The following is a 57671-nucleotide window of genomic DNA, read 5'->3' as shown; positions in this document are numbered from 1 at the left end:
GCCAAATAGTTGGTTTATTAAAGTAATCGCTTGTTGAGGATTCGTCATACCATGTATCAGTAATCTGCCACCTTTAAAGCTAACAATGCGATAGCCATTATATTCAAAGTGAATCATATAAGGATTACGTCGATAGGCAATATTTTGCTGAGTTAAAAATGTTTCTAATATTTCCTGGGAAATATTAGGGTTTTCGTATTGCACTGTATCCCTACCACACAAACTAGCAAACTGTCGTTTCGTTTCATTTAAATGTGGATAAGTAGGTGCGCAACCACAAGTCTTGCAATCGCTCCGTTGTAGTTTACTAAATCCAAATGTAAAGTGTGTGCCTTCCCATAAATCTCCATAAGTTACTTTAGTCGAAACGTGTTGTTCTGTTAAAATTTTTAGCGCATCCCTCATCTGCAAACTTGTAGTCATCGTCACTGCAGGTTGAATTACACCTACCGTATCACATGTCATATTTATAGCTGGTAACTGTGGCACTAAGCAATTAAAACATGGCGTGTGTCCTGGAATAAAAGCAGCTTCTACATAAGTACTTTGGACTACCCCACCATAAATCCACGGTATGCCTTTTCGAAAAGCAAAATCATTAATTAACTGTCTCGTTTCAAAGTTATCTGTTGCATCTAATATAAGTTGAGCTGAACCAGCATTGTCATCTAAAAACTGACGATTTACATGTGCAATATAACTATGAATCTTCAAATCTTGTCTAATATCCAATAATTTTTGTTTAGCAGCAACAACTTTTGGCAAACCTTCCAACGCATCCGATTCACTAAATAACGTTTGTCTTTGAAGATTACTATATTCGATATAATCTCTGTCTACAATAGTTAATGTACCAACCCCTGCTCTAACTAAACTTTCAGCAAGATGCGTACCAAGTGCCCCCACGCCTACAATGAGCACGTGTGATTGCATGATTTTATCTTGTCCTTTAGGACCTATATGTTTAAATAACGTTTGTCTTGAATAGCGGTCTTTTGTCACTACAATAACCCTCTCTATACATCATTGTATCCATTATAAATCTTGCATGCGAGAGTAACAACGGTTTGCCATTAATATTACAAAAAGTAGTGAATTCCCTATGTATTTTTTTGATTCTGAGCACTAACAATGATTGGTATAACTAGAAATGTTAATGGTTTTATTAATACACTTAATATGCTCTAAATCATGCCGCACGTTACTTATAAAGCATATCCTTTAATTATATGTTCGTGTTACAATAAGTTAACTATTACATGGAGGTGAATCAATGGCACGTTCAAAAGACTATGAACAACTATTGGAGCAAGCAAAAGATATCGTCATCAATTCAATTGGAGAAACGATGGATCTTTATGGAGTCAATCGTAGTGTAGGTAATCTATATGGCACGATGGTTTTTGAACAAAGTAATATGACACTAGATGAAATGCGTTATGAATTACAAATGAGTAAGCCCAGCATGAGTGCAGGTGTTAAAAGACTGCAAGAATTTGATGGCGTAAAACAAGAGTTTGTTCGAGGAAGTAGAAAACAACACTTTACTGCTGAAAAAGACTTTTTTACGTTTTTTGGAAACTTCTTTTCACAAAAATGGAAACGTGAAATCAAATTGAATTCAGAAGCAATATACAAAGCTGAATCTTTATTGAATCCCATTATTCATTCTGAAACTGCTACACCTGAAATCATAGAAGAAGCACAAGAAATTTTAGAGCAAATAGAACATTCTAAACTCTATTATGCTTGGCTATCTACTCTAACAGATGCGCTCAATTCAGGAGAAATATTTGACTATTTTCCAATTCCGGAAAATAAATTATAATCGACACGTCAACACAATAAGACCCATCCATAAATACTAATAATGGATGGGTCTTATTTTTAATATCTTATAATTTCACAAGTACCTAATCACCTAGAATATATCTTGTGATTGTGGCATCTTATCGGCAATCACTCATTCAATATTAATCACTTCATGAGCCAGTGCCTCTGCTTCATAATTAGAATGTGTTACAAAAATAATTGGTATTTGCCACTCTTCAAATATGCGCTTTACTAACTGAATACTTTCATCTTTAGTCGTATCATCCAAGCTTGAAAATGGTTCGTCCAATAATATGAGATCTGGTCTAGTACTTAATGTTCTTGCTAATGCCACACGCTGGGATTCTCCACCCGACAGTCTCATTGGAAACTGTGGCTTTAAATGCGCAATGTTTAATTGATGCATCAAAGTCTCTATATGTTCAGAAGGTTGCGCCATAAAAATTATATTCTGATACACATCCATATTAGGAAACAATTGATAATCTTGAAATAAGTAGCCAATATTACGCTGTTGAATTTTCATATCTATATTGTTAGGCGTATCAGTTAAAATACGTTCATTAACTTCTATATATGCCTTATTTGCACTTTTCAATCCTGCTATAATATTTAAAATTGTTGTTTTACCAATACCGGAAGGACCTTTAACTGCATAAATTTTAGGTTCAATATCTTGTATGTTCATATGCAATTGCGTGTTTTTGAGCGCATGCTCTAAATGTAATTTCAACAATTAATCTACCTCCCGATAACGGTCTTTATTCAACACATTGATTGTGCCAATTACTGTAATCGCAAATGCGACAAGGACAATCACCCACAACCACGCTTGATTTTCTTTACCTTGTTCTACTAAAAAGTATATTTCTAAAGGTAACGTATTCGTTTTATTAGGTATGTAACCAGCAACCATCAGTGTCGCACCAAATTCCCCTATTGCTCGGGCAAAGCTCATCATAATTCCTGATAATATCGGACGCTTGGACAATGGTAAAATTAATTTGAAAAATATCTTGTTTTCACTTGCACCCATCGTTCGTGCAGTATTGAGCATTTTATTATCTATACTCCGAAACCCTTGAACAGTATGTTGATACATCAATGGAAAACTCACAATCACAGATGCAATAACTGCTCCAGTCAGCGTAAAAACTACTGGTAAATTTAATACATCTGTAAAAAATGCACCAACAAAACTTCTAGGTGAAAAGACAATTAATAAAATAAATCCCATAACAGTTGGTGGTAATACAATAGGTAAAATAATTATACTTTCTAAGATTCTAGCAATAAAACCATGTCGTTTATACAACCATCTTGAAACAACGATACCAATAAAAGTAACGATGATTGTACTAATAACAGCTACTTTGAGTGATATCCAAAATGGTGTAACATCTACCATTGCTAAAACCTCCTATGCTTCAAATTGATATTTTTCTAATATTTCTTTAGCTTGATCTGTCTTAAGAAAGTCAATCCATGCTTTAGCTAACTGCTTATCTGATGTTGTCGCTGCTTTATAAACAATGGGTTGCTTTAAATCAGCTGCATCGATTTCTTTAACATGACTCTCGCCATTTTGCTGGCTTTGATATAAGTCAGTTTTATACACATACCCTAATTGCGCATTACCTTTTTCAACATAGTTTAGTACTTGTCGCACATCTTTAGCAAATACTAAATTAGGTTTCACTTGTTCGTATAAACCGTTATCTTTTAAATATTGCTGAGCGTATTTCCCCGCTGGCACAGAATTAACCTCACCAATGGCTAATTTATCGCCTTCTTGTAGAGATTCAACCGATTTATAATTACTGTCCTTGGCACCAATAAGTACGAGTTTATTTTTAGCGTATTCATATGTATTTTGTGCTTTATCTTTATCTTGTAATGCATCAACGTCTTTCTTGTTTGCTGACATAAATACATCTACAGGTGCACCTTTTTCAATCTGTTGTCTTAATGAACCAGACCCACCATAATTAAATGTAACATTTGCATCTTTATGATCTGCTTCAAATGCTCGTTTCAATTCTTTAGTTGCGTCAGTCAGACTTGCTGCTGCTGAAATATGTAGTTCTTGTTTTTTTTCATTTCCATCAGAATTGCTATCGTTTTTGCTCTTACTGTTTCCATTTGAACACCCTGCTAATACTAGACATAGCGTCATAAACATTACGATTAAATATTTTATTTTCATATAAAACAACTCCTATCACTTATAATTATATTCTTATTCATAAAAAAACAAAAGACCTAAATGATAGTACTTAGGCCTTTTGTAAGCGTATATTTTTTATAATTGTGATGCACTGTTTTATAGTTGTTCAATAAAGCGTTTAAACGCGTGATGACCTTGTTCTGTATTCTTAAATACGCCAGCATCTTCTAATACACGTTTGAATTTAAATCCTACTTCTTTATCTACAACTTCATCGACATTATTTACATTAATATCATATGATTGTTTCATTTCTTCAGCCCATTGTTGATGTATTCCTAAATCTATTTGAGTTTTATCTAATAAATAATCTTTAACTTGTTGTAATTCTTGTTTTAGTCGCCCTGGTAATATAGCAGTTCCCATTACTTCAATTAGACCTATATTTTCTTTCTTAATATGTTGCACGTCTTTATGTGGATGGAAGATGCCATCAGGGAATTGTTCTGAAGTTTGATTGTCTCTTAAGACAATGTCTAATTCATATTGTTGTTCCCTATATCTTGCGATTGGTGTAATCGTATGATGACGTTCACCATTAATGCTAAATGCTTTAATATCCACACTATCATCCGAATATTGATTCCATTGTGTCATGACATAAGTAGCTGCTTCAATCAGTTGCTCTCTATTGTCGCCTTTCAAACGAATAACACTCATTGGCCAATTTAAAGTGCTAGCTTGAACTGATGGATAATTAGCAATAGTAAATTGATTTATTTCAGCAGCGTTATCCATCGGAAATACATGTCTTCCAGTTTGATAATGATTGTGCGATAAAATTGATCCACCCACAAGAGGTATATCCGCGTTAGACCCAATAAAATAATGAGGAAATTGATCTATAAAATCTAACAAATTAATGAAAGTATTTTTATTGATTTCCATAGGGACATGTTGTTTAGATAACACAATACTATGTTCAGCAAAATAGGCATATGGCGAAAATTGGAAGCCCCACTTTTCACCATTTAAATTTAAGCGAATGACGCGGTGATTTGTTCTTGCAGCTTGTAGCACTGAGCCTTTGAATCCTTCATTTTCTATGCATAATGCACATTTCGGATAAGCGGTAGCTGGTGCTTCTTTCGCTTTTGCAATTTGTTTTGCATCTTTTTCAGGTTTTGATAGATTAATCGTGACTTCAATATCTCCGTATTCAGTAGCAACATCATAATTAATATTATTCGCAATTGCATCTTCTTTGACATAGTGATTACGTTTAGCTATGTCATAAAAATAATCTGTAGCCGCTTCTGGTGACTCTTTATATGCTTCGTTAAACTTGCGGTCAATTACCGATGGGCGTGGTGTAATTAAGTCTAGAATTTGAGCTTCAACAATTTCTTTACTATATAATGCATCTTCAATACAATTTTCACTAACAGCTTGGCGAATCCAATATTGTGTAATTTCATTTGCTGTCGCATCTTTATTTAATTCAGACACTGCTGAATCATCAATACCTTTTGCATTTAAATTACGCAATAGCTGGTTTTGAATATAAATGCTATCTTCTTCTTCATAATCACCATACGAAATTGCTTGTGATACAAATTGTTGTACTAATTGTTGATTTAATAACATGCATTAACCCTCCACATTTTCTTGATATCCATTTGGATGTTGATGATGCCATTGCCACGCTGAATTAATAATATCGTTAATGTTATCGTGCTGTGGTTTCCAGCCAAGCACTTGTTGCGCCTTATCACTTGATGCGATTAATTTACTTGGATCACCTGCTCTTCTTTCTCCTACTACTGCTTCAATAGGTTCATTTGTTACTGTTCTTGCAGCTTCTAGAATTTCAAATACCGAATAACCTTGACTGCTTCCTAAATTAAATGCACCAGATGCTCCGCCGTTTTGTAAATGTTGATACGCCAAAATATGCGCATCTATTAAATCAACGACGTGAAGATAATCACGAATACATGACCCATCTTCTGTATCATAATTATCACCGAATATTGTTAAGTGTTCTCTTTGTCCAAGTGCGACTTCTAATACAATTGGTATAAGATGTGTCTCTGGACGGTGGTCTTCACCAATAGCGCCATTTTCTTTAGCACCTGCAACATTAAAATAACGCAGTGCTGCATAATTAACCCCGTATGCTTCATGACTCCAGTGCATCATTTTCTCCATCATCAATTTACTTTCACCATATGGACTTGTAGGTGTTTTAGAATCTTCCTCAGTAATAGGTACTGAATCTGGCTCACCATAAACTGCAGCTGTCGAAGAAAAAATAATATGTTCTACCTGATGGTCATACATGACTTCTAATAACACTTGTAATCCGTGCACATTATTATTGAAATAGGCTAACGGTTTTTCAACAGATTCACCAACTAATGAATAAGCACAAAAATGGAATACACCTTCGATGCTTTCGTTATTAAAGACATCATCTAAAAATGCTTTGTCTCGAATGTCTCCTTCATAAAACGTAGCTTCTTTATGCACAGCTGCTCTATGTCCTGTACCTAGATTATCTACTACAATAACGTTGTATCCTCTTGCAATTAACTGATCTACCGCATGACTTCCTATATAACCAGCGCCACCTAAAACTAAAACAGACATATACAAAATCCTTTCTCTATCCATTGATTAATAACTTATAATGATTTAACGCCATCACTTATACCCACATGATAAAATGACGGAGCGTAACCTATGCGCTCTATATATTGTTTAGAAACTTCATTTTCCAATTGTTTTACACTATCTTTATGCACTAAAGCAATTGCGCAACCTGCGAAGCCAGCACCAGTCATTCTAGCTCCCAACACGCCATCAACTTGCTGAGCTGTTTCTGCTAATGTATCTAATTCTATCCCTGTAACTTCATAATCTTCTTTTAATGATGTGTGAGATTCATTTAATAACTTTCCAAATTGATTAAAGTTATTTTCTGCTAACGCTCGATGTGCTTTTTTCGTGCGTTCATTCTCCGAAACTGCGTGTCTTGCACGACGACGCTTCACTTCATCCTCAATAAGATCTTGATGCTGTTCAAATTGTTCTAATGACAGCTCCCCTAATGATGCAATATCAAGTGCTTGTTGCAACGAAGCTAATGCCGACTCACATTGTGCTCTACGTTCATTATATTTACTTTCTGTAAGAGAACGTCGCTTGTTCGTATTCATAATTGATATGACATAATCTCCAAATTTCGCAGGTACATAATCAAATTCTAAAGTTGCAGTATCTAGTAATATTGCTTGTTCAGCTTTACCCATACCAATAATAAATTGATCCATAATACCTGAATTGACACCAATAAATTTATTTTCAACACGCTGTCCAATTTTTATAAGTGCTAAGCGTTCTAAATCTAAAGTAAACAACTGCTTAATGAGCCAGCCAGTTAATAATTCAATAGACGCTGACGATGACAAACTTGCCCCATTTGGAATATTTCCTTCAACTAAAATATTGAAACCATGATCTATGTCAGAGAATTGTTCACTTAAATATTTAACTACACCTTTAGGATAATTTGCCCAATCATGTGCCGTTTCGAATTCTAATTCATCTAACGTAAATGTAATCATACCAACCTCTTCAAAATTATTTGAATAAAGTTGAATAAGTTTATCATCTCGCTTTGTAGCTAGGCCATATGTACCCAACTCAATCGCAGCTGGAAAAACATACCCACCGTTGTAATCCGTATGTTCGCCTATTAAATTAATGCGTCCCGGAGCAAAAGCACTGACTTCAGCCTTAACGCCAAACAAAGTTTCAAACTTATCATGCATGGCTTGTAACATAATAACCCACTCCTCCTATATAAATCATTTCTTCTATAATGATATCCTTCTAGTAAACACAATTAAAGTTTACTTGTTTACTAAATGTTTTGTCAATTAAGATTGTCTTTTTGTTTTAAAAGTATTCCGCTCTTTAAGCTGTGCTTCTACTACGACGTGTATGGCAACGTGTCTCGTTTTATTAATGCGCTCTTCTGCCATTCGCACTGCAGTTCTACCAAATTCATCTACTGGTATGTGCACACTACTTATAGAAGGCACAGCATATTGTATGACTTCTAAATCATTAAAACTTATCAATTTAACATCTTTTGGAATTGCTATTTTTTCATATTGAATTTGTTGTAATATACCTATAGCAATCATATCGTTCCCTGCTATAAAAACTTCAGGTAACCGATGCGCATTTAACAATGTTTTTACAGCTTCTTCACCATTTTCTTTTTTCCAGCCATTAATCATAGTTATTTCGTTAATTTGATGTTCAGAACACCATTCTCTATATGCTTTATATCTAACATCTGTATGATTTGAAAACGGTGTACCGGCTAAATCTCTAATCATATGACTACCACCGATATACGCAATTTGAGTCATTCCTAATGACTTGATTTCATCCAATAAGTTGGTCATAGAATAGTGTAAATCTGAATAGACAGCATCTATTGATTTCGGTGTATTAGGATTGTTAATGACAACTATATTTTCATTATATTCACGTAGTGTGTTCAATGCTTCTGTAGAAAAATTACCTACTACGATAATTGCCCCTGCCTTGTCGACTTTATATAAATCTAGATTTTTATCGTTTCCATCGATTCTAATTGTGCGCTTCAAAGACAAATTCAAACGCTTAACTTCAGCTTCTATTGCTAAGCGTATCTCTCTATAATAAGGGTCTGACATTTCTTTAGCTCGAGATGCATAGGTAATGATTTGAATGCTTTTATTTTTTCTAGCTGATTTTTGATATTGTAGTTCGTTTGCAACACGATGAATCCTTTCTCTCGTATCTTTTGAAACTGACAATGTTGGATCATTATTTAATACGCGTGAAACAGTGCCAGGACTTACCTCTGCATCACGTGCAATATCTCGTATACTTGCCATATCGAAATTCACCTCTTTAATTGTTTACCATAAGTTTACTTGTATATATCCTTTTAATCAATCTTGACCATTTTAAAAATCATTATAAATATTACAATGTGTAAATTAAAAATCCTTTGTTATATTCATAAACTGAATCTTTTTTTTACATTGAAAAATGCGCTAAAATGGAAGAGTGAATATGAAACGGGGTGTACTCATGCATGAAGATATACTGACCAATCAACCCATAGTACGGTTTGAGAACGGTAAGTTAGTAGAAACAAAAGATCATTACGTTACTGAGTTTCCATTAACAATTATGGTAAATGGCAAAGAATTTGCGACTATAATTTGCAGCCCTAACCACTTAGAAGAGCTTGTCTTAGGTTTCCTAGCATCTGAAGGAGCTATTTTAAAAAATGATGACTTAAAATCTATCCAAATAGATGATAGCAAAGGGTTTGCTCATGTTGAATTGACCAAATCTCTCGGTGAACGTTTCGAATATTCAACAAAGCGCATGATTGCGTCTTGTTGTGGTAAAAGTCGAGAGTTTTATTTTCAAAATGACGCGGCAGTCGCAAAGACTTCTATGTCTAAAATTGTGTTAAATCCAACTCAAGTACTCAATATGATGACCCGTTTGCAAAGCGCCAGTAAAATTTTCAAACAAACTGGTGGCCTTCATAATGCTGCGATTAGTGATGGCGATACCTTCTTTGAGCATCGTCAAGATATTGGTCGTCATAATGCACTAGACAAATTATATGGTTATTGCATACAACGACATATACCTGTACGTAATAAAGTGTTGATATTTAGCGGTCGTATTTCATCAGAAATATTAATCAAAGCTGCGAAAATCGGTGTTGGCGTCATCTTATCGAAATCTGCTCCGACAACATTAGCAGTGACACTTGCTCAAGATTTAAACATTACTGCCATAGGATTTATTAGAGATGGTAATTTCAACATTTACAGTCATCCGGAACGCATAACACCTGTTGAAACTTCCGAATATTAATTTATAATCTAGACCTTTACAGAAATAAGATTTTAAATATAAAAAGGACGCATCCATTTGATACGGATGCGTCCTTTTTTTGAGCATGAGTATTTATGTCTCAGTCTCAATAATTATATTATTTAAATGTGTTTAGCATTTTCTTTTAAAATTTGATAACAGTAACTTATATATATGTAACCTTGTCGGATATACATTTCCTTAGCACTGTCTTCACCGTCAGCTATTAATATAATCGGTTTCGTATCAGCTACTTCCGCCACAAAAGTTTGCATCGTACTGCCAATGCCTTGTTTCTGATAACTTTCATCTACACCAAAACCATCAATTTCCACAGTACATTGTGAAATGATTAAATCCAAAATCCCTACTGGCACATCTGCTTTATATGCGATTACACGAGATTTACTATCTTTATTGAATTGATTGCGTATTACTTCAATACTTTCGTCTGCATACGCTTTGCCAAACGGTTCAGCAAATTGACGATAAATTGTAATATAATCTTCTAATGTTTGTTCAGTAACAAACATGACTTTAATTTGATCATTTTTATGTTTTTTTATATTCTGGGACTCAATTGCATAGAGTTCCATTAGTCCTAGTTCAAAATCATATGTTTGAATTTTATCTAACCATTGTTGATCTAAAAGTGTATTCTCAGGAAATGTAAATGCTAAATGATGAGATGCTTGCTTTTTATGCATATCTAATTGATTTTTCATATCTTGTTCCCAAGATATGATAGACGGCATTTGTTTATAATCCCATTTATTCACATCGTAGACTAAGGGTTCGTCAGGTGTCAGATAAATTGTCTTTAGTGTATCATCCACAAAAACATCACCTTGTTGAAATATATCTTTCATCGAAATCACCACGATTCAATCACCTGCCCTTATATATTTATTTTATTAATTGTTTAAAACGACTATGATTAAGCATAATATTACCTATCAAACTTGCAATAATTGCTTTAACTAAATCCGCAGGCATGAAGACAAGTGATAAAGTCACTGATTTTGAAATAGGTAAATTAGTCATAAGCCCCATAACAATTGTACCTACAATATCTAATAAAATAACACCAAAGATAATTGTTGTAACTAATAATACAGTAAAGTTTATTTTTTTGAAATACAAATCTCTTACTAAACCAATTAGATATGCAATGACTGGATACATGATTAAAAAGCCAGTAGAGGGTCCTGCGAATACACCTATACCACCACGTCCACCAGATAATAATGGCAAGCCAGTTGCTACAAGTAATAATAATACAATTACACTAAGCGCCCCGTACTTACGTCCAAGTAAAATTCCCGCTAAGAAAATACCAATATTTTGTAATACGATAGGTACTGGCATAATCGGCAATGGAATAGCTGGTACAAATCCTAATACACCAATAATTGCTGTCATTAAAGCAGTGTATACTAAATATTTTGTCGTCATAGTCAATCCTCCTAATGAAAAAAATTATACCATAAATGTTAACTATTAAAAATAAAAAGTTTACAATACTTTACATATAATAAAAAAACACAACTCAACGGTGTTAAGTCGTTGAATTGCGCTTTTTAAAGCTGATCATAGTATTAATCGTAATACTTATAAATTTAACTCGGTATATTAGTTATTTAAAAATTTCTCTTTTAAATCTTTTCTCATAAATTCTAAAGTATATGGGTCATTATACCAATAAGTTTCAGCTTGCACTTCAAGCACATTGTCATTTTGAACTGCTGGTAAGTTATTCCATAGATTAGTTTTGGCATAAGCTGGTGTTGATTTCCCTTTACTTGTCGAAACAATATAATCGCCAGCATAGTCTGCTATTTTTTCTTGTTTCACTTCAGCCCAACCTTCTTTTTCAACTAAATCATTTAATTTATCAGGCATTTTAAGGCCAAATGCTTGGTACAATACTTCTCCGCCACGACCCCAGTTTGGTCCATAACTATATAATTTCTTCTCGAATTCATCAAAAATTGAAACTGTTGCGTCTTCACCAATTTTATCTTTAATTTCTTTACCATCTTTTTTAGTTTGTGCTTTCCATTTGTCTTCCCATTCTTTTACTTCATCTTCTTTACCAAGTAACTTACCTAATTCCCTTTGTTGATCTAAATATTTATGTTTGCCGTAATCAAATACGACTGTTGGCGCAATCTTTTTATATTTTTTTATATTTTTGTCAGTAGAATATACAACGATTAGATCTGGTTTCGTTTTTGCTACTTTCTCAACATCATTCTCGCCAACTTTTTCAACATCTTTAAATTTATCTTTAAGGAGGCTACTACTATCGACTTGTTCATTTACCGCAACAATATTTCCACCAAGATATTTAATTCCACCAGCATATGTAGGAGCAACTACTGCTATACGTTTTGGATCTTTTGGTATATCTATCTTTTTCCCACTATCTAATTTATAAGACTTTGTTTCAGCTTTTGAGTCACTGTCCGAATTATTACCACATGCTGCTAAAATAAGCACTAAAGCAATTAACGGAAACAATAATTTTTTCATAAATTTTCCTCCATTGAAAATGATTATCACTACCAATCGATTATATAATGACTAAAGTAAATTTACAATAGTAATCATAAGTATCTTCAAATTTTTTTGGATAACAAAAAATACATGTAGACAATTTGTCTATATGTATTTTAACTGTTTGTTTATATATTTTTAAAAATGATCTAATACACTATGTGCAATATTCGTATACGCCATATCTTCCATCGGTGGATTGTGTAAACCTGCGCGCATATCTCTATAATAGCGTTGTAATGGTCTTTCCATTTGAAGACTTTTAGCACCAACAATTCGCATAGCTGTATCTATAACTTCTAACCCTTGGTTCATTACCAACACTTTACTTGCTGATGTTTCATTCCAAACCTTACTACCTGAAACCTCACGATTATATATCGCAGCAGTACTCCACAAGAAATGGCGTGCAGATAATAATTGAGCTTCCATCTTCCCAATATTTTGTTGCACAGTTGGTATATCACCAATTGTACCTTCAATACTATTTGGACTGTAATTTTTAGCAAAATCTACAGCATAGTCTCTTGCTGCTTGTGCAATACCAAGATACACACTTGGTATATGTAAAATCCAGCCATTCGGTTTCTTACCACCGGCGCCTCTTATTTCAACAAAGTTTTCTTGCGGGATGTGCACATCATTTAATAATAAATCATGACTTTCAGTTGCACGCATACCTATCATATTCCAATTATCTGCAATTTCTACACCAGGTGTATCTTTTTGTATTAAGAAAAAACCTACTTGATCGATGTCTTCATAATAAGCACTCACAACAAAATGTGTCAGCCCTTTACTCATTGAAGTAAACGTTTTTACTCCATTAACAACAAATCCATCATTTACTTTAACAGCGTTTGTCGCAGGTCTTCCGCCACGTGTTGGGCTACCAGTCTCAGCTTCACTAACTGCTCTATTTACTAACGCTCCATTTTTCACTGCTTCAGCAAAGCGATCTAACATAGTTGGTTCCCACATTTGTTGTTCATATAATTGGCCTACTACACTTAAATGCCATCCTATAGAAAGTGCAGTCGCACCATCAATAGATCCTAAATAGCTTTGTAATATAACCATATCTTCAACAGTTGCCCCTTCACCACCGTATGCTTTAGGTAAAGTAAGCAGTGTATATCCTTCTTTCACTAGCCATTCAATATTTTCATAAGGAAAGCGCGAATGGATATCATTATATTCCGCTTTCTCTTTAAATTGCGTTTTAACTGTATCTAGTTTTGCAATCCATTTTTCTTGAATATCCGTATGTATTAATGCGGAATAATTCACTTTCATCACCTCATCATTAACTTTATTACTATTTAAACTTAGTTTAACACTCGCCATTATTGAAAGAAAGCTTTTCAGCACCAAATCCCTACTTTACCGATAAGAATTAATATGATATTTTGTATTTATTGACATACTGGGGGAAATTGAATGATTACAGTTAAAAATATCATACATAAATACAACGAGAACACGATACTTAACGACGTTGGCTTTGCACAAGAACAGGGCACGGTTACTGCAATTATAGGGCCAAGTGGCTCCGGGAAAACAACTTTACTTAGAACGTTAAACGCACTCGCGCTTCCTAAATCTGGCACCATTGAAATCGGGGATGAAACATTTGATGCTGCACACCACACAAATAAAGATATTGCTAAATTACGTCAAAAATCAGCTATGGTGTTTCAAAATTACAATTTATTTAAAAACAAAACAATACTTGAAAATATCACTTTAGGTTTAATACATGGTCAAAATTACACTTCCAAACAAGCTAATGATATTGCTACATCTTATTTAGAGCGCGTGAATTTATTAACTCAAAAAGATAAATACCCTATTCAGCTATCTGGAGGTCAAAGCCAACGTGTAGGTATTGTTCGTGCACTTGCGCTCAATCCAAAAGTTCTTTTATTAGATGAACCTACTTCTGCTTTAGACCCTGAATCAATTCAAAGCGTCTTATCTCTGATTAGATCGATTGCTCAAGAAGGTATGACGATGGTACTCGTTACACATGAAATACAATTTGCAAAAGCAATTGCTGATCAAGTTATATTTATTGATGATGGGCAAATTATCCATCGTGGAACGCCACAAGAAGTATTGGAAGATTCAAAATCTGAGAGAATCCATCGCTTTTTAAACAGAGTTGAAACGGAGCGTGACATTTAATGACATTAAAAAGAAGTTTCACATTTTTATTAATGTTAATGATAGTTTCCGCACTAACAGCATGTGGTAATAATGATGCTTCAAATAGTAATTCTCAGAAAAAAGAAGTTAAAGTAGCACTTTCTGCTGAAGTTAATCCACCTTATTTATATACAAATAAAGATAATGAGTTTGTCGGCTTAGATATGGATTATATGAAATTAATAGAAAAGAAATTACCTCAATATGATTTTAAATATGAAGTCGGTGAAGAGGAATCGAATTTAGTTGGGATTGGTTCAGGCAAGTTTGATATGGGGATAAATTGGTTTTTCAAAACACTAGAACGTGAAAAACAGTTTCTCTATCAAGATGTGCCTTACAGTTATGCGCTACCTTTATTAGTAGTAAACAATGGCAACAATGACATACATAGTTTACAAGATTTATCGGGTAAAAAAATCACTCCTATGGCGCCAAGTGGTGGTTTATATTCTATACTCACGCAGTTTAATAAAGACCATAGTCCCAAAATTGACATCAATACAATACAAGAACCTTCAAATGGAGACAATTTAAAAATGGTCAGCCAAGGACGTCGTGATGCCATGTTTTTAAACTGGAACACATATAAAGCAATCCAAGAACAGATAAATGCCGACGTTAAAATAGGTGGTATTGTGAAGAAAGAACCATTGCATATCGTTTATAATAAAAAACACCAAAAACTTCACGATGACGTGGATCGCGCAACCCAAGAACTTAAAGATGAAGGCAAATTACAATCACTTTCAAAAAAATATTTTGATATAAATGTCTTTGATGATTTAAGTGAAATTAATGAGCAGAAAGATAAATTGGAGGTGACAAACTAATGGGATCAGTCAATTGGTTAGATTTGTTTGGACAAGTGTTACAACAATTACCTTTAACTTTATTGATGATAATTGTTTCTCTCTTTTTCGCAATCATACTTGGTTTTATTTTAGCAATGATTCGTATCAAAAAGACAAAAATACTCGCTCCTATTGTAAGAGTTTATCTTTCATTTATACGGAGTACACCATTATTATTACAACTCTTTTTAGTATATTTTGCATTACCTCAATTATTGTTACTTATTCATATAGATATTAACCATTTCAGTAGATTGTTTTTTGTTATCTTAGCATTCACTTTACATACAGGTGCATACCTTTCTGAAATTATCAGAGCAGGTTATCAATCCGTGGAATATAGTCAAATTGAAGCTGGATTAACAATTGGTTTATCTTATCCTAGAATTTTAAAAGATATTATTATACCTCAAGCTTTACGAAATAGCATACCAAATTTAACAACTCAAATCATAGAACTTGTCAAAGATACTTCATTAGCTTTCACCATTGGTATCATCGATATGATGGGACAAGTCAAACTAATCATTGGAAACAATTACGGACTCGGTATGCTAGAGGTTTATATCGTAATTTCAATCATATACTGGATTATTGCTCTAATTATTCAAGGTACCTTTACTTTAATTGATAAACGAACACAAAAACCATATAGTGTTTAAGGAGGAAAATCATTTTGTCATTCATTCTATATACTATAAGTGAAGTGCTTAAAGGCGTGCCAAATACAATTATTATTTCCATTGTAGCTATGTTCGTAGGTCTTATTATCGGGACGTTATTTGCGATTATTCGTATCAAACATGTACCTGTCTTATCTCAACTTATAATCGTGTATAATTCGTTTTTTAGAAGTACACCATTAATCGTTCAATTGTTCATACTATATTATGGAATACCTTCATTTATACTTTTTTTAAATGATCAGTTCACTTTGACAATCAATCCTGACATATTCTCACCTTTAGCGATTGCCTTTATCGTCTTTTCTTTTCATGCCGTAGCGTATCTTTCTGAATCAATTAAAGGCGGTCTTCAATCCGTAGATCAAAATCAAATTGAAGCTGCGCAAACTGTCGGACTATCAAAATTCAGCATTTATAAAGAAATTGTATTACCACAAGCTTTTGCTTATGCATTGCCTAACATAGAAAATCAATTCATTATGCTAATCAAAGGTACTTCCCTAGCATTCGCTGTTCAAGTAACTGAAATTATGGCAGTCAGTCGTGTTATTGCAAATGAAGGTTATCGTTTTATTCCTGTTTATACAGTAGCAGCTATATTTTACTGGTTGTTAGCAATAATATTAGAGTTCGTCTTTGCGAAAATGGAACGTAATACGACGCGTTACTTAAGAGCAAATGCTTCTTAGATAACGATATCAAACAAAAAACTGTTTCTGAAATGTTATTTCAGAAACAGTTTTTTTGTAATTTATTATATTTAAGCTAAACTTTCCATGCATTCCGCTTTAAGTTTATAATATTGTTTTACTTTTTTCGGCATTGTGCCATGTTGTAATTCATCTTTAGTAACTATAGGATAGTTTTTAAAAACAACTGAGCCTATATAACCACAAAGTGCACTTCCTGATGCACACATTAGTGCCACAATTATTACAGTTAATGCATTATTAAATCCAAACATAACCATAAGCCCAGCAATTGGTGTAGCTGTACCTGTCGCATCATTTACTAAACCAAACATAGAGATAATTACACCTGAGAGCGCACCACCTACAAAGTTTGTTAAATATACTGGTACTGGATTTGCTGTCACAATGTCAGCTTGAGATAAAGGCTCTATTGCAACTGAAATCGTTGTTTTACGATCTCCAAACTTCATACGCTTAAATAATACAATATTCATAAATGATGAACCAAATACTGCTAAAGCACCGATAGCCATTGGTGTACCAGTTAATCCTAATAATGCTGTTAATGCCATTGAGCTTAACGGTGCAGTAGCAACAACAGTAATAATACCACCAAGTACAATGCCCATTAAAATAGGACTTGAAGTCGTAGATTCTTTAATGATATTTCCAATTTGTAATAACGTCGCATCTACTAATGGTGTTGTACCAATAGCAATTAAACGTGTAATAGGCGCGATGACAATAATCGCTGCAATTAAATCAAGCCCATCTGGTAACTTTTGTTCCATCCATTTCATACCGAAACTCGCAATATAAGCTGCAACAAAGCCAGGTAAAAGATCCATGCTTCCACATGAAACAGCAATTACAAATGCATAAACTGGAGATACACCCATAGCTAATGCTACGAGTCCTGCAGCTGCAACACCGCCAAGTCCTCCAGCTGCATCACCTAAATCTCCTAAGAATGGAATACCAAACAAGTCTCCACCTACATATTTATGAAAAGCTTCTACTAGAAATGAAGCAATAGCTGCGTTAGCAAGGGACCCCATGGCCTTGCCTCCATTTGGTGCTTTACTCGTGAACAATGTAAACAAAGCTAAAACAATCCCTAAAAATATGATCCCGATTAATAAATTCATAAAAACACCTTTCCAAACCGTTTTGTATGCGCTTTCATTAGACAAATATTAGTATAGCACATTTAATTTGGTTCTCAAATCATATTTTCGTACAATATATAACTATAATTATAAAATTACATTATTCAGAATATTCAAACGATTTAGACTTACGCACAACCTTATTATCATCAAGCTTTCACACATTAAAACTGTTCTTGTAAGTTCTCAATAAGTTCATTAATTTTATCACGTTGTGCTTGATTTATATATACTACTACAGTTCTTTCATCTATATTGCTTCTTTTTTTATTTAAAAAATCCATTTTTATAAGCTTTTGTAAAGCCTTTGTTAAATAGTATGGTTTCAATTCTGAGTATTGAGCAATTTCTTTTGCAGTGACGTCATTCTCTTTACTATTATACAGATAATTTAATATCAGTACCTCTTCGTAATTTAGTTTATAGTTCTTTTTCGTTGTTTTAAAAAATTTCCTACCTTGTTGATAAGTTGCAATAAGTTCATTTAGTGACTTGAAATTTTGTTCATTCACAAAACCACTCCTTTTGTTATATCTTGATGTTAGTAATTTAATTTTATCCTATTTAACGCCTTTAATTCAATATGCTTAACTATGAAAAATATGAACAATTCCTACCCTTTTTTTAATCTTTTATTTTTATTTTTAAATTTTAGTGGTTCATTCACCCTTTTTATTACTAAAAAAAGACATAGGTGTAAAAATTTCAATTATCAAATATCTCTATTTAAAATAATGCATTTTGATATTTTAAATGAGCTATATCAATTCATACAAAAATGCACAGCAAGTGTTAGACTATTATCCAACATTTGCTGTGCATTTAAACGATTGCTATTTTAAATGATTGAGTTCTATCATTATTATTTTTTCTTAAGATCAACTGTATCTATGAAGCTTAATGCTGCTAAACTTGTTAAATCTAATGCATGTTTAGCACCTGCTTTACCATGTCCTGCTTCAAAGTGTTTAAATGCTGCTACACCTAAAACTGAAATTGTTATAAGTGATGCAATACGTGATAATCTTTTACTTGCAAAGCTTAAAACGAAAAATACAGCACTTAATGCTTCAAGTGCTCCTGCCAATGGCATTGCATTCGATGGCAAATTAAACACTTCAACAAAAGATTCTTTCATTGATTGATCACCTTTAAGTTTAGGTTTTGATGCATCATATAATTCCTTAGCTAATTTTAAATTTGTTAAATAACGTAATATCATTATAAACGCTCCTTTTATTTGTTTTCAAAATATTTATCTACAATAGGTTTTACTCGCTCTGCTAACAATTTAATTGTATTGATTGTTTTATCATGTGGCATAGAACCTACAGGTGTATGCAGCATAAAACGAGTAAGGCCTAGTGCTTCAATTGTTTCAATTATCTTTTGTGCAACGGTTTCCGGACTTCCAACATACAAAGCGCCATGTGGACCTGCTTCACGATCGAAGCTGTTTTCATCATATGGTGGCCAACCCCGTTCTTTGGCTAATATATCATGACTCGCTTTTACCGATGGGAAAAACTCACGTTTTGCCAACTCATCTGTTTCAGCAATGTAACCCCACGAATGCGTTGCTATAGGCAATTCATTTATATTATGTCCGTAAGATCTAGCAATAGATTTGTACATATCAATGTTTCTTCTAAATCTTTTTGGATCACCGCCAATTATAGCATAAGTTATAGGTAATCCTAATGCTCCTGCTTTCAATGAAGATTCTGGCGTTCCTCCAGTTGCAATCGTAATTGGTAAAGGCCCATGCTCCGCCTTAGGATAAACACTTAAATTTTCAATAGAAGGTCTTAACTCCCCTTCCCAATTTACAATTTTCTCTTTATTAATGGTCATTAATAAATCTATTTTTTCATTAAAGAGTTGTTCATAGTCTTTTAAATCATAGCCAAATAATGGAAATGATTCAATAAATGAACCTCTTCCTACCATTATTTCTGCACGTCCATTAGAAACTGCATTTAATGTAGAGAAACGTTCATAAACTCGAACAGGATCATCAGAAGATAATACTGTTACTGCACTACTTAACTTTATATGCGTTGTATTACGAGCTGCTGCTGCTAACACTGTAACGGGATCAGATACTGCATAATCTGCTCGATGATGTTCTCCCAAACCATATACATCTAAACCATATTGGTCAGCTGTTTCTATTTCTTCTATTATATTTCTAATTCTTTGTCCATTACTTATAGCTGCTTGTCGTCCATTTTCCATATGAATATCAATATTATCTGCAAATGATGTCAAACCAAGTTCTATTTTCAAATAATCACCTCACAAACTAAGTATAATTTTTATACTTCTATATTAAATACTTCATTAGAACATGTCAATTTCAATGCTCTAATTCTTTTCTTTCCTATTAGAACAGCATTTAATTTACATTAACCTTAATTCAATACTTTTCATATAGTCTTTATTTAAAGTGTTTTTTCAAATATTTAAATAACTAAATTCTCTCATATTTTATTGTTTGTAATTTTCTGTTATTTTACAGCTTTGTAATAAACTGAAGTGCAATTATACACTGTAAATTTTGTAAAGGTTATATTAACGGCATTTTAAGCCTAAAATGCCTCTCTTCCTTTTGTTACATTACGCACTTCATTATTAGAACTAAATTACAAAACGATAACAAACCCCACAAACAGAGTTTTTTCTGATAAAGTAATTCTTGTCGTTAAAACAGCGAAAAAAATTATAAAAAATGTCTTTATGAGACTGGGATAAATGATTTACAATTATTAGGAGGAAATTTAACAATGAAAAAAATCGCTACAGCTACTATCGCTACTGCAGGAATCGCTACTTTTGCTTTTGCACAAAATGATGCAGACGCTTCAGAAAATAACAATGGTGGGTATAACCCAAATGATCCAACATCATACAGCTATTCATATACAATAGATCAACAAGGTGACTATAATTACACTTGGCAAGGTAACTGGAACCCAAGCAATGCTGACCAAGGTCACAACAACAATGCTCAAAGCAATAACAGTGGTTATAGCTACAATCAAAATGGTTCTACAGCTACTAACAGTAACTCAAACCAATCATATACAACAAATAACCAAGGTACTGGTGGAAGCGGAGCTGTTTCAACTTCTACTTCAAATAGTAATGTTCAAGTAACAACTACTAGCGCACCATCAAGTTCATCAAACTCAATGGCTAACACTTCAGGTTCATCAAGCAACCTTTATACTTCAGGTCAATGTACATATTATGTATTTGATAAAGTTGGCGGTAAAATTGGTTCTACTTGGGGTAACGCAAACAACTGGGCAAGCGCTGCAGCTGCATCAGGTTACACTGTAAACAACTCACCTTCTCAAGGTTCAATCTTACAATCATCAACTGGCGCAATGGGTCACGTTGCTTATGTTGAAAATGTAAACAGCGACGGTTCAGTTAACGTTTCTGAAATGAACTACGGCCAAGGTGCTGGCGTTGTTACTTCACGTACAATCTCAGCTAGCCAAGCTTCATCTTACAACTATATTCACTAATAAATGTTTTAAATAAAAAAGACAATCCATGAGGATTGTCTTTTTTTGCTATTTTTTCTTAAAGTTCTTCACTTTAGTGATTATTCAGCTATAGTATTAAATGGAAAAAGGGGCCAAGATAGAATTCAAAATTTGATTTCTATCTTGGCCCCTTTTATGTTTCAGTCTTCTAAAGTCTTATACTTATTAAAACCAATACGCTATCGCTATCCAATATATAAAGGCCATCAAATAAAGTAATGGAAAACTTTCTGAAGCTTTACCTTTAATCCGTGTATATAACACACATACACCTATTATGAGTAAAATAACTGAAAAAATAAGTCTTACAATAAACATTGTTTGCAATGAAATTATTGACGTCGCTGCCAACGGTAAAATCGCTACTACGATTGTTAATATAACAATAATAATCGTGTAGTAAATTGTATCGCTACTCTTATTTCGATGAGAATTAATCCAAAATATAATGAGTCCAAATATCGTAGTTAGTAAAATTTCATGTATTATCGTTGAACTATTTAACAATTCGGTCCTATAAAGTAATATCGCTACAATATACAATACAAAACCGATTGAAAAATAGATTATAGAAGGAGTCTTTACTTTTTTATCTACATTGAAATATTGATGAATTCCTGATGCCAATAGTAATATCGCTACAATTATCACTAGATATAACATAGAATCACCTCATCCATAGTTATATATAACCGAATTATATATTTTTAAACTTATAATTCATTATTTATATTAAGAATTATAAGTTTTTCTCTTTCAACGATATAGATTTAAATCATTTAGTTTATTGACTCTTTGCTTTTTTAATGCCAATACCTGAAAATCCATAAAAAATTGCAAATATGATACATAGATAACATGGTACTGCCCAAATAAAGAATTGATCCACTGATACACCTAACTGTTGTGTATAATAAATGCCTGATGTTCCCCATGGAATAAGTGGAATAATCATTGTACCTGAATCTTCTAGTGTTCTTGATAAATTAGAACGATCTAAATTCATATCATTATACATTTCCATCATTAACACACCGACCATGATAATGACTACAGATGCCACACCAGCAGCGAGTACCATTATTAAGCTACCTATTACGGTCGCTAGTATTAATTGTCCAACTGAATTAATGTTTTTGGAAATTGTTTTCAAAATAACATCTAAACAACCTGCTTTTTCAACAATACCTGCGAAGGCATAGCCACAAAAAATAGTAACAATGATTTCTGTCATACTCATCATGCCGCCCTGCTCAACCAAATTAATGGCTCTATCTGATAAATCTCCACTACTTGCCGCCACCATGCCTTTATTAAAACCATCGAAAGTGGACTTAAATCCATCTACAATATTAAATCCATGATTAAATGCGCCAACAATGATTGCACTCAAACTTGAAATAAGCATTGCAGGTACAGTCGATATTTTTAATAACAAACACGTAATAATAATCAATAAAGGAATCCATACAAAAATATTTATATTATAAATTTTAGATAATTCGCTAAGCATTTGATTCACTTGTGACGTATTAGTATTTCCACCAAATTGCATACCTGCAAAATACCAAACGATTAAGCCGATGATTGATGCTGGTACAGTCGTCCATATCATGGCTCTTATATGCGCAAAGATATTCACTTTTGTTACTAAAGCTGCTAAATTTGTCGTATCTGAAAGTGGTGACATTTTATCACCAAACACCGCCCCTGCAATTATGGCACCTGCTGCCATACCTGGCGTAATATGTAATTGTGTCGCTATAGCCATTAGCGCTATGCCGGCTGTAGACGCAGAGCCCCATGCTGTCCCTGTGGCAACTGAAGTAATTGCACATATAATAAATGCAGATACTAAAAATAAATTAGGATCTAAAAATTCTAACCCATAATAGATCAAAGCTGGGACAGTCCCTGAGTACATCCATGTACCTACGATAATTCCAACCGCTAAAATGATAAAGATAGCTGGCATTGCTGTAGCTAAGCGATGTGTGATACCTTCTTCCAAATCTTGCCATTTCAACCCAACACGTCTTGCTATAAATGCAGCATATGCTGATGCTAAAATTAATAAAGCTTGTATTGGAATTTCAAAAACAACAAATCCTGTAATTACTATTATAATCATTACTATAATAGTAGAAATTGATTCTAAAAATGTTGGTTGTCTTGTCATACACAGTCCCCCTATTGTTAGTTTAAATTAATTAAGCCCCAATTTTTCTTTGCCTAATTCATTAATAGTGAGTCCTTCTTCAAAAAAGTCACGCTCTAAAATAGTAGATGCTAACACGATAATGGCATCAATGTTTGGCGTTTCAACCTCAATTTCACGACCAAGACTAGACCATAATACGAGTCCGTATGCAATATCTTCTGTTAAATAACGATTTTTCACATGGTTTGGTCCTTTGATTTGTGAAAACACTGGACTCGTGTTAAACAATCTATTTAAAGGTTCATCTTCATCTTTTCTTTCTAAATAACCACGTTCAATACGTGCTTCTTTAGCTGGAGACAATTCAAAGCCTAACTTACGTCCTAAAGTTAATCGTTCTAATTCTACTGCGTGTAATAAACGAACAGTATGTTTCGTTATACCTTCTTCATATAATGCAAAGTCATCTGCATAATCGATGCGTCCTACATTGAGTAATGTTGGACCTGGATGCACTTCTGGATTCCCATTCTCAAGATTTGTTTTCCAAAGACTTTCCTCTTTTACAACATATGGATATAGCGTTTCAATTTTGTCAAAGCTATCACTTAAATGTTCTTTATTATATGTTGAGAAATGAACCTTTCTTACATTTAATGATAAGTCCACGTGAGCTTCATCAAAATTCACTCTCGTCCCATAAGTTAATGTGTTCACTTCAGCAAATATCGGCATAACTTCTATACGCATATCTTCTAAGACGTTCATAAATCGAATTGAAGCCATTGCCGCTGCGATATTAAAGAAAATTAATTGCTTATCATTAATAAATGGTGCCATCGTATGTGCATAATGCTCAATAAATGTAGATGGTATAATAACTTGAATTATTTCTGCATCACTAACAACATATTCCATGCCATCACTGATATCAGTAAATTCAATGAACGTTTCTTCTCCTTCATTATTAAACGTAAACCCGCCTTGCGCTATCGCCTTGTCAAACTTATCAATAGATTGATTTCGACAATATAACTTCACCTCATGTCCTTTATGTTTCATATCTAATGCTGCTGTAACAGCACCATTTCCTGATCCTACGATTGCTATCTTCATAAATACCCTTCTTTCTCTAATGATTTGTATATATGAGTGTTTTAAACATTACTATAATGTATATCCAATTTAGATTTCTGATAAACACTGGTATTCAACCTATCCCTAGTTGCATTATATTCATTTGTTTCATCCCATTAAATGCACTATATTTTAAAAAATTCACTTTGCTAATTTTTAAATTGTAGCCTTTCAAATTAAATATCATTTAAGAATAAAATTTGTTATAGTTATGCTAATAAGGGAGGCGTGATTCATATGGATGAACAATATAATACAAACCAATCTTCTACAGTTATAAATCAAGAACCAAGTAGCGATGATAGATTAATGGGTACTTTAATCTATGTGTTAAGTTTTTTCACTTCATTAATAGCACCACTAATTATTTGGCTCATTAAACGTGAAGATTCACCATTCATTGACAAGACTGGTAAAAATTATTTCAACTTTTTACTTTCTTATATGATTTGGCTCATCGTTGCTTCAATAGCGATGTTTATCATAATAGGTTTTATCTTATTCCCTATCATAGCTATTTTGAATTTTATATTTACTATCGTAGCTGCTGTAAAAGCATATAATGGAGAAGACTATTTACCACCACTTTCAATTAGATTTTTCAAATAAAATGAATCTAAATTTTGTGACTTATTACAACTGTTGTAATACAAATTAGTTATTTTGAATGTTAAGTTATTGTAAAACCTTATACCATAGCTCTTTACAAACCATTACAAGCCGATACCTTTCTGTAACCTCACATGTCGTTTATTACAACGATATGTGAGGTTTTTTTAATTGTTTTACAAAAGCGTAACAAACCACACAAACCTAAATTCATCTGTTAAAGTATTACTTGTCGTTGAAAGCAAAGCGAAAAATAAAACATTAACTTTAAAGACTATCGAACGAATAACATAAATAATAAATATTAAGAACGTACAAATTTGGGAGGATTTTTAATTATGAATAAATTAGTAACAGCAACAACTATCACAGCAGGTATCGGCGCAGCAATCGTAGGATTAGACCAAGGAAATGAAGCAAGTGCAGCAGAGCAAACTCAACAAACACAAACTACTACACAAGAAACTTCAAGCTCAAGTGCTAACTTATACACTTCAGGTCAATGTACTTGGTACGTATTTGATAAAGTAGGCGGAGGTATCGGTTCTACATGGGGTAATGCAAATAACTGGGCTTCAGCAGCTTCATCTGCAGGCTACACAGTTAACAACTCTCCAGAAGCTGGATCAATCTTACAATCATCTGAAGGACCAATGGGCCACGTTGCATATGTTGAAAATGTAAACAATGACGGTTCAGTAACGGTTTCAGAAATGAATTATAGCGGCGGACCTTACTCTGTAAGTGAACGTACTATCTCTGCTGGTGAAGCAGGTTCATATAACTATATCCACGTTAACTAATATTCGCTAGTACAATATAAATTAGAATATGTCAGAGTGCCAACAAAGTCTAGAACTTTGTTGGCATTTTTTTGTGCGTGTTTTTCGTGGGCACTTCCTCATCCTATAGTCTTCGAATTATGATTGATTAACTAGTGAATCATCGGAGCAAAACACTGCCCCTTTTTAAAATAATATACTCAATCATTCATCAATATCCGTTTATAGAGATAACCACATCAAAATAAATATGAGGACATCACGCGCTATAATTAAAAAAACAGCATTTAGCACTAAATTTTTTTATATGATTTTTAATATTGCAGTATAACAGAATATTTGAGAAAATAAGAGCGTTTGATGAAAAAAGGAGGCACAACGATGCAATGGTTCAAAGTTATACTTGCTGGACTTATAGAAATATTATGGGTCACTGGCTTAAACACTGCTGATTCGTTACTTAGTTGGATTGGTACGATCATCATTATTATTATAAGCTTCTTTCTTGTTATTGCTGCGTGTAAATCATTACCCGTCGGCACTGTTTACGCCGTATTCGTAGGTATTGGCGCAGTCGGTACTATTTTAGTGGATATGTTATTTTTCGGTGATCCTTTTAACTCTATGAAAATTATCTTAATTACACTATTGGTAGTAGGTATTATCGGTCTAAAATTAACTACAGAGGAGGCTGAAAACTAATGGCTTGGTTTATTTTACTCATTGCAGGTCTATTAGAAGTAATCGGTGTAGTCATATTAAATGAAATTACACGCACTAAAAGGAAATCATTAGTCGTCTTATTAGCAATTGCTTTTATCTGTAGTTTTAGCACGCTCAAAGTAGCAATGAATGACATTCCTATGGGAACTGCTTATGCAATTTGGAGTGGCATCGGTACTGGCGGTGGCACACTTGTAGGTATGTTGATATACAATGAATCTAAAAATGCAAAACGTATATTCTTTATTGGTTTGATTATTTTTTCCATAGTGGGCTTAAAGCTCATAAGTTAGAAAAACAAATAATAAAATACACTTTCTAAATCATGATATAAAAATAATAGCAATAATTCATTGTTTAATAGTGGATTATTGCTTTTTTTGAGAATGCTATGTATGACTTATATACTTTATGATATATAAAGAAGCAACAAAGAAATCGTTTTCTATAGCTTTTTCGTCATTATATAAAAGAACACACAAATATTTCTTTAATAAATATAATAATTTGTTTAGTGCTTTGAAGTTTACTATACTAAATATATAATGGAGGGATTATACATGGTAAAAGTTTATATCGCAGGTCCAGTACCTGAAGTAGGTTTTGACTTGTTAAAAGATCAAGGTTATGAGGTTGAAATGTATGAAGGCGAAGGTATCATTGATAAAGATACTTTAAAGCAAGGGGTTAAAGATGCTGACGCTTTAATTAGTCTGTTGTCTACCAACGTAGATAAAGAAGTAATTGATGCAGGTAGCAATTTAAAAATCGTCGCAAACTATGGTGCAGGTTTTAATAACGTAGATGTAGCCTATGCTCGTCAAAAAGACATTGACGTTACAAACACACCAAAGGCTTCAACAAATTCTACAGCTGAATTAACTTTTGCACTCGTACTTGCAGTTGCAAGACGTATCGCTGAAGGTGATAAATTATGCCGTACAACTGGCTTTGACGGATGGGCACCATTGTTCTTCCGTGGCAGAGAAGTTTCTGGTAAAACGATTGGTATTATTGGCTTAGGTGAAATTGGTGCTGCTGTAGCAAGACGTGCCAAAGCGTTTGATATGAATGTGCTTTATACTGGCCCTAACCAAAAAGTCGATAAAGAACGTGAAATCGGCGCCAAGTATGTAGACTTAGAAACTTTATTAAAAAATGCAGATTTTGTAACAATTAACGCTGCATATAATCCAGATTTACATCATCAAATTGACACTGAACAATTTAAAATGATGAAGTCAACGAGTTATTTAATTAATGCTTCGAGAGGCCCTATCGTTCATGAACAAGCTTTAGTACAAGCATTAAAAGATAAAGAAATTGAAGGCGCTGCTTTAGATGTTTTCGAATTTGAACCAGAAATAAACGACGAATTAAAATCACTAGACAATGTAGTACTCACACCACATATTGGTAATGCGACATATGAATCTCGTGATATGATGTCTAAAATTGTTGCGAATGACACAATTAGTAAGCTAAATGATAAAAAAACTAAGTTTTTAGTAAATTAATGAATTAGTTGTTAAAAGCTTAGTTCTAAATACTTAGTACAAATTAAAGCACCCATCCATTAAAAATATGGATGGGTGCTTTAATTTGAAATATTCCAAGTTTATTTACTTTTGGATTTATATAAAAACTTAGTTTGGTTCGTAACTAACTTATTTGGCAAAGCCTTTGCAATGCCATTTCTTACAGCTACAATCAGTTTATTACTACGTTGTGCGAGTTTACCTATTTTTCTAGAACGTGTAATTACTTTTTTAGTGTGTTTTACACGTAATTTATCATAGCGTTGTAACGCCTCATCAAACGAATATGACTGAAGACAATTTGCTAAGACAATCGCGTCTTCCATTGCTTGTCCAGCGCCTTGTCCCATGTTTGGCGTCGTTGCATGCGCTGCATCACCAAGTAAAATAGCACGTTGATAAACAAATGTTTTCAGCGGTTTTAAATCATAAATATCATTTAATAAAATATCTGTTTCGCTTTGTTTATCTAATACGGTTCTTATTTCATTTGGAAAACGATTAAACCTGGCTTGTAAATGAGGTTTACCATAGGTTTTCATTTTACTATCTTTTTCTTTCGCATTAATAGAAATAAACCAATAGGCTTGATTGTTTAATAAAGGTACAACCCCTACTCTCCCTTTCGGAGACCAATACTCTTTAGCAATTTGAGCATCTTTAATATCCACATCTTCTACCAATCCTCTAAACACTGTATAGCCTTGATATTCAGGCTTACTATTAGGTTCAACCGTATTTCTTATCTTAGAATGTACACCATCTGCACCAATACATAAATCAAATGCTTCTTGCTGTTGTGTATTAAAATGTAAAGTCACTTTTAAATCGCCATTATCAATATGAGTTACAAAATGATCTGTATAGATTGCTTCTTCCGGTACATAAGATTGAATCACATCTATTAAATCTTGACGAGACATTGTTAAGTTCACCGTATTCTTTTTTAACTTCACTTTGGATAGCACGTTATTTTTATCATCTCGCACTTCCATTGTATCAATGATTTGCCCAACATTTTTAATCCCTTTTGCTAAATCATGCTTTCCTAATTTTTCAATAACGTTACCACCAATGCCGATACCTGCACCTATTTCAGCTACTTCATTGTTTTTTTCAAATACTTTGACATCATGTCCTTGTTCAATTAATAATGCTGCAGTTGTTAATCCACCAATACCCGCGCCAACTATAGCTATTTTCATTTTCAATTCACTCCAAATTTTCCTAGTCTATTCGATATTAACACTTTTATAAAACTTTATATTAATAAGCTCTTTGATATTAGCCTAAGTATTGTCAATAAGTCATCACACAAAAAAGATAACAAACGTATCATGAAAACACCCTGTTATCTTTCGTCATAAATATATTATAACTCAATTTTTACAAATAATAATCCTTATTAATATGATCTTTCTTTATACCCAGTTTATCATAATAAACCTTCATAAATGTGGCGATGTTTTCGTCCCATTCTACATCACTTGCATATTGGTGTTCTCCAGGTGATTTAGGATTCCAACGCATTTGATACAATGATAATTGTTCATTTTCAAAGTAATTACCTCTTATAAATTTAGCTCCACCCATAATTGCGCGTTCTGGTGAAGTCCAAGATTGCTTTTTAGCAAAACTGCTACCTGTGTGTACTGCATTTTCATCAAATGCACCTATACCGTAAAAATTATAGTAATGCTTACCATCATCTTCTATACCTTTAGCCAATTCAGATTTACCATTACCTGTTTCAACAAGCGCATGGCTCACAAGGTATAACACATTAACTTCATATTTGTCTTGTGCTTTTAAAAATGCATCACCTTTATTTTTCAATATCCCTTTATCTTTTAAAATATCATTTACTTCTTTTTCTGACATTGACACTTTTTCAGAAATATCCATATGATTCAAGTTATCTTTGTCATCATTTACATCCATAGCTTTTTTAACATCAGCTTTTGAAGCCTCAACAAATCGACCATTTTTTTCTGTCATATTTAAAGTGCCTTCACCAAGTTGCTTATCTACTGCCTCATCAAAAGAATGTGTCTTTTTATCATCAAATAGGTGTGTTTCATTTATAATTAATAAAATCGTAAATACAATGATGATAATGAGCATAATAAATAATGTTAATCTTTTCTTTATAATTTCATTCATTATATAATAACTCCCTAGCTTACACTTATTTAGTTAATGTAACATAAGCAATAATAATAGCAATTAAGACAACTACAAAAGAAATGTTAAGCGCTATCCTCATAGCTTTCTTATCTCTAAACAACATATTGAATATCATTAAACTGATGACTAATGAAACTGCGAACATTGTAATAGCCATTACCATATTCATCATTATTAAAAAAACAATTCCCAAAACTAGAAATACATTTGAGATAACCGCCATGATTTTAATCATTTTCGCGTTGATAAGCCTTCCACTCCTCGCCCTTAAAAATTTATAAAATTTAATTCTAATAATAGAAATTGTATCATATTTACCATTGTTTCAATATGTCATTTTTAAAACAATAGGCTGAAGCGCTTGTATAAAAACTGCTTATCTTCATAAATGAAGTAGAAGTTCTTTAAAAGCTTGATATAAGTGCATTTTCAATTCAGTCAACTACTGTCAACATAAAAAATGAGACTGAGACATGTGCTATGTCCCAGCCTCTAACTTTTATTTTAACTATTTATTAGGGAATACTTATCTTGACATACCTCTAAGCATATTCATCATATATGTCAGACTACGATTCATTTCATCATCTTTCAACATACCCATCAAGCCAGTAATCGATGTTTTTTGATTCGGATTGGCCTGATTTGCAACACGTAAGCCTTTGTTTACTTTATTTAACATCTCAGATAAGTCATTTACATCTAAGTCACCTAATAAAAATACAAGTGAAGCCATATTTGAAATCAAACCTGAATATTGTTCTTTATTTAATTCAACAGAGAACTTATTGGCTATAACGCCTCTACTTTTAATTGCACCAGACATAGCATCTAGCAATTTTGCATCATCTAAAGTGCTAATGATGTTGATTGCTTTTAAAATGCTATCTTTATTTGCAACAATTGCATCTGTCACTTCAGCTAAATTTTCCTCTTTAATCTCTGCTTCAGTTTTTTGCATGCGTTTAATATTCGTTATTCTTTCAGCCATTATTTATCCACCTGACTTCCTGGGAAAGTATAATCTTTACGTTTCCATTTGTCTTCAACTCGAACGCTGTATTGTGGTTGACGTTGTTTATTTACACGGAAGTTCGTAGGATTAAGTGGTGATTTACCTCTTCTTGTCTTCACTTCCATGCGACAGCTTGTACGTTTATAAGATGGAGTATCTGTATCTTTGTCTACATCACTATTTGTTAGTAAGTTAATCGCTCCATGGTCACCATTTTCCATAGCATTATTATTTAATGGGATATAGATTTCTTTACCTTTAACTCTATCCGTCACATGTGCCACAAGTTCTAATTCACCAGTTTCAGAAATTAATTTAATTTCTGCCCCCTCATGAATACCTCTATCCTCAGCTAGTTCAGGAGATACTTCAACAAATGCATTTGGCATTTTGTATTGAAGTCCTGGTACTTTATAAGTCATATTGCCTTCATGGAAATGCTCTAATATACGACCGTTATTTACATGTAAATCATATTCTTCATTTACTTTAAAGAAATTATCAAATGTTAATGGATAGAACTTCGCTTTTCCATCATCAAAATTAAAGCCTTCTAAGAACAGTGTCGGTTGATCTGTACCATCTTCTGCAACTGGCCATTGTAAACTGTTATATCCTTCTAAACGATCATAGTTCACACCTGAATATGATGGCGTTAATCTTGCGATTTCATCCATGATTTGACTTGGATGTGTATAGTTCCAATCATAACCTAACGTTTTGGCTACAACTTGGATAATCTCCCAGTCTGGTTTAGAGTCACCTTTAGGTTCTAAAGCTTGGTATAAACGTTGGATACGACGCTCAGTATTTGTAAATGTGCCTGTTTTTTCTAATGATGGACTTGCTGGTAACACTACATCTGCGTATGAAGCAGTAAATGTAAAGAACTCATCTTGTACTACTAAGAAGCCAACTTTTTCCAATGCAGCTTGTACATAGTTGATGTTAGAGTCAACGATACCTGTATCTTCACCATATAAATAAAGTGCATCAATTTCTCCCTCATGTATGCCTTCCATCATTTGATGGTTATCTTTACCTACTTTTCTAGGTAATGTTTGACCATATTCGCGTTCGAATTTTGCTCTTATTTCATCGTCAGTAACACTTTGATATCCTGGGAATTTGTCAGGCATACTCCCCATATCACTACAACCTTGTACGTTATTATGACCACGTAAAGGATAAGCGCCTGTGCCTGGTCTTCTATAGTTACCTGTTGCTAATAATAAATTAGATATCGCTGTTGAAGTGTCACTACCAATGTCTTGTTGTGTCACACCCATTGCCCATGCGATTGATACTGATTCAGCATCTACAAGTTGATGTGCAAAGTCTATTAAAGCTTCTTTAGAGATGCCCGTTGTTTCTTCCGCAAAATCCATTGTAAATGGCGCTAATGATTTATGATACGCTTCAAAGCTGTTCACCCATTCGTCGATAAATACTTTATCATGAAGATCGTTATCGATAATGTATTTAGTCACTGCTGACAACCAAACTAAATCAGTACCAGGTTTAGGCTGATAGAAATTATCTGCGCGTTCAGCCATTTCATGTTTACGTATATCAAACACATTTAAAGTATTGTTATATAGCTTATGACCACGTTTAATACGTGAAGCAATAACTGGATGAGCTTCTGCTGTGTTTGTACCAATTAAGACAACCATATCTGCAATTTCAAGATCATCTATTGAACCAGAGTCACCACCATGACCTACCGTTCTAAATAGCCCTTTTGTTGCTGGTGCTTGGCAATAACGTGAACAATTATCTACATTATTTGTGCCAATGACTTGTCTTGCAAGCTTTTGCATAAGATAAGACTCTTCATTTGTTGCTTTTGAAGATGATATAAATGCTAAGCCATCTGAACCATGAGAGGCTTTAACTTTATTAAAGTTATCAGACACAACTTTTAGTGCTTCATCCCATTCAACTTCTTCAAATTGGCCATCTTTACGTACTAATGGTTTTGTGAGACGTTCTTCTGAATCAATATAATCCCAACCGAATTTACCTTTAACACACGTTGCAATTTTATTAGCTGGTGATTCTTGTTGAGGTTGAACTTTTATAACTTCTCTATCTTTTGTCCATACATCGAAAGAACAACCAACACCACAGTATGTACATACTGTCTTAGTTTTTTCGATACGCTCTTCACGCATTGCTGCCTCTGAGTCAGAAACTGCAAACAACGGACCATAACCTGGTTCCGCTTTTTTCGTTAAATCAATCATAGCTGCTAATGATCCAGGCTCTAAATCCGTCATATAGCCGGCACTGCCTTCCATATTGACTTCCATCATTGCATTACATGGACAGACTGTTGCACATTGACCACAACCTACACATGATGAATCGTTGATTGAAGTATCATTATCCCAAATCACTCGTGGTTGTTGGCGTTCCCAATCAATTGTAAGTGTTTCATTTACTTGAACGTCTTGACATACTTCTACACAACGACCACATAAAATACATTGATTTGGATCGTAACGATAGAAAGGACCGTAATCTTTTTCGTATGGCTTTTCTTTATATTCATAAGTTTGATGCTCTAAACCCCATTGGTCCATTGTATTATGTATTTCACAGTCGCCATTGTTATAATCACAAACTGTGCAATACAACATATGATTTTCTAAGATTCTGTCTAAAGCTTCTTTTTGGCTTGTTTGTACGTTATCATTTTGCGTATTAACAATCATCGGTCTATCAATTGTGGTACCACACGCACGTGCCATTTTACCGTCTATTTCAACAGTACACGTGTCACAAGTTTGTATTGGACCTAACGATTCGTTATAGCATATTGATGGAATAAATGTATCTTGAGATTTGATGAACTCAAGTAAATTCGTCCCTGGTTCTACAAGATAATCTTTGCCATCTAATGAGACAATCAAATGTTCTTGCATTCTCTTCACCCCTATTATTATTTATGATGCCCGCGTTATATATCTATTAGGTGCTGAATAACATTCCATCTAAAAAGCCCACACTTTTTTAAGATAATGTTATCTATATTGTATATCTATTTCATTTAAATGTTAAGGATTTCCACCTTATTTCACATTTTATTATATTAGTTGTACTTTATGGCTCAAAACTTAATATTTATAAAAAGTTATTTTATAATTCTTCTTGATTAATAATCTTTATGTTATTTCATAAATACTGGCATAATAAAAAAACTATAGATTTTAGCATTCGCCAAAATCTATAGTTCATTTAAATTACATTCCTAAATTATCTTTAATGCTTGCTTCAATTTCACTAAGTGAACTCTCACTTGGTATAAAATAGTACAAGCCATCATCTTGTATGCCACCCTGTCCATCTAACTGGTGTCTATTGACCTGTTCATTCGCATCATTATAATTACTTCTTATTTTGTTTAATTCTCCAACTGTAAGGTCCGTTTTCACATTATCTTCAACATGATTCATTAATGAATTAAAATGTGTAACTGAACTGATACTTGTAAGTTTATTAGCTAAGCCTTGGATAACAAGTTGTTGACGTTCTTGACGACCAAAGTCTCCGCCAGCGCCTTCTTCTTTACGACTTCTAATAAATGCCATCGCTTCTTCTCCATCCATATGGGATTGAACGCCTTCACTAAACTGATAACCATCATATGAGAATGACGCGTTACTCGTTACATTGATACCACCGACAGTATCTATCATATCTTGCATACCGTCCATATCTATTGTTGCGTAGTGATCAATAGGTACATTTAATAAATTCTCTACTGATTTCACTGCCATATCAGGTCCACCATAAGCATATGCATGGTTGATTTTTTCAGTAGTACCTTTACCTACGATTTCCGCTTGTGTATCTCGTGGAATGCTGACAATTTCTGTCGTTTTTTTCTGTGGATTAATCGATAATACCATTACTGTATCACTACGTTGACCACCACCTTCAGCATCTCTTTTGGCATCAGAATCCACACCAAACAAAGCAACCGTAAATGGATCACCATCATCTAAATTGACGTCTTTATCTCTTAATGAAGATTTATCTCTGTCTAAAGGATTATGAATTGATCCTCCAACAGAAAATATTTTAAACCCTAAATAAATAACTGCTAGTAACGCTAATAAAACTAATATACCAAAGAACCACAATATTAATTTTGTTGGTAAGCCCATTTTTTTATTTTTTTTAGAACGATTCACTCTTATCATTCTCCGTTTCTGTATTCAATTTTCTCTCATTTAGTAATACATTATATATTAATAACTTGGATTTGACATAGTGCTTTAGACCTATCATTTATATAATAAATATTTAATACAGTTATTTCTTATTGTATTTTGTATCCATCTCCAGAATTTAGTATATCTAATACTTCTTCATGACAAGCATTGTTACTAATAATAAATGGACCTGCTTTAGAAAAGTCTAGTGCCATATTATCTAATGTCGTCATTTTAAGTCCAAGTTCACTGGCAAACAAGAATTGCGCTGCGATATCCCAAGGTTTTGGATTTGTGTTAACATGCGCTCCAAATTGTCCTTTGATTACACGGATTGAATCTAAACCACAAGAACCGATAAAACGATGACTAAATGAAGCATCATTTAGTCCATGAATGGTCTCATCATTCATAACTAATGTATTAAATGAAATAATCGCATCTTGTAAATCAATACTTTCGGGTTTTTCTAGTCGCTTACCATTCACATATGCACCATACCCTTTAGCTGCTTTGTACAGTTGGCCATGTGGGTAATCATAAATATATGACAGCATTGGTTCACCATCAATAAAATAGCCTAGAATAATACAGTAATCTTCTTGTTGTTTAACTAAATTTGTCGTTCCATCAATGGGATCCATAACCCATACATGTCCTTCTTTAGGATGCACTTCTTCATTCGACTTTTCTTCAGCGAACAACTGATGTTCTGGAAAATTTTGCTTTAAAAATTGTTCGAAGTTATGTTGTATTGATTTATCAACATTTGTCACTAAATCAAACCTATTTTGTTTCGTACTTGTAACCATATCCTCGATTAACTTCGGGATGATTTTATCCAATGTTTCAAGCCAAGACCTCACGGCATCATCGATATAAATTAATTGTTCTTTTTCCATGTATAGGCACCTCTTTAAATTTATAAATTATTATGTTCCTTATTAAGTATGAACTATCTTTAATTTATTATATTTTATCATAGAAATATTAATGAAATATATGATATATCATAACCACTAAAACATTTTGGCACACATATTGTTGCTATGACATAAAAATAAAACCGACCAGCGTAGCTAGTCGGTTAAATAGAAAGGAAAGTAAGTAATAAATATTGAAGATGTTTGATTAGTAACGTGAACGAATTAGATGTTAACAAAACTATATGTAATAGCCTACCCCTTTGTCATCTACTCGCTACCCCCTTGTTACTAATTACATATTAACATAAGTTTTTAAATAATGTAAGCGTTTTCTTTATTTTTTTAAAAAAAGTTTTTCTAAATGTCGTCATTGTCACTTTTATGATATAATAAATGTAATATGTAATCATTTGGGAGGTGACTTTCTAATGAATAAACGCGAGAGACAAAATAAACTTGTTCTAGCTATTCAAGAGAATAGACAAATTACCGCTTCAGAGTTAGCAAAAAACTTAGACGTGTCAAAACGAACGATTTTAAGAGATATTCAAGATTTAGAAGATCAAGGTGTGAAAATTTTAGCAAAGCACGGTAAACTAGGTGGCTACCAACTTCAAGAAACACCAAATAGTTATGAGATTGAGCTGACTGAGAATCAACTATCCGCTTTGTTCTTAGTGCTTAATGAAAGTCAGTCTTACACTACGTTACCTTATAAAGAAGAAGTTAATGCAATTATTAAAAAATGTTTGAATTTACCTTATACAAAAATGCGACGCGCTTTGAAAAAGCTAGACCGTTATATTAAATTTGATCACCGACAACATACAAATTTACCACCTATATTTTCTGAAGTCCTCATTTATTGTACTGAAAGAAATGTTATGGCAATGGAATACAATAACGGTACAAGTATAGGCACTGAAAATGTTATTTTTATTGGATTATTATGTGAAAAAGGTTTGTGGAAAGCAGTCGTCTTTGAAATTGGTTTGGGTAAAACAAATGAGATTCCTATTATTGATATACACGATATCTCATATTCATTTGAAAAGACAATCAAGACTCAAGACATTACTATAAATAATTATCAACAATTTTTAAATCCAACTGAGTCCTAATTGTCTCAGTTGGATTTTTAATTACTTATATTTTTTCGATAAGCAAATAGTTTATTAATTCCTAAAGTCGTTTCTCAAAATTCCTCTCTTCTTTTCACAAGTTTATAATTACCTTCCTATTCTATTCAATATTGTATGTTGATTATTTAAATTCACCCTAAGCACAATGAAATATTTTCAATTTAAATTAAACAGCCTCATCACATTTATGAAAGGAAGTCTTTATGTATAACTTAGAATTCCATCATTTAGAACAACACATCAGTAAATTATTGAACTTACTAGAAATATATAAATTTGCAATCGTCACCAATCATAAAAAGAAAAACGACTACAAACAAAATATTCATGATTATATCGATAAAGAATACGCCGCTCTAAAAAGCGTCTCAAAGCATCATACTTCTCTTATTCACTACAATTACTTTCAATTTCTTTCTGAACAAATTGAACAGCCTATAGATGAACTAACTATAGGTAATACAACGAAATATATAAGTGATATTCAGTAACGTTTATTTCGTATCCACCAATTATTAACCCCTCTTTTGTAACAATATTACACTATTACAATTTTTATAAATTAAAATTGTAATAGTTTTTCATGTGTTGTACAATGAAAACGATTACAGCAATATAAGGAGTGATAGCAATGCATGGATTTTCTATATATCTTGGACAGCCCATCGACAAACCATATATCAAACGGATGATTGCTTCAGGCTACAGCACCATTTTTACGTCTGTACAAATTCCTGAAGAAAACGAAAGTACTAAATATCGCTATTTGGGAGAACTTTTAGATTATTTATCTAATGATCAGCTTACATATATGATTGATATCAATCCTTTGTTGCTGGATCACAATTTCTATCAATTCTTACATCAATATGAGACAGCAGAATTTATGATTCGTATCGATCATAGTACTTCTTTAAATGTCGTCAACGATATTATCAGTAACGGATTCAAATGTTGTATCAATGCTAGCATCATCTCAGAGCAATTATTGCAACAGCTTTACCATGAGCTTAAAGATTTTACTTATCTTTGTTATTGCCATAATTATTATCCAAGACCTGATACCGGTTTGGAGCCGCAATTCGTAGCGTCACAAAACAATTTGATTTTAAAATATAACGCACAAGCAGATATATTTGGTTTCATCACTGGTTCAACATTGCGTGGCCCTCTATATAAAGGTTTGCCAACAATTGAATCCACAAGATATCAGCACCCTATTCAAAGTGCACAGTTACTTAAAGATCACTTAGTAGAACATGTAATGATTGGAGATCCACTCATTGATTCACATGCTGCACAACAACTCATTACTTTTTTACACCACAGACATTTCAACCTAAATATTATGCTTTTAGATGACCAAGTATCATCAATATTATTTAAACCTCATACGGTACGTGCTGATAATCCAGCTCACGTTATTAGATCACAAGAAGCTCGTCTTTATTGTGATACAGAGATTCAACCATTTTCAACAAATGGTCGAAATTTCGGTGCCATAACCGTGGATAATAAACTAAACGGACGTTATCAAGGTGAATTACAAATTATTAAAAATGATTTACCACCGCATAATCACATCAATGTTGTAGGTGAAGTTAAAAAGACCGATTTACCATTAATTCAATGCATGCGCCCTAATGACACATTTGAATTTACGTACAAGAATAAGGAGCTGTAAAAATGAGTAATTTAATAACTGAATCAAGAAATGAAGCTACCATGCACTTAGACGAAATGTCTATTCAACAAGCTTTAGAGACTATGAATGAAGAAGATCAAAAAGTACCTCAACAGATAAAACAAATATTGCCTGACTTAGCTAAAGTCATTGAAGTTACAACGAAGCAATTTAAAAAAGGTGGCCGCATTATCTATATGGGCGCAGGCACGAGTGGAAGACTCGGCGTACTCGATGCAGCAGAATGTGTGCCTACATTTAATACAACACCTGATGAATTCATCGGATTAATAGCCGGTGGACAACCTGCCATGACAGTCGCAGTCGAAGGTGCTGAAGATAGTGAATCACTAGCACATGATGATTTAAAACACATTGATTTAACAGACAACGATGTAGTTATTGGCATTGCGGCCAGTGGAACTACGCCCTACGTCAAAGGCGGTTTAAAATACGCTACAGAGTTAGGTGCCCATACAGTTGCCATTTCTTGCAATGTCGATACAGAAATTAGCAAACTAGCAGAATTTCCTGTAGAAGTTAATGTCGGTCCCGAAGTATTAACTGGATCTACGAGATTAAAATCAGGAACAGCACAGAAACTAATCCTTAATATGATTTCCACAATCACAATGGTTGGTGTGGGAAAAGTTTATGGCAATCTTATGGTAGATGTAAAAGCCACAAACCATAAATTAGTTGACCGTTCAGTGCGTATTATTCAAGATATTTGTGATATTCCATATGAACAAGCTCAAAAGCTTTATAATGACGCAGACCAAAACCTTAAACAAGCAGTCGTTATGTACCTATGTGATATTTCAAAAGCTGAAGCAGAAACAAAATTACGTCAAAATGACAATATTATTAAACAAGCAATAAAAAATTAATTTATTCTGATTTAAATAGCAATGTCACGTTGCCACATGAACCATATAACTATGATGCAATAAGGAGGTATATAGGATGACTAAAGAACAAAAACTCGCTGAACATATTATAGACGCTGTTGGTGGCCTTGATAATATGGATAATGTTATTAATTGTATGACCCGTGTCAGAATTAAAGTAATCGATGAAAACAAAGTAGATTATGATAAATTAAAAGCAACTCAAGGTGTTATGGGCGTCGTAAAAGACGAACGCGTGCAAGTGGTAGTTGGTCCAGGTACTGTTAATAAAGTAGCGGATCATATATCTCAATTAAGCGGTGTACGTCTAGGGGAAACAATCCCTCATAACTCAACGAATTATAAAGCTGATGCTGAAGCAAAAGCACAAGAAAATAAAACAGCAATTCAAAGCAAACAAAAGCGTGGCGCCTTTAATAAATTATTAAAAACAATTGCCAATATCTTTATTCCGTTAATCCCAGCCTTTATTGGTGCCGGATTAATTGGTGGTATTGCTGCAGTATTAAGTAACCTTTTAGCTGCTGGCCAAATTTCAGGTGACTGGGTTACACAACTTGTCACAGTGTTCAATGTAATTAAAGATGGTATGTTAGCTTATCTAGCTATCTTCACAGGTATTAATGCAGCCAAAGAATTCGGCGCAACGCCGGGGTTAGGTGGTGTTATTGGTGGTACCACATTACTCACAGGATTAACTGATGAAAATGCGATTACTAATATATTTACAGGCGAACCACTGCAACCTGGTCAAGGTGGTATTATTGGCGTTATTTTTGCAGTATGGCTTCTTAGTATCGTTGAAAAACGATTACATAAAATTGTCCCTAATGCAGTAGATATTATTGTCACACCAACTATTACGTTATTTATCATCGGTTTATTAACTATATTTATCTTTATGCCATTAGCTGGCTTTGTTTCTGACGGTTTAGTATCTGTCATCAATGCTACAATCAGTATCGGTGGCGTTTTTAGTGGCTTTATCATCGGTGCTTTTTTCCTACCGCTAGTTATGTTAGGATTACATCATATATTTACGCCTATTCATATTGAAATGATTAATCAAACGGGTGCAACTTATTTACTTCCTATTGCTGCAATGGCAGGCGCTGGTCAAGTTGGTGCTGCTTTAGCTTTATGGGTAAGATGTAGGAAAAATACAACATTAAGAAATACACTCAAAGGTGCACTACCTGTAGGATTTTTAGGCATCGGAGAACCTTTAATTTATGGTGTCACTTTACCGTTAGGCAAACCATTCTTCACTGCATGTATTGGTGGAGGTATTGGTGGCGCTGTTGTTGGAGGTATTGGTCACATTGGGGCAACTGCAATTGGACCTAGTGGAATCTCATTGTTACCTTTGATTTCAGATCATATGTATTTAGGATATATTGCAGGACTACTCGCTGCGTACGCAGGTGGTTTCGTCTTCACCTATTTCTTAGGTACGACGAAGACTATGAGAGAATCTGATAGCTTAGGTGATTAATTATGACCAACGTACTTTACAAAATTGACAGCAATTATGCTCAGTTAACTAAAAGTGAGAAAAAGATTGCAGATTTTATTTTGAATTCACCACATAAAATCATCAATATGTCAGTACAAGATTTATCTAACGAGATCCATACTAGCACAGCATCCATCGTTAGATTTAGTAAAAAAATTACAGATAAAGGTTTCCAAGAATTAAAAATTGCCATTTCTCGTTATTTACCTGATGATGCAATCCATAATAATCACCTTGAATTGGCGGATAATGAGTCAGTCGATACGCTAAAAACAAAAATGCTATCTCGTGCAACAGACACGATGAACTATGTATCAACGTACATAGATGAATATAGTATTGACAGTATTTGTGAAACAATGAAGCGTTCAAATACAATATTCCTATTTGGTTATGGTGCTTCACTCGTAATCGTTACTGATTTATTTCAAAAATTATCACGCATTGGACTCAATGTCCGTTTGTTACAAGAAACACATTTATTTATGTCAACATTAGCAACACACGATGAAAATGACTGTATTATCTTTGTAACAAATCAAGGTAATCATAGTGAAATGCAATCCATGGCTAAAGTCGCAACAGACTATAACATTCCAATTATTACAATTTCTAGTTCTAATGATAATCCTGTTGCAAAAGTTTCAGACCATACTTTAATATATGGTCAAACGGATGAAAACGAACTACGTATGGCTGCAACAACATCATTATTTGCTCAACTTTTTACAGTAGATATACTTTACTATCGCTATATCGCATTGAATTATCAAAGTGCATTAGACTCTATTACACAGTCTAAAATGGCTTTAGATAATTATCGTAAGCATTTATCTAAAATTCAATTCAAACATTAATCTATATGTTAAGTTGAACTATAAAAAAGCACCTATCGTCAGCAAAATACGCTGTCTTGATAGGTGCTTTTTTGTGAATTAAAATAAGAGACTAGTAAATCGTATAGTAATTTTTAGTGCCTTATTTTAAGTTATCCTAAGTATTGATATTTTATTTATTTAGCTTCACTTTTTAAGAATTCAAAAATGTTTTTAGCATTATCTGTATTATCTATATTTCCTTGGAATTTATCACTACCAGGGCCATAAGCATATGTGTTCACGTCTTCACCTGTGTGTCCTGTTGTAGTCCAACCTGTATTCGATTTATCATTGATTGGTTTTTGAATTGCGTTTTGTAATTCTTGTAATTGCCCTTCATATGCATCATCATCTTCATTTAATTTTTTCAACTTCTCAGCTTCATCTTTAATTTTATCAATTTGAGATGCCTCTACATCAAATCCATAACCTTCATTAATTACTTTTTCAGCATCTTCGCCTTTGGCAATTTGTTCAGTCATGTATGTTCCTGAATGTTTCATATCGTGGATTACTTGAGGGTTCCAAAGGTAATCTTCACCTTTGGCAATTGATAAACCACCTGTTGAGTGATCTGCAGTTGCCACTACAAGTGTATCTTTATGTTCTTTAGCATAGTTCATAGCATAATCAAATGATTTTTCAAAACCTTCCATTTCTGACATTACACCAGTAACATCATTTGGGTGACCTGCTTTATCAATCGAAGCACCTTCCACCATTAAGAAGAACCCTTTATCATTTTGCTGTAATTTATTAACTGCAGTTTCTGTCATATCTAATAATTTAGGATTTTTATCAGGGGCGTCTATTTGTAATGGCATATTTCCATCAGCGAACAAACCTAATACTTGTTTACTTGTTGATTTTTGTAAATCTGTTTTATTATCTACAACGTCATAGCCATCTTTTTTAAATTTATCTGCTAAGTTGCCATTTTCTTCACCGAAATATTTTGCACCACCGCCAAGTAAGACATCTACTTTATGTTCGCCGTTAATTTTATCATTATAAAATTGTTGTGCAATTTCATCTTTTTTATCGCGTGAGTCTACGTGTGATGCATAGGCTGCAGGTGTTGCATCTGTAATCTCAGCAGTGGAAACTAAGCCTGTTGATTTACCATTTTCTTTTGCTTGTTCTAATACTGTTTTAACATTTTCTTTATTTTCATCTACACCAATTGCCCCATTATATGTTTTATGACCAGAACTAAACGCAGTAGCTGATGCTGCTGAGTCAGTTACATTCTCTTTCGGGTCAGCTGGATTTGTACGTTGATTGCCGACAAGATGTTGATCGAACGCAGTTTTTTCCATTTCTTTTGTTTCAGGATTATCTGCAAAATAACGATACGCTGAATTATAAGATGGTCCCATGCCATCTCCTACTAAAAATATTACATTTTTAGGATTTTCAGTATTTCCCATATACGACACATCAGGTGTATCATTTGATGCTTTTCCATCACCAGAAGCATATGTTGATTGTACATTTCCTAATGCAGATCCAACAACAATTGCACTAGCTACAGTTACAGTTGCTAACTTATTTAATAGTTTCATAAATTAATAACTCCTTTGATATGTATTATTGTGCTTACATGTTAAGTGTAATACTCTAATTTTGTCTCAATATTTTAATAATGTAAATTTTCTGTAAAACACTAGTTGTGTAAATGCTTATATACCTATGGTTTTGATAGACATTTTTATAATAAAAAGGTTAGCTATTTTATAACTTTGTAATTTCAGTCATAAAGTAGCCAACCTATATTAAATTTGTTTATTTTTATCTAACTTATGATAGCCTTTTAAGAAATAGAAAATCGCCATAAACGATAAAAATACAATACCAATTACTACAGAAACAACTGTCTCTTTATTGAATAACATTCCAATTAATACTGTAATAAAGAATGCCATTGTAATGTAGTTTGTAAATGCTCCGCCTGGCATTTTAAAGGGATGATCTTTTACTAATTCAGGAGAACGTTTCCTAAATTTCAAATGACTAATTAAAATCATAAACCACGGTACCATACCTGGTAAAATAGATGCACTATATACATAAACAAAGACGCTCTCAGCACCTTCAATAAATAAAGGTAAGATAACATTTAGTAATGCTCCAATTAAAATACCAATAGAAATTGCTGTTACTGTCCACACAGGAACACCATTTTTCATAACTTTTGAAAAGAATTTAGGCATTTGTCCTCTTTGAGATAATGTAAATGTCATACGACTCGCACTGAATATTCCAGAGTTACATCCAGACATAGCAGCAGTTAATACTACAAAGTTAATAAAGCCAGCTGCAAACGTAATACCAACTTTTGCAAATGTTCCAACAAATGGACTACCAATGTTACCTAATTGATCCCAAGGGTAAACTGTTACAATTACAAAGATCGCACCAATATAGAAAATCAATATACGCCAAATGACGCCATTAACGGCACTTTTAATATTTTTCTGAGGGTCTTTTGTCTCTCCGGCTGTAATACCGATTAATTCTACACCTTGGTAAGAGCCTATAACAATAGACAGTGCAAAGAAGAATCCAATCCAACCGTTAGGCATGAATCCACCATGTGCCCATAAATTAGATAAACCAAGTGCTTCTCCTCCATTACCTAATCCGAAGAAGATTAATCCAAATCCTGCAATAATCATTAAGATAATTGTCACTACTTTAATCATTGCAAACCAGAATTCAAATTCACCAAAAGCTTTAACTGACACTAGATTAGCACTGGCTAATAATATTACTACCAGTACACCTGGAATCCACTGTGGTAAATCCGGAAACCAATAATTCATATATTCTCCGACGGCTATCACTTCACTCATACCGACGACAATCCACTGGAATATATTACTCCAAGCAGTTAAATAGCCTGCCACTGGATGTATGTAATCACTTGCAAAGTTAGCATAAGAACCTGTGGTAGGATATAAATAAACCATCTCCCCCATAGCTCTCATTACTAGAAATAAAAAGATACCTGCTATTAAATATGCAAATATAACAGAAGGACCTGTCCACTTTATAGTGCTTGTTGCGCCCATAAATAGTCCTACTCCAATTGTCCCGCCAAGTGCAATCATACGCATTTGACGTGCACCTAGCCCCCTATGTAATTCTTTGTTCTCGTTCATAATTCAAACCCCATCTCTTTCGATTGTAAGTACAGATGAAACACTTATTATGTCGCCATTATACTATAAATTCTAAAAATTGGAATAATTATTTTCGATTTATGTAAGGGCTTACATTTCCGTTATTAATTGTATTTTATTTCGTCAAAAATTGCAAAGTAATTTTACAAATTTCAATTTTTTATTTTTCAACTATTATCATGAAATTTATTATGTAGATATTGTGAATTTATTCACAAACATTGATTAGCATAGTATACTTGTCCTAACCTATCGAAAGTGAGGATAAGTAATTGAATGATAAAAATATTAAATGTGATAAAGTCTTCTATGGTAAGGCGTGGATTAAGCATGTAGTTGAAACGATTAGAACCAAGGACGTACTTCAAAGTTTTTACTTAAAGCGTTATCTATTACGTGCCACGATGGCTGGGTTTATCTTAGGTATCATTACTGTATTCATGTTGTTAATTAAAGCTAGCCTCGGAGGCGATATGGCCTCTGGTGTGACAAATTTAGTTTCATCCATCGCCTTTAGTTTCGCACTAGTACTAATACTATTCACCAATTCAGAATTATTAACAAGTAATTTTATGTATTTCACTGTTGGATTGTATTATCGTGTTATTAGTCCTATGCGTGTCTTAAAAATTTTCACCTTATGCTTCATTGGGAATATGGCTGGAGGCTTAATATATTTCACACTCACGCGACTTTCAGATATTATGTCTCCAGAGATGTTCATTCAACTTGAAGTTGCAATTGAACATAAGCTATATGCTGCAGGATTTTTAGCAATTTTAATCAAAGGTATATTCGCTAATTTTTTTATCAATATTTCATTAGTTATCGCCATGCAAATTGATGACATTCTAGCTAAAATGTTTGTCATGATGTTTGGCGTATCCATATTCGCCTTTATGGGTTATGAACATGTCGTTTATAATTCTGTATTATTTGCTGGTGGACTCGTTTATCAAAGTGATTTAATGTCAGTAATCCCTACGTTAATTAATTTACTTGGTGCTGCTTTTGGAAACTATATTGGCGGGGGGTTGATTATCGGATTGTTTTACGCCTATTTAAATGATCATCATCAATATAATGGTGAAAGGTTACATTAATTTTGCGACATTCTATATTTCAAACTTTCTATGGTATAATTTTCATTAGATTTTATTACAAAGGAGTTCAACATGAATAAAATTTTACTAAAAAAAACAATTACAGTTTCTCTTATCTTTGGGGTGTTATTTTTCTTATTAAATTATGTTTCTGGTTCAGATAGTTCAATTGGACAATTAATTTTAAAAAGTCTACTTGTAATTGTAGTATTTGCTATATTATATTATGTCTTATTTTCTATTGTTGATTCACCAGAGCGAAAATATAAATTTGGTATCACGATTCCAATCGCATTGTTAATAGCTATTATCATATGTGCTTTAATATCTACTATAAAAGTTGGTATTATTGTCGGTTTAATTCTTGGTATCATCGCTGGTTATGTTTGGGAATATATAGAAAAAAATAAAAATGGTGGTGACAGATCATGAGTATGATTATAGGCGTTATTGTAATCATTTTACTGATTGTAAGTTTGATTCCTAATTTAAAAGCAGTAAAAGCTTCTAAAGAAACTGGTGAAAAAAATACGCGTTTTGCAATCATGGTAGGTATAGATTCAATACTACTCGTCCTCGTTGTAGCAACATTGATTTTCCAACTTTTATAATTAACAATGCTTATATTAAATATAAGCTCACATATATAATACAGTTGACTTCGCAACAGTGCTTTGTTTGCGTGCTAAAAGGGGCCTCCGTATGGAAGCCCCTTTTTTAAATTTAATATCAGGTACAAATTTACAATTTATCTTGAAGTACAAAATAATATATTAAACTAGCCCCTAACAAATAAACCACTGTGCCTACCATAAATGATCTAAAGTGTATTTTAAATGGTATTTTTTTATTGAAAATTGGGCCTAATAGTAAATTACTTATCGCCAATACAATCGGTCCACCCAAGAAAAATAAAATTAAATATCCACTCATTTAATTAATCTCTATTTTTCTCAAAGTATGTCGTAATGATTTCTTCACCGGTTAAATCTTTTCCAGTAAATGCCACTTCACTAAAATCTTGTTTTTCTGTCATTGTATTTGTATTGACGATAACATCTAAACCAGCTACAACTGCAGCAGTTGCACCATTAACTGAGTCTTCAATCGCTAAACAATTTCCTGGATTGTAATTAAGTTTTTGAACAGCAGTGAGGTATGGTTCAGGGCTTGGTTTAACCGCTTCAACATCTTCTCGACCTACAACGATATCGATATAATTGCTTAATCCTAGACTTTCAAATGCTGGTTTGATATCAGCTCTATAGCTACTCGTCGCAATCGCCATTGGTATATGACATTTTTTGCAATAATCCATTAACTGTTTCATTGCATCAATGATTGGCAAATCAACGCTCGTGTTATTGTGTTCAACATAAATTTCATGCTTATTTTCTTTGCCTAATTGACCTTCTAAATAATGATGTAAATCCGTTGCGGCTCCCCCAATAGATTGACGATAAAAACCCAATGTTATTTCAGTTAAATTATGTTTTTTTAAGTGTTTATTAATGATTTCAAATAGATGTCTTTCTGTATCAATAATCGTGCCATCAAAATCGAATACGACTGCTCTATACATCATATATCCTCCTCTGTCCACTTGTTTTGTTAAATTATATTAATGCTAGCTTATCATATTTTAATTTTGAAATATGTATTTTCGGTTTTAAAATGGTAATATCCCAATTAAAAGCTCACTCCAAATTTGAAGTGAGCTTATTATATATGCTTCTAGTGTATTATCGTTTATTCCAATATTTTGCTAAAATCGGTCCGGTAATATTGTGTACCAAACTAAATACTGCTCCTGGTACTGCCGATAAAGGACTAAAATGTACGGTAGCCAATGTTACTGCTAACCCTGAATTTTGCATTCCAACTTCAATCGAAACAGCTTTTTTATCAGCGCGTTCCAGTTTAAATATATTTGCTAATGTATATCCAACTACATAACCAACAATGTTATGTAATATGACTACTGCAAAAATAAGCAATCCTGTTTCTAGTATTTGTGATTTACTCCCACCTACTACTGAAGCGAGTATGAGGGAAATAGCAATTACAGAAACGATTGGCAATGCAGTTGCAGACTTATCAGCGAATTTTTTAAATACTTTTTGTAATATAAAACCAATCGCAATAGGGATAAGTATCACTTGCACAACTGACCAAAACATACTCATAAATGAGACTTGTAACCATTCATGTGCGAATAAATAAATTAATGCTGGCGTTAAGAACGGTGCAAGTAACGTAGAGACACTTGTAATAGCTACAGACAACGCAACATTTGCATTTGCTAAATAACTCATAACGTTACTTGATGTTCCCCCTGGACAACACCCAACTAATATCACACCAATTGCAATTTCTGGTGGTAATTGAAATAATTTAGCAATTAAATAGGCTGCTAAAGGCATAATTGTATATTGTAAAACCACACCAATTATTACGCACTTAGGCGATTGAAATACAATTTTAAAATCTTTAGGATCAATGGTTAACCCCATACCCAACATTACGATACCAAGTAAATATGGTACCCAACCACTTAACGTAGCTAACTGAGTTGGAAAAATAAATCCAATTATTGCAGCGATTAACATCCATATCAAGAATGTGTTTGTTGCAAACCGACTCACTTTTGATAACATCTCTAAACACTTCCTCTATGTATTAATAAAGAAAAATGTATCATACTTTAAACGCCTATACAACTGAATTTTCAAAATATTCCAACTTTTATAAATACAATAATATCAAATTCAAAAATAATTTCTAACTTCGTTCTAAAGACCTAGTGCCAACATTTTAAAAGAGTGGTACAATTTAATAGAAATAAAAACTTGTATAATTTTAAGTGTAAAGAATATTATGATTAATATCCATATGACACTTTATATAGATATGGAGGTATAATATGTTTTTAGATAGAACGGAAACTTTTGTGTTAAATATAGGTGGACTTAACAAACGCGCCACACGAAAAAATTTAACTAAATTATGTAAGCAAATTAATTTTTGCAACTCATTCAAGTTTTCAATTTTCAAAGAAAATAACTTGTATGCATTAAAGGTCAACTTACCAAAATACCAGTTACCATATATTATTAGTTTTCTTAGCTTTCATAATTATTTAATTTATCAAATTATAGAAAGTAATCATTCTGAAAAGTTATTAGATCTTGATCATTTATTGTTATCTTCTAAACGTTTTGAACTGACTATCGATGGGCTTTACGACGCTTTTGTCAAAGATAAAGTTATTGATATTTTGAACTTAATCAATCAAACGGAGCATATTACATATACCTTCAATAGAGATAAAATAAATGTTTCTTGTTCTCCTAAAGTTTTCGCGAAACTCATCCAAATGGTTGCTACTCATAACATTGATGTACTTGGTGCAATATACCAACCACGATTAATGAGTAAAGCTAGGATTTCGTAATTCGTTTATATAATGAAACACAGCCCGTATGGAACCGTTCCATACGGGCTGTGCTTATTTTTTATTATTTATTTAATCTTGCTCTTCTTCGTTAACGATGTTTTCAAAAGCTTCTCTTACTTGTGGTACTGACATACCAACAACGACTTGGACATTTTTACCACTTTTAACTAATCCGTGTGCCATTTGATTATGCGTGAAATAACCACTATCTTCTACTTTATCTATATCATTCACTGTTAATCTTAAGCGTGTCGTACAATTTGTTACGTCCTTGATGTTTTCTTTACCGCCAAGGCCTTCTAAATAATAATTTGCTTTATCTTCGAATTCATTACCAGTAGATGTTGTGTTTGCTTTGTCATCACTACCTTTTTTACTCTTATAATCATTTTTACTATACAACTTCACGTCTTCTTCGTCTTTCTTGCGACCAGGAAGTGGAATATTGAATTTTAAAATTAAGAATCTGAATAAGAAATAATAAATAGCTGTAAATACAAGACCAATAATGATTTGAATTACATATGTTAACCAATGATTTTGTGCTAAAGGTATCCAATTCGTAGCAAAGAAGTCTAATAGACCGCCACCAAAGTTACCTACGAGGCCAAATCCATACATAAGTGTATCCATTGTTGCAGCTAATAATGCGTGCAATACAAATAAATAAGGTGCAATAAATAAGAATGTAAATTCTAATGGCTCTGTAATACCTACAACTACAGCAGTTAATGTAGCTGGGATAAGTAACGCTGCAATTTTTTTCTTATTCTCTTTAGGTGTTGTTGAATACATTGCTAATGCAATACCTATCGAACCAAATACTTTACCATTACCTTGTAACATAAATCCATAAGGAAATTGTTCTTTCAATGGCTTTGTACTCGTCGCAAATTCATTTACATGCGCAAACCATTCTGCTTTTAATCCGTGGTTTACCACTACCGGGCCTACTTCAATTGGTGCATAAATAAAGTGATGTAAACCAGTTGGAATAAGCACTCTTTCTAAGAAGTGATATAGCCATACTCCAATGTAACCTGATCCTATGATAAATCCTTGCAATGAAGAAATGCCACCTTGAATCGTAGGCCAAACAATACATGTTATTAATGCAATAGGTAACATAACAAAAAACGAAATCGTTACTACAAATGTTAACCCTTGGAACACACCTAACATTTCAGGCAGTTTCTTACTATAGAACCTATTATGTATCCATGTCACAATGCTAGAAATTATGATACCACCTAAAATATTGGTATCTAACGTTTCGATCCCAGCAATTGCTTTGAGTCCAGTAACATTCTCGACACCTTTTTCCAAATTAGCTCCAAATGTATGTGGCCATTGCGTGAGAATAGCGTTAATAAATGTATTAAACATTAGATAACCCATTAACGCTGCTAGTGCAGCATGACCAGGTGCTTTTTTAGCTAAAGAAAGTGGCAACCCGACAGCAAATACAATTTCCATGTGATCGAATATTACCCAACCACCAGATTCTATTACGGACCATATTCTAAACCAAGTCGTCCCATCTTCTGCAATACTTCCCATTATTGCAGGATTTTTAAATAATGTAGCAAACCCTAAAACAATACCGAAGAAAGCAAACATCAATACTGGAACTATCATCGCACTCCCAAATCGTTTAATTGCGTTCATAGAAATATACCCCCAAATACTATTAAATTTAGATAACTTACATTCAAATACTTATATGTAAATTTATCATTTTTAGATACGTTTGTTTCAAATCCTATCTCAATACTAAAGGAAACGCTTACACATAAGCAATGGTTTGACTACATTACGAATAGTTTTGTATAATCAGATTATATTTCCAAAACTTAAAAATATTTTCATGAAGTGCGAGGTTATCATATTGTTTTTAGATGAACGCGTTAATAATAACTTTAATAAATTAAATGAGAATGACTTACATATTGCTCATTTTATCAATACACATACGACAGAATGTAAAACCATGAAAATTCAAGACTTAGCAGAATTTACACATGCTTCAAATGCAACTATTCATCGTTTTACGCGTAAATTAGGTTTTGATGGTTATAGTGACTTTAAATCTTACTTAAAGTTTGAAACTGAAAAATCTCATAATCTCCCTTCCGACTCTATCGAAGGATTCAAACAAGACGTCGAAAATACTTTTACATATTTAGAACGTATCGATTATAATCTTGTCACTGATAAAATCAACGAAGCAGAGACCGTCTATTTGTATGGAACAGGTGTCGCGCAAATGAATGTAGCCCAAGAAGCGCAACGTATTTTGTTAACAATTCATAAAAATATTATTGTATTACATGATGTACACGAATTTAAAATGGTACTTAATAGAACTACACCTACAGATATTTTCTTCATTATTTCTCTTTCTGGTGAATCTCATCAATTATCAGATATCACCAACTTATTACAGTTACGTCAAAAATATTTTTTCTCCATTACTACTTTAAATGATAATACACTTGCTCAAAAAGCTAATTATAATATTTATGTTTCTAGCAACACATTTTATCTTGCTGACGGTATAGATTATTCAAGCTTTATAAGTTATCACATATTTTTCGAAACATTATTGCGTAAATTTAATGAGCGCATAGAAAAAGGTGAAATTATATCGTAATAATTCACCTCCTTTATCCTGAGCTTACTTTTGAAATATAACTACACATCTCTATGTTCAAAAACCCTTACCCTAATCCATTAGCATATACTTATGGATTGGGGTAATTTCAATTTACCTTATGGTATTTCCAACCTGATTTCATATGGGACATTTGTAGGAACAATACGAGGTAAAATTTACAAGCTAGGATTTGTGCCCTACAAGTAAGTATGAAACATTTATTGTAAAGTAGATATTATACTTGGTGGAAAACGTAAAAAAACTGTCAACAAAGCTAAAACTTTGCTAACAGTTTATATTCAAAATATCTTATTAAATATTAAAGGTCTGATTCAAATTCTTCTAATACCACTTGTAATTTATCAAATAATATTTCGAAACCATGCGCAGTAGAATCATGATATTCTTTTTTCTTCTGCTTATATTCCAGTATTGTATATCTACGTTCTTTTGGCACAAAAGCTTTATAATTAAAAATCATTTGAGCGATGCCCGCTTCTCTTTCGAATATTTCAATTTCAATGGTATCTTCAGAATCACTTAACTCTGGCATACCAATTGTCATGACGATATATTCATATGGCGTTAACGTAATAAAAGAACCTTTTACTACATTTTCTTTCCCTTTACGAACGTCAACAATTTCATAACTTCCATTTTGTTCAGCGTTAATATGAATTGATTTATTTGTTCTATCTGTTGTCATAAACCATTGTTTAAGAAAACGTTGATCTGTCCATGCTTGATATAATAATTCTGGTTCAACTTTAAATAGTCGTTCAAGTCGTATCTCAACGTATTCATTTTCAACATTATATTTACCCACGATTGTTCACCTACTTTCACTCTTAATTCTATTCTAACCTATTCTACAAGACTTCTAAACAATAATCCTATGAATCATAAAATGTTCTAGTCTTTACTTTAAAACGTTCAACTTCTATATTTTATCGTCAATAGTCAGTAAACGTCAAAATTTTAAACGTCACTTTCGCAAAAACATGTATTTAAGTACTTTTTATAAACTTACTGTATATCAAAGCATAATAAAAAGGGAGGTTCATCAGATACAAACACTGCACTGATTCGCCTTCCCTTTTAACGCCTTATTTCTTATTTAATCTTGGTAAGTTAAAGAAGATTGCAATCAAACCACAAACGCCCAAAATCATTGGATAAATAGAGTAGGGTAATAACTCAAATGGCGATATAGACGCCACGCCTGCTGCTGCAATTAACTGCGGGCTATAAGGTAAGAGACCCTGGAAACAACTCGCAAACATATCCAAAATACTTGCCGATTTTCTTGGATCTATATCATATTCTTCTGAAATTTCTTTTGCTAATGGGCCAGACATCAGTATCGATATCGTATTATTCGCTGTTGAAATATCCGCTGCACTGACTAACCCAGCTATACCTAATTCTGCGCCACGTTTCGATTTCACTCTATTACGAACAAAGTGAAGTAACCATGTGATACCGCCGTTATGTTGAATAAGCGCTACGAGGCCTCCGATAAGTAAGGCAATCATCGCAATATCTTCCATACCAATAATACCTTTTGAAATGGACTCTAATAAGCCTGTCCAACCAAATGATCCATCTATAAGGCCGATTATTGCTGATAATGCGATACCACCGATAAGTACAATAATTACATTAATACCAATTAATGCTAATATTAGTACCATTAAATAAGGTAAGACTTTGATAATATTATAATCATAACTTTTACTTGCATCAATTTGTGCTCCATTTGTTAAAAACCACAAAGCTATAATCGTAAATATAGCACCTGGCAACACAATTTTAATATTCACTTTAAATTTATCACTCATTTTTGTCTTTTGAGTACGTACGGCAGCGATTGTTGTATCTGAAATCATTGATAGATTATCGCCAAACATTGCACCACCTACAACTGTAGCCATTGTAATAGCTGCTGAGACGTCTGTTGCTTGACTCAATCCAAATCCAACAGGCGCTATAGCTGCTACTGTACCTACAGATGTACCCATTGAAAGCGAAACAAACATACAAATAATAAATAAGCCTACGATAATTAAATTCTCTGGAATAAGTGACAGTCCTAAATTAACTGTAGATTGTACGCCGCCCATGTCTTCAGTAGTTTGAGAGAAGGCACCAGCCAGTATAAAGATGAGCATCATTAAAATAATATTTGAATGACCCGCGCCTTTTGTGAAGACTTCCACTTTTTTATGAAACGTTTCTTTTCTATTTAAAATCAAAGCTACAATAGATGCTACTAAAATAGCTACATTTAAAGGCATTGTTGAAAAATCTCCTGTACCAATACCTACACCTAAAAATAAACCTACAAATACGAGCAATGGAATCAATGCCCAAGCATTACCTTTCTTTGTCTTCTCCATACAAAACCAACTTTCTATAAGGGTAAAAGCGTGAAATTTATTCCCCGCTATTTCTTTGTGTTTCTTTTTGAAAATAAAAAAACTCTTTTCTATTGAAGAAAAGAGTAAACGTTATGTCTTCGTTCTTATCTTCTAGCATACATCTATGCTACTGGAATTGGCACACGCATCATCATGTTGCCGAAGCATCGACGGGCCAGTCCCTCCACTTCTCTAGATAAGTTATTAAATTGTTTTATTACAGTATATTTTAACTGTAATTCGTGAAATACTGATTTAGCTTAATACGTTAAAGCACGTTTGTCAACATTACTTTGCAACCATACGATATTTTCAACAAGTGTAACACCCTTATTCAGTAGGTCGCACAATCGTAAATGTTTCTCCTAAAGATGCATAGTCATTACCAGCTAAGCGAGAAATAGCTGTTAACGCTTGGGCATCAATTTTACTGTCTTCAAAGTATACATCATCATCGATATGGAACATAACGACTTCACCAATAATTAAATCAGAACCTTCTTGTGGATCCCCTAATGGAATAATTCTGTTTAATTTACATTCCATACGGATTTTTGCTTGTAGTATCCCTGGCACAGAAACAAGTTCTGAATCAATACATGTTAAATTTGTTCTTTCTAGCTCATTACTTGTACGTTCTATTGGTGCTGCCGTTTTATTAACTTCTTTAACTATGGTTTCATCAGTAATATGAACGACAAATTCTTCGGTTTCTTCAATATTGACTGACGTGTCTTTTCGTTTACCTTCTGAGCGTATAGTAGAAATCATAATCATTGGCGGTGCGCTATTCACTATATTAAAGAAACTGAATGGCGCTGCATTTAAATGACCTGACTTGTCTTGAGAAGTAACAAATGCAATCGGTCTTGGAATAATACTCCCACTCAGTAATTTATAATTTTGTTTTTTAGAGAGTGTATCTGCTTTAAATTGTTTCATATTGTATTATCATACCTTTCAAAAAATAAAAGCTAGATAATCTCATAGAGATTTCTAACTTTTGATATCATTAGTCTAACTGAGTTCCGCCTGTTACACCATAAACTTGCCCAGTCGTATAACTCAATTCTTCAGAAGCTAAATGTACATACACTCCTGAAAGTTCAACAGGTTGTCCTGCTCTACCTAATACTTCTTTTTGACCAAATGTAGGTATTTTAGATTGTGGCTGGCCACCAGATATTTGTAAAGGAGACCAAAACGCCCAGGTGCTACACAATTCACACGAATACCTTTAGCACCTAATTCTTCAGATAAACTTTTAGTTAATGAAATGATTGCTGCTTTTCAGGCTGCATAATCATGTAAAATTGGATTTGGATTATATCCTTGCACTGATGAAGTCGTCGTAATTGTAGCACCCGGTTGTAAATAATCTAGTGCTTTTTGAACTGTCCAAAATATAGGATAAACGTTCGTTTCAAATGTTTGAGTAAATGAAGCTGTATCAAAACTTTTTAAATCATCTCTGTATTGTTGAAGTCCTGCTACAAGGGTTACATTGTCTAAACCGCCTAGTGCATTATAAGCTTGCTCTACTAAATCATAGTTAAATTGTTCATTTCGGAGATCTCCTGGTATTAAAACAGCTTTTCTACCTGCTGCTTCAATCACTTCTTGTACTTCTTCGGCGTCTGTTTGTTCTTCAGGAAGATAATTTATCGCTACATCTGCGCCTTCTTTTGCATACGCTATAGCTGCTGCTCTTCCAATGGCAGAATCTCCA

At 33.2% G+C, this 57671-nt stretch carries 58 protein-coding genes, 1 pseudogene and 1 riboswitch (2 of these 60 only partly in view); of the genes and pseudogenes, 23 read left to right on the top strand and 36 right to left on the bottom strand.

Annotated elements, in window-relative coordinates:
- Positions 1 to 1002, bottom strand: the 5' portion of a protein-coding gene (locus NSR03_RS01595; RefSeq protein WP_021338414.1) for a ThiF family adenylyltransferase. The gene continues 3 nt to the left of window position 1, outside the view; the window shows 1002 of its 1005 coding nt (coding positions 1-1002); its start codon is at positions 1000 to 1002; the stop codon falls past the left edge of the window.
- A gap of 271 nt (positions 1003 to 1273) precedes the next feature.
- On the opposite strand from NSR03_RS01595, the gene cudC reads away from it, so the two are divergent.
- Positions 1274 to 1828 (top strand): choline uptake/conversion transcriptional regulator CudC, encoded by a 555-nt coding sequence (cudC, locus tag NSR03_RS01590; RefSeq protein WP_021338415.1) that lies wholly within the window; start codon positions 1274 to 1276, stop codon positions 1826 to 1828.
- A 135-nt stretch (positions 1829 to 1963) separates the two neighbouring features.
- Here cudC and NSR03_RS01585 read toward each other — a convergent pair whose 3' ends face one another.
- The 7 genes from NSR03_RS01585 to NSR03_RS01555 form a co-directional block, all read right to left on the bottom strand.
- Positions 1964 to 2521, bottom strand: coding sequence for an ATP-binding cassette domain-containing protein (locus NSR03_RS01585; RefSeq protein WP_394802334.1), 558 nt, complete (start codon positions 2519 to 2521; stop codon positions 1964 to 1966).
- A gap of 48 nt (positions 2522 to 2569) precedes the next feature.
- A complete protein-coding gene (gene modB, locus NSR03_RS01580; RefSeq protein WP_021338417.1) occupies positions 2570 to 3241 on the bottom strand; it encodes a molybdate ABC transporter permease subunit in 672 nt (223 codons plus the stop codon).
- A 12-nt stretch (positions 3242 to 3253) separates the two neighbouring features.
- Positions 3254 to 4039 carry a molybdate ABC transporter substrate-binding protein gene (gene modA, locus NSR03_RS01575; RefSeq protein ID WP_021338418.1) on the bottom strand — a complete coding sequence of 262 codons (786 nt, stop codon included), beginning with the start codon at positions 4037 to 4039 and terminating at the stop codon, positions 3254 to 3256.
- 117 nt (positions 4040 to 4156) lie between these two features.
- Entirely contained in the window at positions 4157 to 5647 is a 1491-nt protein-coding gene (galT, locus tag NSR03_RS01570; protein ID WP_021338419.1) for a UDP-glucose--hexose-1-phosphate uridylyltransferase, read from the bottom strand.
- 3 nt (positions 5648 to 5650) lie between these two features.
- Positions 5651 to 6652 (bottom strand): UDP-glucose 4-epimerase GalE, encoded by a 1002-nt coding sequence (gene galE, locus NSR03_RS01565; RefSeq protein ID WP_021338420.1) that lies wholly within the window; start codon positions 6650 to 6652, stop codon positions 5651 to 5653.
- A gap of 35 nt (positions 6653 to 6687) precedes the next feature.
- On the bottom strand, positions 6688 to 7848 hold the full coding sequence (locus NSR03_RS01560) for a galactokinase (RefSeq protein WP_069801818.1): 1161 nt from the start codon (positions 7846 to 7848) through the stop codon (positions 6688 to 6690).
- A gap of 96 nt (positions 7849 to 7944) precedes the next feature.
- Positions 7945 to 8958, bottom strand: a complete 1014-nt coding sequence (locus NSR03_RS01555; protein WP_021338422.1) for a LacI family DNA-binding transcriptional regulator — start codon at positions 8956 to 8958, stop codon at positions 7945 to 7947.
- A 199-nt stretch (positions 8959 to 9157) separates the two neighbouring features.
- Here NSR03_RS01555 and fdhD point away from each other — a divergent pair, with 199 nt between their 5' ends.
- Positions 9158 to 9964 carry a formate dehydrogenase accessory sulfurtransferase FdhD gene (gene fdhD / locus NSR03_RS01550; protein WP_069813227.1) on the top strand — a complete coding sequence of 269 codons (807 nt, stop codon included), beginning with the start codon at positions 9158 to 9160 and terminating at the stop codon, positions 9962 to 9964.
- A 122-nt stretch (positions 9965 to 10086) separates the two neighbouring features.
- Here fdhD and NSR03_RS01545 read toward each other — a convergent pair whose 3' ends face one another.
- The 4 genes from NSR03_RS01545 to NSR03_RS01530 form a co-directional block, all read right to left on the bottom strand.
- Positions 10087 to 10833: a GNAT family N-acetyltransferase gene (locus tag NSR03_RS01545; RefSeq protein ID WP_031265836.1), complete on the bottom strand. Its 747-nt coding sequence runs from the start codon at positions 10831 to 10833 to the stop codon at positions 10087 to 10089.
- A gap of 37 nt (positions 10834 to 10870) precedes the next feature.
- Complete coding sequence (locus tag NSR03_RS01540; RefSeq protein ID WP_002506929.1) at positions 10871 to 11419, bottom strand: biotin transporter BioY; 549 nt, start codon at positions 11417 to 11419, stop codon at positions 10871 to 10873.
- A gap of 177 nt (positions 11420 to 11596) precedes the next feature.
- Positions 11597 to 12499, bottom strand: coding sequence for an ABC transporter substrate-binding protein (locus NSR03_RS01535; RefSeq protein ID WP_002506928.1), 903 nt, complete (start codon positions 12497 to 12499; stop codon positions 11597 to 11599).
- A gap of 162 nt (positions 12500 to 12661) precedes the next feature.
- Entirely contained in the window at positions 12662 to 13819 is a 1158-nt protein-coding gene (locus NSR03_RS01530; protein ID WP_031265837.1) for an acyl-CoA dehydrogenase family protein, read from the bottom strand.
- Between the two features lie 144 nt (positions 13820 to 13963).
- On the opposite strand from NSR03_RS01530, the gene NSR03_RS01525 reads away from it, so the two are divergent.
- The 4 genes from NSR03_RS01525 to NSR03_RS01510 are packed head-to-tail and all read left to right on the top strand — an operon-like array spanning position 13964 to position 16960.
- Complete coding sequence (locus NSR03_RS01525; protein WP_069813229.1) at positions 13964 to 14710, top strand: amino acid ABC transporter ATP-binding protein; 747 nt, start codon at positions 13964 to 13966, stop codon at positions 14708 to 14710.
- On the top strand, positions 14710 to 15564 hold the full coding sequence (locus NSR03_RS01520; protein ID WP_069813231.1) for an amino acid ABC transporter substrate-binding protein: 855 nt from the start codon (positions 14710 to 14712) through the stop codon (positions 15562 to 15564). The genes NSR03_RS01525 and NSR03_RS01520 overlap by 1 nt, the downstream gene beginning before the upstream one ends.
- Positions 15564 to 16247 carry an amino acid ABC transporter permease gene (locus NSR03_RS01515; RefSeq protein WP_002506924.1) on the top strand — a complete coding sequence of 228 codons (684 nt, stop codon included), beginning with the start codon at positions 15564 to 15566 and terminating at the stop codon, positions 16245 to 16247. Before NSR03_RS01520 ends, NSR03_RS01515 begins: the two co-directional genes overlap by 1 nt.
- A gap of 14 nt (positions 16248 to 16261) precedes the next feature.
- Entirely contained in the window at positions 16262 to 16960 is a 699-nt protein-coding gene (locus NSR03_RS01510) for an amino acid ABC transporter permease (RefSeq protein WP_002506923.1), read from the top strand.
- A gap of 71 nt (positions 16961 to 17031) precedes the next feature.
- On the opposite strand, the gene NSR03_RS01505 is transcribed toward NSR03_RS01510, so the two are convergent.
- The 4 genes from NSR03_RS01505 to NSR03_RS01490 all read right to left on the bottom strand — a co-directional run bounded on the left by NSR03_RS01505 (position 17032) and on the right by NSR03_RS01490 (position 20421).
- A complete protein-coding gene (locus NSR03_RS01505) occupies positions 17032 to 18111 on the bottom strand; it encodes a PTS sugar transporter subunit IIC (protein ID WP_340719170.1) in 1080 nt (359 codons plus the stop codon).
- Between the two features lie 185 nt (positions 18112 to 18296).
- A complete protein-coding gene (locus tag NSR03_RS01500) occupies positions 18297 to 18644 on the bottom strand; it encodes a transcriptional regulator, SarA/Rot family (protein WP_021338429.1) in 348 nt (115 codons plus the stop codon).
- Positions 18645 to 18994: 350 nt separating this feature from the next.
- Positions 18995 to 19354, bottom strand: coding sequence for a hypothetical protein (locus NSR03_RS01495; protein WP_002506919.1), 360 nt, complete (start codon positions 19352 to 19354; stop codon positions 18995 to 18997).
- 14 nt (positions 19355 to 19368) lie between these two features.
- Positions 19369 to 20421, bottom strand: a complete 1053-nt coding sequence (locus NSR03_RS01490) for an LLM class flavin-dependent oxidoreductase (protein WP_002506918.1) — start codon at positions 20419 to 20421, stop codon at positions 19369 to 19371.
- A gap of 497 nt (positions 20422 to 20918) precedes the next feature.
- Between NSR03_RS01490 and NSR03_RS01485 the strand changes: the two genes are divergently transcribed.
- Positions 20919 to 21668 carry a CHAP domain-containing protein gene (locus NSR03_RS01485; protein ID WP_069813235.1) on the top strand — a complete coding sequence of 250 codons (750 nt, stop codon included), beginning with the start codon at positions 20919 to 20921 and terminating at the stop codon, positions 21666 to 21668.
- Positions 21669 to 21854: 186 nt separating this feature from the next.
- Here the strand turns inward: NSR03_RS01485 and NSR03_RS01480 are convergent, their stop codons facing one another.
- The 3 genes from NSR03_RS01480 to NSR03_RS01470 all read right to left on the bottom strand — a co-directional run bounded on the left by NSR03_RS01480 (position 21855) and on the right by NSR03_RS01470 (position 24966).
- Entirely contained in the window at positions 21855 to 22352 is a 498-nt protein-coding gene (locus NSR03_RS01480) for a hypothetical protein (RefSeq protein WP_021338432.1), read from the bottom strand.
- Between the two features lie 121 nt (positions 22353 to 22473).
- Positions 22474 to 23868: a Na+/H+ antiporter NhaC gene (gene nhaC / locus NSR03_RS01475; protein ID WP_002506915.1), complete on the bottom strand. Its 1395-nt coding sequence runs from the start codon at positions 23866 to 23868 to the stop codon at positions 22474 to 22476.
- Between the two features lie 27 nt (positions 23869 to 23895).
- Entirely contained in the window at positions 23896 to 24966 is a 1071-nt protein-coding gene (locus NSR03_RS01470; protein WP_069813237.1) for an NAD/NADP-dependent octopine/nopaline dehydrogenase family protein, read from the bottom strand.
- Positions 24967 to 25224: 258 nt separating this feature from the next.
- Between NSR03_RS01470 and NSR03_RS01465 the strand changes: the two genes are divergently transcribed.
- The 5 genes from NSR03_RS01465 (at position 25225) to NSR03_RS01445 (ending at position 28618) form a co-directional block, all read left to right on the top strand.
- Entirely contained in the window at positions 25225 to 25596 is a 372-nt protein-coding gene (locus NSR03_RS01465; protein WP_002506912.1) for a DUF4870 domain-containing protein, read from the top strand.
- A gap of 338 nt (positions 25597 to 25934) precedes the next feature.
- On the top strand, positions 25935 to 26399 hold the full coding sequence (locus NSR03_RS01460; RefSeq protein WP_002506910.1) for a CHAP domain-containing protein: 465 nt from the start codon (positions 25935 to 25937) through the stop codon (positions 26397 to 26399).
- A 360-nt stretch (positions 26400 to 26759) separates the two neighbouring features.
- Complete coding sequence (locus NSR03_RS01455) at positions 26760 to 27080, top strand: DMT family transporter (protein ID WP_069820737.1); 321 nt, start codon at positions 26760 to 26762, stop codon at positions 27078 to 27080.
- Positions 27080 to 27394, top strand: a complete 315-nt coding sequence (locus tag NSR03_RS01450; RefSeq protein ID WP_002506908.1) for a DMT family transporter — start codon at positions 27080 to 27082, stop codon at positions 27392 to 27394. The genes NSR03_RS01455 and NSR03_RS01450 overlap by 1 nt, the downstream gene beginning before the upstream one ends.
- Positions 27395 to 27661: 267 nt before the next feature.
- The gene (locus NSR03_RS01445; RefSeq protein ID WP_069813239.1) at positions 27662 to 28618 is read left to right on the top strand and encodes a 2-hydroxyacid dehydrogenase family protein; all 957 of its coding nucleotides are present in this window, start codon (positions 27662 to 27664) and stop codon (positions 28616 to 28618) included.
- Positions 28619 to 28719: 101 nt separating this feature from the next.
- Here NSR03_RS01445 and NSR03_RS01440 read toward each other — a convergent pair whose 3' ends face one another.
- From NSR03_RS01440 to NSR03_RS01410, 7 genes are all read right to left on the bottom strand, one after another.
- Positions 28720 to 29844 carry an FAD-dependent monooxygenase gene (locus NSR03_RS01440; protein ID WP_021338434.1) on the bottom strand — a complete coding sequence of 375 codons (1125 nt, stop codon included), beginning with the start codon at positions 29842 to 29844 and terminating at the stop codon, positions 28720 to 28722.
- 181 nt (positions 29845 to 30025) lie between these two features.
- Positions 30026 to 30802, bottom strand: a complete 777-nt coding sequence (locus tag NSR03_RS01435) for an N-acetylglucosaminidase (RefSeq protein ID WP_021338435.1) — start codon at positions 30800 to 30802, stop codon at positions 30026 to 30028.
- Positions 30803 to 30827: 25 nt separating this feature from the next.
- Positions 30828 to 31061, bottom strand: coding sequence for a hypothetical protein (locus NSR03_RS01430; protein WP_021338436.1), 234 nt, complete (start codon positions 31059 to 31061; stop codon positions 30828 to 30830).
- Between the two features lie 291 nt (positions 31062 to 31352).
- On the bottom strand, positions 31353 to 31817 hold the full coding sequence (locus NSR03_RS01425) for a DUF1641 domain-containing protein (protein WP_021338437.1): 465 nt from the start codon (positions 31815 to 31817) through the stop codon (positions 31353 to 31355).
- Entirely contained in the window at positions 31817 to 34771 is a 2955-nt protein-coding gene (gene fdhF / locus NSR03_RS01420; RefSeq protein ID WP_069813241.1) for a formate dehydrogenase subunit alpha, read from the bottom strand. The genes NSR03_RS01425 and fdhF overlap by 1 nt, the downstream gene beginning before the upstream one ends.
- A gap of 318 nt (positions 34772 to 35089) precedes the next feature.
- Positions 35090 to 36043: an LCP family glycopolymer transferase gene (locus NSR03_RS01415; RefSeq protein ID WP_002506901.1), complete on the bottom strand. Its 954-nt coding sequence runs from the start codon at positions 36041 to 36043 to the stop codon at positions 35090 to 35092.
- A gap of 128 nt (positions 36044 to 36171) precedes the next feature.
- Positions 36172 to 36966, bottom strand: a complete 795-nt coding sequence (locus tag NSR03_RS01410) for an inositol monophosphatase family protein (protein WP_069801804.1) — start codon at positions 36964 to 36966, stop codon at positions 36172 to 36174.
- A 452-nt stretch (positions 36967 to 37418) separates the two neighbouring features.
- On the opposite strand from NSR03_RS01410, the gene NSR03_RS01405 reads away from it, so the two are divergent.
- The 6 genes from NSR03_RS01405 (at position 37419) to NSR03_RS01380 (ending at position 43100) form a co-directional block, all read left to right on the top strand.
- A complete protein-coding gene (locus tag NSR03_RS01405; protein ID WP_021338440.1) occupies positions 37419 to 38111 on the top strand; it encodes a helix-turn-helix transcriptional regulator in 693 nt (230 codons plus the stop codon).
- 224 nt (positions 38112 to 38335) lie between these two features.
- Positions 38336 to 38623 (top strand): hypothetical protein, encoded by a 288-nt coding sequence (locus tag NSR03_RS01400; protein ID WP_069813243.1) that lies wholly within the window; start codon positions 38336 to 38338, stop codon positions 38621 to 38623.
- A gap of 140 nt (positions 38624 to 38763) precedes the next feature.
- Positions 38764 to 39816 carry a MupG family TIM beta-alpha barrel fold protein gene (locus NSR03_RS01395; protein WP_021338442.1) on the top strand — a complete coding sequence of 351 codons (1053 nt, stop codon included), beginning with the start codon at positions 38764 to 38766 and terminating at the stop codon, positions 39814 to 39816.
- Positions 39817 to 39818: 2 nt separating this feature from the next.
- Positions 39819 to 40706 (top strand): N-acetylmuramic acid 6-phosphate etherase, encoded by an 888-nt coding sequence (gene murQ, locus NSR03_RS01390; RefSeq protein WP_021338443.1) that lies wholly within the window; start codon positions 39819 to 39821, stop codon positions 40704 to 40706.
- Positions 40707 to 40782: 76 nt separating this feature from the next.
- Positions 40783 to 42222, top strand: a complete 1440-nt coding sequence (locus NSR03_RS01385; RefSeq protein ID WP_021338444.1) for a PTS transporter subunit EIIC — start codon at positions 40783 to 40785, stop codon at positions 42220 to 42222.
- Between the two features lie 2 nt (positions 42223 to 42224).
- Positions 42225 to 43100, top strand: coding sequence for a MurR/RpiR family transcriptional regulator (locus NSR03_RS01380; protein WP_021338445.1), 876 nt, complete (start codon positions 42225 to 42227; stop codon positions 43098 to 43100).
- 155 nt (positions 43101 to 43255) lie between these two features.
- On the opposite strand, the gene NSR03_RS01375 is transcribed toward NSR03_RS01380, so the two are convergent.
- Both NSR03_RS01375 and NSR03_RS01370 read right to left on the bottom strand, forming a co-directional pair.
- Entirely contained in the window at positions 43256 to 44686 is a 1431-nt protein-coding gene (locus tag NSR03_RS01375; RefSeq protein WP_069813245.1) for an alkaline phosphatase, read from the bottom strand.
- Between the two features lie 210 nt (positions 44687 to 44896).
- Positions 44897 to 46285, bottom strand: coding sequence for an amino acid permease (locus NSR03_RS01370; protein ID WP_069813247.1), 1389 nt, complete (start codon positions 46283 to 46285; stop codon positions 44897 to 44899).
- A gap of 293 nt (positions 46286 to 46578) precedes the next feature.
- Between NSR03_RS01370 and NSR03_RS01365 the strand changes: the two genes are divergently transcribed.
- The 3 genes from NSR03_RS01365 to NSR03_RS01355 all read left to right on the top strand — a co-directional run bounded on the left by NSR03_RS01365 (position 46579) and on the right by NSR03_RS01355 (position 48020).
- Positions 46579 to 47409: a formate/nitrite transporter family protein gene (locus tag NSR03_RS01365; protein ID WP_069813249.1), complete on the top strand. Its 831-nt coding sequence runs from the start codon at positions 46579 to 46581 to the stop codon at positions 47407 to 47409.
- A gap of 72 nt (positions 47410 to 47481) precedes the next feature.
- Entirely contained in the window at positions 47482 to 47841 is a 360-nt protein-coding gene (locus NSR03_RS01360; protein ID WP_002506890.1) for a hypothetical protein, read from the top strand.
- Complete coding sequence (locus tag NSR03_RS01355) at positions 47838 to 48020, top strand: hypothetical protein (RefSeq protein ID WP_002506889.1); 183 nt, start codon at positions 47838 to 47840, stop codon at positions 48018 to 48020. The genes NSR03_RS01360 and NSR03_RS01355 overlap by 4 nt, the downstream gene beginning before the upstream one ends.
- A gap of 130 nt (positions 48021 to 48150) precedes the next feature.
- On the opposite strand, the gene NSR03_RS01350 is transcribed toward NSR03_RS01355, so the two are convergent.
- The 3 genes from NSR03_RS01350 to NSR03_RS01340 all read right to left on the bottom strand — a co-directional run bounded on the left by NSR03_RS01350 (position 48151) and on the right by NSR03_RS01340 (position 50066).
- The gene (locus NSR03_RS01350; RefSeq protein WP_002506888.1) at positions 48151 to 48342 is read right to left on the bottom strand and encodes a hypothetical protein; all 192 of its coding nucleotides are present in this window, start codon (positions 48340 to 48342) and stop codon (positions 48151 to 48153) included.
- A gap of 4 nt (positions 48343 to 48346) precedes the next feature.
- Positions 48347 to 48991, bottom strand: coding sequence for an HAD family hydrolase (locus NSR03_RS01345; RefSeq protein ID WP_021338450.1), 645 nt, complete (start codon positions 48989 to 48991; stop codon positions 48347 to 48349).
- A gap of 160 nt (positions 48992 to 49151) precedes the next feature.
- Entirely contained in the window at positions 49152 to 50066 is a 915-nt protein-coding gene (locus tag NSR03_RS01340; protein ID WP_021338451.1) for a bile acid:sodium symporter family protein, read from the bottom strand.
- Positions 50067 to 50332: 266 nt separating this feature from the next.
- Between NSR03_RS01340 and NSR03_RS01335 the strand changes: the two genes are divergently transcribed.
- The gene (locus NSR03_RS01335) at positions 50333 to 50863 is read left to right on the top strand and encodes a hypothetical protein (RefSeq protein WP_021338452.1); all 531 of its coding nucleotides are present in this window, start codon (positions 50333 to 50335) and stop codon (positions 50861 to 50863) included.
- A 72-nt stretch (positions 50864 to 50935) separates the two neighbouring features.
- Here NSR03_RS01335 and NSR03_RS01330 read toward each other — a convergent pair whose 3' ends face one another.
- Positions 50936 to 52534 (bottom strand): alpha-glucoside-specific PTS transporter subunit IIBC, encoded by a 1599-nt coding sequence (locus tag NSR03_RS01330; protein ID WP_021338453.1) that lies wholly within the window; start codon positions 52532 to 52534, stop codon positions 50936 to 50938.
- A 220-nt stretch (positions 52535 to 52754) separates the two neighbouring features.
- Between NSR03_RS01330 and NSR03_RS01325 the strand changes: the two genes are divergently transcribed.
- A complete protein-coding gene (locus tag NSR03_RS01325) occupies positions 52755 to 53519 on the top strand; it encodes a MurR/RpiR family transcriptional regulator (protein WP_002506883.1) in 765 nt (254 codons plus the stop codon).
- 322 nt (positions 53520 to 53841) lie between these two features.
- On the opposite strand, the gene NSR03_RS01320 is transcribed toward NSR03_RS01325, so the two are convergent.
- The 4 genes and pseudogenes from NSR03_RS01320 to NSR03_RS01305 form a co-directional block, all read right to left on the bottom strand.
- Positions 53842 to 54348: an SRPBCC family protein gene (locus NSR03_RS01320; protein WP_002506882.1), complete on the bottom strand. Its 507-nt coding sequence runs from the start codon at positions 54346 to 54348 to the stop codon at positions 53842 to 53844.
- A 280-nt stretch (positions 54349 to 54628) separates the two neighbouring features.
- The gene (locus NSR03_RS01315) at positions 54629 to 55921 is read right to left on the bottom strand and encodes a Na+/H+ antiporter NhaC family protein (protein ID WP_021338455.1); all 1293 of its coding nucleotides are present in this window, start codon (positions 55919 to 55921) and stop codon (positions 54629 to 54631) included.
- 122 nt (positions 55922 to 56043) lie between these two features.
- Positions 56044 to 56145: riboswitch (SAM riboswitch) on the bottom strand.
- A gap of 127 nt (positions 56146 to 56272) precedes the next feature.
- Positions 56273 to 56884 carry a flavin reductase family protein gene (locus NSR03_RS01310; protein ID WP_069813253.1) on the bottom strand — a complete coding sequence of 204 codons (612 nt, stop codon included), beginning with the start codon at positions 56882 to 56884 and terminating at the stop codon, positions 56273 to 56275.
- Positions 56885 to 56954: 70 nt separating this feature from the next.
- A pseudogene (locus NSR03_RS01305) lies at positions 56955 to 57671 on the bottom strand (SDR family oxidoreductase); it runs 164 nt beyond the window's last position.

The sequence above is a fragment of the Staphylococcus sp. FSL W8-1207 genome, from assembly GCF_038003745.1.
GTDB classification, from domain to species: Bacteria; Bacillota; Bacilli; order Staphylococcales; family Staphylococcaceae; genus Staphylococcus; species Staphylococcus equorum.
The sequence above is the reverse complement of the archived record's forward strand: the minus strand, read 5'-3'. Positions and strand labels throughout refer to the sequence as shown.

Bases quoted from the DNA above. Each gene is read 5' to 3' on its own strand.
- galE (WP_021338420.1), bottom strand. From the start codon at position 6,652: ATGTCTGTTTTAGTTTTAGGTGGCGCTGGTTATATAGGAAGTCATGCG.
- NSR03_RS01345 (WP_021338450.1), bottom strand. From the start codon at position 48,991: ATGTATAGAGCAGTCGTATTCGATTTTGATGGCACGATTATTGATACA.
- fdhF (WP_069813241.1), bottom strand. From the start codon at position 34,771: ATGCAAGAACATTTGATTGTCTCATTAGATGGCAAAGATTATCTTGTA.
- NSR03_RS01380 (WP_021338445.1), top strand. From the start codon at position 42,225: ATGACCAACGTACTTTACAAAATTGACAGCAATTATGCTCAGTTAACT.
- NSR03_RS01370 (WP_069813247.1), bottom strand. From the start codon at position 46,285: ATGAACGAGAACAAAGAATTACATAGGGGGCTAGGTGCACGTCAAATG.
- NSR03_RS01405 (WP_021338440.1), top strand. From the start codon at position 37,419: ATGAATAAACGCGAGAGACAAAATAAACTTGTTCTAGCTATTCAAGAG.
- NSR03_RS01330 (WP_021338453.1), bottom strand. From the start codon at position 52,534: ATGAACGCAATTAAACGATTTGGGAGTGCGATGATAGTTCCAGTATTG.
- NSR03_RS01385 (WP_021338444.1), top strand. From the start codon at position 40,783: ATGACTAAAGAACAAAAACTCGCTGAACATATTATAGACGCTGTTGGT.
- nhaC (WP_002506915.1), bottom strand. From the start codon at position 23,868: ATGACAAGACAACCAACATTTTTAGAATCAATTTCTACTATTATAGTA.
- NSR03_RS01535 (WP_002506928.1), bottom strand. From the start codon at position 12,499: ATGAAAAAATTATTGTTTCCGTTAATTGCTTTAGTGCTTATTTTAGCA.
- NSR03_RS01495 (WP_002506919.1), bottom strand. From the start codon at position 19,354: ATGATATTACGTTATTTAACAAATTTAAAATTAGCTAAGGAATTATAT.
- NSR03_RS01515 (WP_002506924.1), top strand. From the start codon at position 15,564: ATGGGATCAGTCAATTGGTTAGATTTGTTTGGACAAGTGTTACAACAA.
- NSR03_RS01340 (WP_021338451.1), bottom strand. From the start codon at position 50,066: ATGTTATCAAAAGTGAGTCGGTTTGCAACAAACACATTCTTGATATGG.
- galT (WP_021338419.1), bottom strand. From the start codon at position 5,647: ATGTTATTAAATCAACAATTAGTACAACAATTTGTATCACAAGCAATT.
- modA (WP_021338418.1), bottom strand. From the start codon at position 4,039: ATGAAAATAAAATATTTAATCGTAATGTTTATGACGCTATGTCTAGTA.
- NSR03_RS01350 (WP_002506888.1), bottom strand. From the start codon at position 48,342: ATGAGTGGATATTTAATTTTATTTTTCTTGGGTGGACCGATTGTATTG.
- NSR03_RS01485 (WP_069813235.1), top strand. From the start codon at position 20,919: ATGAAAAAAATCGCTACAGCTACTATCGCTACTGCAGGAATCGCTACT.
- cudC (WP_021338415.1), top strand. From the start codon at position 1,274: ATGGCACGTTCAAAAGACTATGAACAACTATTGGAGCAAGCAAAAGAT.
- NSR03_RS01360 (WP_002506890.1), top strand. From the start codon at position 47,482: ATGAATAAAATTTTACTAAAAAAAACAATTACAGTTTCTCTTATCTTT.
- NSR03_RS01375 (WP_069813245.1), bottom strand. From the start codon at position 44,686: ATGAAACTATTAAATAAGTTAGCAACTGTAACTGTAGCTAGTGCAATT.
- NSR03_RS01435 (WP_021338435.1), bottom strand. From the start codon at position 30,802: ATGAATGAAATTATAAAGAAAAGATTAACATTATTTATTATGCTCATT.
- NSR03_RS01400 (WP_069813243.1), top strand. From the start codon at position 38,336: ATGTATAACTTAGAATTCCATCATTTAGAACAACACATCAGTAAATTA.
- NSR03_RS01335 (WP_021338452.1), top strand. From the start codon at position 50,333: ATGTTTTTAGATAGAACGGAAACTTTTGTGTTAAATATAGGTGGACTT.
- NSR03_RS01425 (WP_021338437.1), bottom strand. From the start codon at position 31,817: ATGGCTGAAAGAATAACGAATATTAAACGCATGCAAAAAACTGAAGCA.
- NSR03_RS01585 (WP_394802334.1), bottom strand. From the start codon at position 2,521: ATGAACATACAAGATATTGAACCTAAAATTTATGCAGTTAAAGGTCCT.
- NSR03_RS01355 (WP_002506889.1), top strand. From the start codon at position 47,838: ATGAGTATGATTATAGGCGTTATTGTAATCATTTTACTGATTGTAAGT.
- NSR03_RS01555 (WP_021338422.1), bottom strand. From the start codon at position 8,958: ATGGCAAGTATACGAGATATTGCACGTGATGCAGAGGTAAGTCCTGGC.
- fdhD (WP_069813227.1), top strand. From the start codon at position 9,158: ATGCATGAAGATATACTGACCAATCAACCCATAGTACGGTTTGAGAAC.
- modB (WP_021338417.1), bottom strand. From the start codon at position 3,241: ATGGTAGATGTTACACCATTTTGGATATCACTCAAAGTAGCTGTTATT.
- murQ (WP_021338443.1), top strand. From the start codon at position 39,819: ATGAGTAATTTAATAACTGAATCAAGAAATGAAGCTACCATGCACTTA.
- NSR03_RS01310 (WP_069813253.1), bottom strand. From the start codon at position 56,884: ATGAAACAATTTAAAGCAGATACACTCTCTAAAAAACAAAATTATAAA.
- NSR03_RS01520 (WP_069813231.1), top strand. From the start codon at position 14,710: ATGACATTAAAAAGAAGTTTCACATTTTTATTAATGTTAATGATAGTT.
- NSR03_RS01450 (WP_002506908.1), top strand. From the start codon at position 27,080: ATGGCTTGGTTTATTTTACTCATTGCAGGTCTATTAGAAGTAATCGGT.
- NSR03_RS01540 (WP_002506929.1), bottom strand. From the start codon at position 11,419: ATGACGACAAAATATTTAGTATACACTGCTTTAATGACAGCAATTATT.
- NSR03_RS01465 (WP_002506912.1), top strand. From the start codon at position 25,225: ATGGATGAACAATATAATACAAACCAATCTTCTACAGTTATAAATCAA.
- NSR03_RS01530 (WP_031265837.1), bottom strand. From the start codon at position 13,819: ATGAAAGTGAATTATTCCGCATTAATACATACGGATATTCAAGAAAAA.
- NSR03_RS01460 (WP_002506910.1), top strand. From the start codon at position 25,935: ATGAATAAATTAGTAACAGCAACAACTATCACAGCAGGTATCGGCGCA.
- NSR03_RS01560 (WP_069801818.1), bottom strand. From the start codon at position 7,848: ATGTTACAAGCCATGCATGATAAGTTTGAAACTTTGTTTGGCGTTAAG.
- NSR03_RS01395 (WP_021338442.1), top strand. From the start codon at position 38,764: ATGCATGGATTTTCTATATATCTTGGACAGCCCATCGACAAACCATAT.
- NSR03_RS01440 (WP_021338434.1), bottom strand. From the start codon at position 29,844: ATGAAAATAGCTATAGTTGGCGCGGGTATTGGTGGATTAACAACTGCA.
- NSR03_RS01470 (WP_069813237.1), bottom strand. From the start codon at position 24,966: ATGAAGATAGCAATCGTAGGATCAGGAAATGGTGCTGTTACAGCAGCA.
- NSR03_RS01525 (WP_069813229.1), top strand. From the start codon at position 13,964: ATGATTACAGTTAAAAATATCATACATAAATACAACGAGAACACGATA.
- NSR03_RS01455 (WP_069820737.1), top strand. From the start codon at position 26,760: ATGCAATGGTTCAAAGTTATACTTGCTGGACTTATAGAAATATTATGG.
- NSR03_RS01545 (WP_031265836.1), bottom strand. From the start codon at position 10,833: ATGAAAGATATATTTCAACAAGGTGATGTTTTTGTGGATGATACACTA.
- NSR03_RS01430 (WP_021338436.1), bottom strand. From the start codon at position 31,061: ATGATTAAAATCATGGCGGTTATCTCAAATGTATTTCTAGTTTTGGGA.
- NSR03_RS01410 (WP_069801804.1), bottom strand. From the start codon at position 36,966: ATGGAAAAAGAACAATTAATTTATATCGATGATGCCGTGAGGTCTTGG.
- NSR03_RS01315 (WP_021338455.1), bottom strand. From the start codon at position 55,921: ATGGAGAAGACAAAGAAAGGTAATGCTTGGGCATTGATTCCATTGCTC.
- NSR03_RS01505 (WP_340719170.1), bottom strand. From the start codon at position 18,111: ATGAATTTATTAATCGGGATCATATTTTTAGGGATTGTTTTAGCTTTG.
- NSR03_RS01480 (WP_021338432.1), bottom strand. From the start codon at position 22,352: ATGTTATATCTAGTGATAATTGTAGCGATATTACTATTGGCATCAGGA.
- NSR03_RS01445 (WP_069813239.1), top strand. From the start codon at position 27,662: ATGGTAAAAGTTTATATCGCAGGTCCAGTACCTGAAGTAGGTTTTGAC.